Origin of the sequence: Pseudomonas sp. 22072, assembly GCF_052046095.1 — a bacterium.
GTDB classification, from domain to species: Bacteria; Pseudomonadota; Gammaproteobacteria; order Pseudomonadales; family Pseudomonadaceae; genus Aquipseudomonas; species Aquipseudomonas paracarnis.
The window spans coordinates 171,595-228,189 of record NZ_JBQEQE010000003.1 but is presented as its reverse complement, the minus strand read 5'-3'; the positions used below and the strand labels follow the sequence as shown (position 1 = coordinate 228,189).

General features: G+C 59.2%; 54 protein-coding genes and 1 tRNA gene (2 of these 55 cut by a window edge). 36 read left to right on the top strand and 19 right to left on the bottom strand.

Going from position 1 to position 56,595, the window contains the following annotated elements; translation table 11 throughout:
* The 8 genes from ACTJLA_RS04700 to ACTJLA_RS04665 all read right to left on the bottom strand — a co-directional run.
* Nucleotides 1–580 carry the 5' portion of a hypothetical protein gene (locus tag ACTJLA_RS04700; protein WP_034128720.1) on the bottom strand. Its footprint begins 137 nt before the window's first position, so 580 of the gene's 717 nt are visible here — the first part of the coding sequence; it begins with the start codon at nucleotides 578–580; its stop codon lies beyond the left edge, outside the window.
* Between the two features lie 84 nt (nucleotides 581–664).
* Nucleotides 665–1,918: a 2-aminoadipate transaminase gene (locus ACTJLA_RS04695; RefSeq protein WP_314545376.1), complete on the bottom strand. Its 1,254-nt coding sequence runs from the start codon at nucleotides 1,916–1,918 to the stop codon at nucleotides 665–667.
* Between the two features lie 109 nt (nucleotides 1,919–2,027).
* Nucleotides 2,028–3,041, bottom strand: a complete 1,014-nt coding sequence (locus ACTJLA_RS04690) for a sensor domain-containing diguanylate cyclase (RefSeq protein ID WP_314545374.1) — start codon at nucleotides 3,039–3,041, stop codon at nucleotides 2,028–2,030.
* A gap of 137 nt (nucleotides 3,042–3,178) precedes the next feature.
* Entirely contained in the window at nucleotides 3,179–5,077 is a 1,899-nt protein-coding gene (locus tag ACTJLA_RS04685) for an alkaline phosphatase D family protein (protein WP_054922001.1), read from the bottom strand.
* 157 nt (nucleotides 5,078–5,234) lie between these two features.
* Entirely contained in the window at nucleotides 5,235–5,456 is a 222-nt protein-coding gene (locus ACTJLA_RS04680) for a hypothetical protein (RefSeq protein ID WP_127881017.1), read from the bottom strand.
* 267 nt (nucleotides 5,457–5,723) lie between these two features.
* Nucleotides 5,724–7,967 (bottom strand): ATP-binding protein, encoded by a 2,244-nt coding sequence (locus ACTJLA_RS04675; protein WP_200584133.1) that lies wholly within the window; start codon nucleotides 7,965–7,967, stop codon nucleotides 5,724–5,726.
* A complete protein-coding gene (locus ACTJLA_RS04670) occupies nucleotides 7,964–8,578 on the bottom strand; it encodes a biliverdin-producing heme oxygenase (RefSeq protein WP_054897819.1) in 615 nt (204 codons plus the stop codon). The genes ACTJLA_RS04675 and ACTJLA_RS04670 overlap by 4 nt, the downstream gene beginning before the upstream one ends.
* A gap of 212 nt (nucleotides 8,579–8,790) precedes the next feature.
* Nucleotides 8,791–9,153 (bottom strand): response regulator, encoded by a 363-nt coding sequence (locus ACTJLA_RS04665; RefSeq protein ID WP_003194033.1) that lies wholly within the window; start codon nucleotides 9,151–9,153, stop codon nucleotides 8,791–8,793.
* Nucleotides 9,154–9,315: 162 nt separating this feature from the next.
* Between ACTJLA_RS04665 and ACTJLA_RS04660 the strand changes: the two genes are divergently transcribed.
* The 3 genes from ACTJLA_RS04660 (at nucleotide 9,316) to ACTJLA_RS04650 (ending at nucleotide 10,866) form a co-directional block, all read left to right on the top strand.
* On the top strand, nucleotides 9,316–9,747 hold the full coding sequence (locus ACTJLA_RS04660; protein WP_072435022.1) for a bleomycin resistance protein: 432 nt from the start codon (nucleotides 9,316–9,318) through the stop codon (nucleotides 9,745–9,747).
* Between the two features lie 30 nt (nucleotides 9,748–9,777).
* Entirely contained in the window at nucleotides 9,778–10,152 is a 375-nt protein-coding gene (locus tag ACTJLA_RS04655) for a c-type cytochrome (RefSeq protein ID WP_034128041.1), read from the top strand.
* Nucleotides 10,153–10,353: 201 nt separating this feature from the next.
* Nucleotides 10,354–10,866 carry a type VI secretion system amidase effector protein Tae4 gene (locus ACTJLA_RS04650; protein WP_054897817.1) on the top strand — a complete coding sequence of 171 codons (513 nt, stop codon included), beginning with the start codon at nucleotides 10,354–10,356 and terminating at the stop codon, nucleotides 10,864–10,866.
* A 382-nt stretch (nucleotides 10,867–11,248) separates the two neighbouring features.
* On the opposite strand, the gene ACTJLA_RS04645 is transcribed toward ACTJLA_RS04650, so the two are convergent.
* Nucleotides 11,249–11,620 (bottom strand): PH domain-containing protein, encoded by a 372-nt coding sequence (locus ACTJLA_RS04645; protein WP_014719840.1) that lies wholly within the window; start codon nucleotides 11,618–11,620, stop codon nucleotides 11,249–11,251.
* A gap of 156 nt (nucleotides 11,621–11,776) precedes the next feature.
* On the opposite strand from ACTJLA_RS04645, the gene ACTJLA_RS04640 reads away from it, so the two are divergent.
* On the top strand, nucleotides 11,777–12,412 hold the full coding sequence (locus ACTJLA_RS04640; protein WP_054897816.1) for a LysE family translocator: 636 nt from the start codon (nucleotides 11,777–11,779) through the stop codon (nucleotides 12,410–12,412).
* Between the two features lie 7 nt (nucleotides 12,413–12,419).
* On the opposite strand, the gene ACTJLA_RS04635 is transcribed toward ACTJLA_RS04640, so the two are convergent.
* Complete coding sequence (locus tag ACTJLA_RS04635; protein WP_054897815.1) at nucleotides 12,420–12,749, bottom strand: hypothetical protein; 330 nt, start codon at nucleotides 12,747–12,749, stop codon at nucleotides 12,420–12,422.
* A gap of 83 nt (nucleotides 12,750–12,832) precedes the next feature.
* Nucleotides 12,833–12,917: transfer RNA gene (locus ACTJLA_RS04630), tRNA-Leu, on the bottom strand.
* Nucleotides 12,918–13,025: 108 nt separating this feature from the next.
* Here ACTJLA_RS04630 and queA point away from each other — a divergent pair.
* From queA to ACTJLA_RS04600, 6 genes are all read left to right on the top strand, one after another.
* Complete coding sequence (queA, locus tag ACTJLA_RS04625) at nucleotides 13,026–14,075, top strand: tRNA preQ1(34) S-adenosylmethionine ribosyltransferase-isomerase QueA (RefSeq protein WP_034128030.1); 1,050 nt, start codon at nucleotides 13,026–13,028, stop codon at nucleotides 14,073–14,075.
* 5 nt (nucleotides 14,076–14,080) lie between these two features.
* Nucleotides 14,081–15,196, top strand: a complete 1,116-nt coding sequence (gene tgt, locus ACTJLA_RS04620) for a tRNA guanosine(34) transglycosylase Tgt (RefSeq protein WP_032803964.1) — start codon at nucleotides 14,081–14,083, stop codon at nucleotides 15,194–15,196.
* Nucleotides 15,197–15,239: 43 nt separating this feature from the next.
* Entirely contained in the window at nucleotides 15,240–15,578 is a 339-nt protein-coding gene (yajC, locus tag ACTJLA_RS04615) for a preprotein translocase subunit YajC (RefSeq protein ID WP_003175975.1), read from the top strand.
* 62 nt (nucleotides 15,579–15,640) lie between these two features.
* A complete protein-coding gene (secD, locus tag ACTJLA_RS04610) occupies nucleotides 15,641–17,509 on the top strand; it encodes a protein translocase subunit SecD (RefSeq protein ID WP_003194025.1) in 1,869 nt (622 codons plus the stop codon).
* Between the two features lie 9 nt (nucleotides 17,510–17,518).
* Nucleotides 17,519–18,433, top strand: a complete 915-nt coding sequence (gene secF, locus ACTJLA_RS04605) for a protein translocase subunit SecF (protein WP_003194024.1) — start codon at nucleotides 17,519–17,521, stop codon at nucleotides 18,431–18,433.
* A gap of 123 nt (nucleotides 18,434–18,556) precedes the next feature.
* Nucleotides 18,557–19,099 carry a glycine zipper 2TM domain-containing protein gene (locus tag ACTJLA_RS04600; RefSeq protein WP_003194023.1) on the top strand — a complete coding sequence of 181 codons (543 nt, stop codon included), beginning with the start codon at nucleotides 18,557–18,559 and terminating at the stop codon, nucleotides 19,097–19,099.
* A gap of 206 nt (nucleotides 19,100–19,305) precedes the next feature.
* On the opposite strand, the gene suhB is transcribed toward ACTJLA_RS04600, so the two are convergent.
* Complete coding sequence (gene suhB, locus ACTJLA_RS04595; protein ID WP_005791195.1) at nucleotides 19,306–20,121, bottom strand: type III secretion system regulator SuhB; 816 nt, start codon at nucleotides 20,119–20,121, stop codon at nucleotides 19,306–19,308.
* Between the two features lie 145 nt (nucleotides 20,122–20,266).
* Here suhB and trmJ point away from each other — a divergent pair, with 145 nt between their 5' ends.
* The 21 genes from trmJ (at nucleotide 20,267) to ACTJLA_RS04490 (ending at nucleotide 39,213) form a co-directional block, all read left to right on the top strand.
* Complete coding sequence (trmJ, locus tag ACTJLA_RS04590; protein ID WP_034128029.1) at nucleotides 20,267–21,037, top strand: tRNA (cytosine(32)/uridine(32)-2'-O)-methyltransferase TrmJ; 771 nt, start codon at nucleotides 20,267–20,269, stop codon at nucleotides 21,035–21,037.
* A 2-nt stretch (nucleotides 21,038–21,039) separates the two neighbouring features.
* Entirely contained in the window at nucleotides 21,040–21,825 is a 786-nt protein-coding gene (gene cysE / locus ACTJLA_RS04585; RefSeq protein WP_034128028.1) for a serine O-acetyltransferase, read from the top strand.
* A 287-nt stretch (nucleotides 21,826–22,112) separates the two neighbouring features.
* A complete protein-coding gene (gene iscR, locus ACTJLA_RS04580) occupies nucleotides 22,113–22,604 on the top strand; it encodes a Fe-S cluster assembly transcriptional regulator IscR (RefSeq protein ID WP_003194020.1) in 492 nt (163 codons plus the stop codon).
* 50 nt (nucleotides 22,605–22,654) lie between these two features.
* Complete coding sequence (locus ACTJLA_RS04575; protein WP_003194019.1) at nucleotides 22,655–23,869, top strand: IscS subfamily cysteine desulfurase; 1,215 nt, start codon at nucleotides 22,655–22,657, stop codon at nucleotides 23,867–23,869.
* 99 nt (nucleotides 23,870–23,968) lie between these two features.
* Entirely contained in the window at nucleotides 23,969–24,355 is a 387-nt protein-coding gene (gene iscU, locus ACTJLA_RS04570) for a Fe-S cluster assembly scaffold IscU (RefSeq protein ID WP_003175965.1), read from the top strand.
* 28 nt (nucleotides 24,356–24,383) lie between these two features.
* The gene (iscA, locus tag ACTJLA_RS04565) at nucleotides 24,384–24,707 is read left to right on the top strand and encodes an iron-sulfur cluster assembly protein IscA (RefSeq protein WP_003209680.1); all 324 of its coding nucleotides are present in this window, start codon (nucleotides 24,384–24,386) and stop codon (nucleotides 24,705–24,707) included.
* A gap of 8 nt (nucleotides 24,708–24,715) precedes the next feature.
* Nucleotides 24,716–25,237: a co-chaperone HscB gene (hscB, locus tag ACTJLA_RS04560; protein ID WP_034128027.1), complete on the top strand. Its 522-nt coding sequence runs from the start codon at nucleotides 24,716–24,718 to the stop codon at nucleotides 25,235–25,237.
* Between the two features lie 51 nt (nucleotides 25,238–25,288).
* Nucleotides 25,289–27,151: a Fe-S protein assembly chaperone HscA gene (gene hscA, locus ACTJLA_RS04555; protein ID WP_034128026.1), complete on the top strand. Its 1,863-nt coding sequence runs from the start codon at nucleotides 25,289–25,291 to the stop codon at nucleotides 27,149–27,151.
* Between the two features lie 3 nt (nucleotides 27,152–27,154).
* On the top strand, nucleotides 27,155–27,496 hold the full coding sequence (fdx, locus tag ACTJLA_RS04550; protein ID WP_032895388.1) for an ISC system 2Fe-2S type ferredoxin: 342 nt from the start codon (nucleotides 27,155–27,157) through the stop codon (nucleotides 27,494–27,496).
* A 14-nt stretch (nucleotides 27,497–27,510) separates the two neighbouring features.
* Nucleotides 27,511–27,711: a Fe-S cluster assembly protein IscX gene (gene iscX, locus ACTJLA_RS04545; RefSeq protein WP_034128025.1), complete on the top strand. Its 201-nt coding sequence runs from the start codon at nucleotides 27,511–27,513 to the stop codon at nucleotides 27,709–27,711.
* A gap of 92 nt (nucleotides 27,712–27,803) precedes the next feature.
* Nucleotides 27,804–28,229: a nucleoside-diphosphate kinase gene (gene ndk, locus ACTJLA_RS04540; RefSeq protein ID WP_003175956.1), complete on the top strand. Its 426-nt coding sequence runs from the start codon at nucleotides 27,804–27,806 to the stop codon at nucleotides 28,227–28,229.
* Between the two features lie 29 nt (nucleotides 28,230–28,258).
* The gene (gene rlmN, locus ACTJLA_RS04535; protein ID WP_003194014.1) at nucleotides 28,259–29,407 is read left to right on the top strand and encodes a 23S rRNA (adenine(2503)-C(2))-methyltransferase RlmN; all 1,149 of its coding nucleotides are present in this window, start codon (nucleotides 28,259–28,261) and stop codon (nucleotides 29,405–29,407) included.
* Between the two features lie 12 nt (nucleotides 29,408–29,419).
* Nucleotides 29,420–30,178: a type IV pilus biogenesis/stability protein PilW gene (gene pilW / locus ACTJLA_RS04530; protein WP_034128024.1), complete on the top strand. Its 759-nt coding sequence runs from the start codon at nucleotides 29,420–29,422 to the stop codon at nucleotides 30,176–30,178.
* Complete coding sequence (locus tag ACTJLA_RS04525) at nucleotides 30,178–31,164, top strand: RodZ domain-containing protein (protein ID WP_198791541.1); 987 nt, start codon at nucleotides 30,178–30,180, stop codon at nucleotides 31,162–31,164. The genes pilW and ACTJLA_RS04525 overlap by 1 nt, the downstream gene beginning before the upstream one ends.
* A gap of 2 nt (nucleotides 31,165–31,166) precedes the next feature.
* Nucleotides 31,167–32,276, top strand: a complete 1,110-nt coding sequence (gene ispG, locus ACTJLA_RS04520; RefSeq protein WP_003175952.1) for a flavodoxin-dependent (E)-4-hydroxy-3-methylbut-2-enyl-diphosphate synthase — start codon at nucleotides 31,167–31,169, stop codon at nucleotides 32,274–32,276.
* 23 nt (nucleotides 32,277–32,299) lie between these two features.
* Nucleotides 32,300–33,589 carry a histidine--tRNA ligase gene (hisS, locus tag ACTJLA_RS04515; RefSeq protein ID WP_034128022.1) on the top strand — a complete coding sequence of 430 codons (1,290 nt, stop codon included), beginning with the start codon at nucleotides 32,300–32,302 and terminating at the stop codon, nucleotides 33,587–33,589.
* A 41-nt stretch (nucleotides 33,590–33,630) separates the two neighbouring features.
* Nucleotides 33,631–34,272 carry a YfgM family protein gene (locus ACTJLA_RS04510; protein WP_003194010.1) on the top strand — a complete coding sequence of 214 codons (642 nt, stop codon included), beginning with the start codon at nucleotides 33,631–33,633 and terminating at the stop codon, nucleotides 34,270–34,272.
* Nucleotides 34,265–35,416, top strand: coding sequence for an outer membrane protein assembly factor BamB (gene bamB, locus ACTJLA_RS04505; RefSeq protein WP_032903676.1), 1,152 nt, complete (start codon nucleotides 34,265–34,267; stop codon nucleotides 35,414–35,416). The genes ACTJLA_RS04510 and bamB overlap by 8 nt, the downstream gene beginning before the upstream one ends.
* A 264-nt stretch (nucleotides 35,417–35,680) precedes the next feature.
* Complete coding sequence (gene der / locus ACTJLA_RS04500; RefSeq protein WP_205547593.1) at nucleotides 35,681–37,150, top strand: ribosome biogenesis GTPase Der; 1,470 nt, start codon at nucleotides 35,681–35,683, stop codon at nucleotides 37,148–37,150.
* Between the two features lie 135 nt (nucleotides 37,151–37,285).
* On the top strand, nucleotides 37,286–38,434 hold the full coding sequence (locus ACTJLA_RS04495; protein WP_314545325.1) for a pyridoxal phosphate-dependent aminotransferase: 1,149 nt from the start codon (nucleotides 37,286–37,288) through the stop codon (nucleotides 38,432–38,434).
* The gene (locus ACTJLA_RS04490) at nucleotides 38,422–39,213 is read left to right on the top strand and encodes an amidohydrolase (RefSeq protein WP_054922036.1); all 792 of its coding nucleotides are present in this window, start codon (nucleotides 38,422–38,424) and stop codon (nucleotides 39,211–39,213) included. The genes ACTJLA_RS04495 and ACTJLA_RS04490 overlap by 13 nt, the downstream gene beginning before the upstream one ends.
* A gap of 167 nt (nucleotides 39,214–39,380) precedes the next feature.
* Here ACTJLA_RS04490 and leuA read toward each other — a convergent pair whose 3' ends face one another.
* Nucleotides 39,381–41,060 carry a 2-isopropylmalate synthase gene (leuA, locus tag ACTJLA_RS04485; RefSeq protein WP_014719812.1) on the bottom strand — a complete coding sequence of 560 codons (1,680 nt, stop codon included), beginning with the start codon at nucleotides 41,058–41,060 and terminating at the stop codon, nucleotides 39,381–39,383.
* 43 nt (nucleotides 41,061–41,103) lie between these two features.
* Here leuA and ACTJLA_RS04480 point away from each other — a divergent pair, with 43 nt between their 5' ends.
* Complete coding sequence (locus tag ACTJLA_RS04480) at nucleotides 41,104–41,325, top strand: hypothetical protein (protein ID WP_229999534.1); 222 nt, start codon at nucleotides 41,104–41,106, stop codon at nucleotides 41,323–41,325.
* 133 nt (nucleotides 41,326–41,458) lie between these two features.
* On the opposite strand, the gene ACTJLA_RS04475 is transcribed toward ACTJLA_RS04480, so the two are convergent.
* The 4 genes from ACTJLA_RS04475 to ACTJLA_RS04460 all read right to left on the bottom strand — a co-directional run bounded on the left by ACTJLA_RS04475 (nucleotide 41,459) and on the right by ACTJLA_RS04460 (nucleotide 48,908).
* On the bottom strand, nucleotides 41,459–45,472 hold the full coding sequence (locus ACTJLA_RS04475) for a membrane-targeted effector domain-containing toxin (protein ID WP_314545317.1): 4,014 nt from the start codon (nucleotides 45,470–45,472) through the stop codon (nucleotides 41,459–41,461).
* Nucleotides 45,473–45,802: 330 nt separating this feature from the next.
* On the bottom strand, nucleotides 45,803–46,624 hold the full coding sequence (locus ACTJLA_RS04470) for a M23 family metallopeptidase (protein WP_034128018.1): 822 nt from the start codon (nucleotides 46,622–46,624) through the stop codon (nucleotides 45,803–45,805).
* Between the two features lie 3 nt (nucleotides 46,625–46,627).
* Nucleotides 46,628–48,007, bottom strand: coding sequence for an exodeoxyribonuclease VII large subunit (xseA, locus tag ACTJLA_RS04465; RefSeq protein WP_440840700.1), 1,380 nt, complete (start codon nucleotides 48,005–48,007; stop codon nucleotides 46,628–46,630).
* A gap of 10 nt (nucleotides 48,008–48,017) precedes the next feature.
* Nucleotides 48,018–48,908, bottom strand: a complete 891-nt coding sequence (locus ACTJLA_RS04460; RefSeq protein WP_440840698.1) for a LysR family transcriptional regulator — start codon at nucleotides 48,906–48,908, stop codon at nucleotides 48,018–48,020.
* Between the two features lie 100 nt (nucleotides 48,909–49,008).
* Here ACTJLA_RS04460 and ACTJLA_RS04455 point away from each other — a divergent pair, with 100 nt between their 5' ends.
* From ACTJLA_RS04455 to guaA, 4 genes are all read left to right on the top strand, one after another.
* A complete protein-coding gene (locus tag ACTJLA_RS04455) occupies nucleotides 49,009–49,776 on the top strand; it encodes a sulfite exporter TauE/SafE family protein (RefSeq protein WP_054897804.1) in 768 nt (255 codons plus the stop codon).
* Nucleotides 49,777–49,892: 116 nt separating this feature from the next.
* Nucleotides 49,893–50,441 carry a hypothetical protein gene (locus ACTJLA_RS04450; protein ID WP_005791157.1) on the top strand — a complete coding sequence of 183 codons (549 nt, stop codon included), beginning with the start codon at nucleotides 49,893–49,895 and terminating at the stop codon, nucleotides 50,439–50,441.
* 271 nt (nucleotides 50,442–50,712) lie between these two features.
* Nucleotides 50,713–52,182, top strand: coding sequence for an IMP dehydrogenase (guaB, locus tag ACTJLA_RS04445; protein WP_034128014.1), 1,470 nt, complete (start codon nucleotides 50,713–50,715; stop codon nucleotides 52,180–52,182).
* A gap of 80 nt (nucleotides 52,183–52,262) precedes the next feature.
* Entirely contained in the window at nucleotides 52,263–53,840 is a 1,578-nt protein-coding gene (gene guaA, locus ACTJLA_RS04440) for a glutamine-hydrolyzing GMP synthase (RefSeq protein ID WP_014719806.1), read from the top strand.
* Nucleotides 53,841–53,944: 104 nt separating this feature from the next.
* Here guaA and ACTJLA_RS04435 read toward each other — a convergent pair whose 3' ends face one another.
* Nucleotides 53,945–56,017: a TerD family protein gene (locus ACTJLA_RS04435; RefSeq protein WP_440840694.1), complete on the bottom strand. Its 2,073-nt coding sequence runs from the start codon at nucleotides 56,015–56,017 to the stop codon at nucleotides 53,945–53,947.
* Nucleotides 56,018–56,345: 328 nt separating this feature from the next.
* Nucleotides 56,346–56,595, bottom strand: the 3' portion of a protein-coding gene (locus ACTJLA_RS04430) for an APH(3')-II family aminoglycoside O-phosphotransferase (RefSeq protein ID WP_089042367.1). It continues 521 nt past the right edge of the window; the window shows 250 of its 771 coding nt (coding positions 522–771); its start codon lies beyond the right edge, outside the window — the gene reads right to left on this strand; it ends in the stop codon at nucleotides 56,346–56,348.

Here is a 56,595-nt window from a genome sequence, read left to right as displayed (position 1 = left end):
CGCCCACAAAGGTGAACCCCAGGAACTCCAGCGCTTCGCGGTCCACATTGAGCTTGGAGCGCGGCGTGCGCAGCGGCAAGGTGACGCTGATGCCATCCTTGCTGATCACAAACACTTCGGTGTCTTTCTTGGCGCGTGCAGCCTTGCCCTTGCCGGCGCTCGGGTTGCTGATGGCCTGGTGCGATTGGTTAAGCACTTTGAGGGCCAGGCCATAGACCAATTCCTGGAACTCGGGATCGTCCTTGAAGCTGGACAGGATGCGGCTGATCGAGAACTGGCTGCTCAGGTGTTCCAGGGCGGCGTTGTCTGCGGCTTCGGCGTCTTTCAATTGTTTGAGCTGGCCCATCAGGTCATAGGCTTTGTCATCGTCGAAGGCATCGTGGGCCTGGCGGATGGCAACGCGTAGCTCGCGGATCTGGTCGCTTTCCTTGGAGGTGTGAAACGCGTCCAGCACCATCTCGCTGATGATCTTGGCGGCTGGCACATGCTGTGAAAGATTGATGGCGTTTTCGTATTCGGCTTTGGCGTACAGGGCGACTACGGATTCTTCGGCGGATTTTTCGGTGTAGGAATCAGACATTAAAATTTCACTGCGTAGTATGCGGAGAGACAAAAAAACGTCGGGCATTTTCAGCGGGTGAGGGGATCAGGTCAAGGCAGCCCGCTATTCGTCCAGCTGTGTGAGGCACGCCTGGAAGATATCCAGGCCTTCCTCCAACACCGCAGGTTCAATGGTCAGCGGGGCCAGCAAGCGCACGATGTGCCGCGACTTGCCGCTGGGCATCAGCAGCAAGCCAGCCTCTCGCGCCAGCACCAGCAGTTGCGCCAGTTGCTTGGGAGCGGGTGTGCCGTCGGCGTGGGCCAGTTCAATGCCCCGCATGGCGCCGACACCGGTTAGGCGGCCCAGGTAGGGCGAAAGTTGCAGCGCGCGCCAGGCTTCATAGCGACCCACAATCGCGGCCTCCTGCGCGACGCCCCAGGCGTGCAGGTTTTTGTCGCTCATCACCTCAAGGGTCGCCAGCGCCGCCGCGCAGGCGACGGGGTTACCGGAGTAGGTGCCGCCCAGGCCGCCTTTGGGCAGGTTGTCCATCAGCGCCTTGCGCCCGACCACTGCCCCCAGCGGCATGCCGCCGGCGATGCTTTTGCCGAGCAGCAGCAGGTCCGGCTCGATGCCCAGGCGCGAGAAGGCGAAACGCTGGCCGGTGCGACCAAAACCCGACTGGATTTCATCAATGATCAGCAGGATGTTGTGCTGGTCGCAGAAGCGTCGCAAGGCTTGGGCAAACTCAGTGTCCAAGGCTAGAAAACCGCCTTCGCCCTGCACCGGCTCGATGATGAAGCAGGCCACATCGTTTATGTCGATTTCCACGCTGAACAGACGCTCCATCGCCTTCAGCGCGTCGGCGCAGGTCATGCCGTTATCGGTACTGGGGTAGGGCAGGTGATACACAGGGCCGGGCAGTACGCCGACCTTCTGCTTGTAGGGCGCGACCTTGCCATTGAGGTTGAGGGTCGCCAGGGTGCGTCCATGGAAGGCACCGTCGAAGGCGATCACCGCCGTGCGACCAGTGGCACCACGGGCGATCTTCAAAGCGTTCTCTGCCGCTTCTGCACCGCTGTTGGTGAGCATGCCGCTGACGGGGTAACCCACCGGGATAAAGGCGCTGAGGCGTTGCATCAACTCGATGTAGGGCGTATGCGGTGCGGCGTTGAACGCGTAATGGGTGAGCCGGACCGCTTGCTCGCAAATGGCCGCCACCACGGCCGGGTGGCAATGGCCCAGGTTGAGCACGCCGATACCCCCGACAAAGTCGATGTAACGCTTGCCTGCAGTGTCCCAAACCTCGGCGTTTTTACCGTGACTGAGGCTGATGGGGTGAACGATGGAAATCGACTGGCTGATGCTAGCGTGACTCATGGCTCTGGGACTCGGCAGTGGTGGGCGCAGCGCTATCTAAGCCGCGCGCCCGGCCTTGCCGCAAACGAAATAAAGTCGCCGTGTCATTCCACCTTGGAAGGAGCTGCGACTATTCCGACACCCCATCCTTGCCCGCCGCCTTGGATCGGTACAAGGCTTGATCGGCCCGCGCCATCAGCGCAGCCGGGGACTCGCCCATGCGCCGCTCCACCACGCCCAGGCTCAGGGTAACGTTCAAGGCGCCCACGGGGGCCGCCTCCTTGATTTTATGGCGAATCCTTTCGGCCAACTCTTTGGCCTCGTCCAGGCTGCTTTTGGGCAGCACCACCATAAACTCATCGCCGCCCCAGCGCGCCAGCAAGTCGCTTTTGCGTACGCAGGCTTCCAGATGTTCCACTACCCGTATCAGGGTCTGGTCGCCGACGCCATGGCCGTATTGGTCATTGATCGGCTTGAAGTCATCGACATCCATGGCCACCAGTGCCAGGGGCAGGCGGAAGCGTTCGGCGCGGTCGCATTCCTCCAGCAGCACTTTTTCCAGGCGGTACCGGTTGGCGATGCGCGTCAGGGCGTCCCGCTCGGCCAAAGAGCGGTTTTCGTCCAGCTGCAATTGCAGTTGCTGGTTGACGCGCGACAACTCGAGGGTGCGCTCCGCGACCAGTGCTTCCAGGGATTGGTTGCGCTTTTGCAACTGTTCGATGGAGCATTTGCGCGTATGGATATCGCGGTGTGCGCCGACCATGCGCGCCACGGAACCGTCGGGGTTGCGGGCAATGACGTAGCCGCGGTCCTCGATCCAGAGGTACGTACCGTCTTCTTTTCGGCAACGGTATTCGGCCCGGTAATGAGCGGCGCGTTGGCTGATGTAGTCATCGAACACCGTCATCACGCGAGGGTAATCCTCGGGGTGGATCACGTTCTCCCAGGTGAAGACGCTGTTTTCCAGAGAGTGGTGAGAGTATCCAAGCATTTCGTACCAGCCGGGATTGCGGTAGACGAAACCGGTATTGGCGTTCCAGTCCCAGATGCCGTCACTGACCAGTTCCATGATGGCGTGCAACAGGTCTACGTTAAGGTCGGAAACCTCATGGCGTAGCGGTTCTTTGCCGGATGTATCGTCCATCTGCACGCTTCCTGCGGGGGCTGGCGCCCAAGGCCAGTCATGGTTGACGCCGATACTCCGTGGCTGGCGCTACTGTACATCGGCGCTTGCGCGCTTTGAATAGGGCAGGTGTGCTGCTTTTGACGAGTGGCGAAACGCTATTTTTCTGGCGCCATCATCTTTGTCCGAGGCTTCCCATCCGCGTTGTGCTGGTAAATGGCTTGCGGTTGGCCCTGCTCATTGAAAAACACCTGGCCAATGCCCGCCGAGTTCCACAGCCGCTCACCCGCTTCGGCGTGCTCTGGAATATAGGGCACCACCTGCATGGTGCGGCGGCGGGTAAACCAGTTAAGCGGCGAACGCGGGGAGTAGAGCCAGCGGTTGAGGCGGTCGAACCATTCCAGCAGGCGTGGCGGGAACTCGTTCTTGATGCCGCTGCTGGTGATTTGCCAGATATTGGGGCCGCCGTTGCGGTGGCGGATCAGCACTTGGTAGACAAACGAGTAATGCACATCACCGGAAAGGATCACGTAGTTACCCGGCGTGCGCGAGTGGCGGAAGATATTCAAAATCACTTGGGCAGCGCCGCGGTGGGCCATCCAGTTCTCGGCGTCCACCAGCAGTGGGAAGCCACACCAGCTGAAAACCTTTTGCACCGTCTCGATCAGCTTGACGCCGAACACCGGCGCAGGCGAGACAATGATGGCTGACGGGTGGTCCAGTAGCGCTTGTTGCAGTTCGCTCAAGGCTTCCCAGTCCAGTAGCCCGGAAGGTTGCTTGAGGGTGAACTCGCTGCGCCAGCGTCGGGTGCGGGTGTCGAGTACCACCAGCGCCGGGGTGGTGGGCAATACGTAGTGCCACTGCTGGAATTTCAGCAGCGTTGTGACTAGCTCATCCTGCTGTGTGGCGTCCAGGTGGTTGTCTTGCGCCTGGTTGGCAAGTGCCTGGGTTTGGCTCACCAGTTCGCCAAAGACCTTGGGCTGGTTGCCCCAGCCCTGGCATAAAAGATAGGCCATCAAGGCATTACCGATGATGCGTTTGGAGAAGGGATGGCCGTAGGCAGTTTCTTCCCATTGGGCGCTGAGGTTCCAGTCGTCGGTGATGTCGTGATCATCAAAGATCATCAGGGTCGAGAGGTGGGCGAATACCCGGGCGACCCCTGGAAGGCCACTGCGAAATTGATCGATCTGTATCTGTTCGCGGGCATAACGCTGCTGTTCTTGCGCGCTCAGTTGCGGCGGTTGGGGGGAGATCAGTGTCCACGGTGTGGGCGACCAGGCCAGCAGGTACATGGCGATCACTTCGGCAAAGGTCACCAGGTGATTATCGGCGGTGCTGCTGGTGAAAATCGGTTTCTTCACGCCGCCGAAAAAGCGCTCACGCAAGGTCTCGTTACTGTCCAGCGCGGGGAGCAGGTCGGCGCGATGGTAATAGCTGGCGCGATGCCCGTAGAGGGCGGCACTGTCGTCAACCACGGCCCCTTCCAGGTATTCGTCGAACAGGCCCAGGCGCGCGATTAATTCATGAATTGCCCGCAGCATGGGTCCCGCGACGTCGTCGGCGTAGACCTGGTCGCCGCTCATCATCAGCAAGGCGGGGCGTTGTGCCACGGTGGGAGCTTGCGCCAGCAGACGATCAATGCACAGCAACCCGTCATCAGCGCGATGGTGAGGCTTGCGGCAGGAGCCGTGGACCAGTTGGTGGATGCGCCCATGCACGACGAAATCGGGCAGCGTGGCGCCTGCGTACAGCAGATGGGGTGCCCACTGGGCTATTCCGCAGCCGTCAATAAACAGGTCATAGTGGATGTTTACATCCAGAGGCAGGGCGTCAGTCAGGGGCACATCGATCAAGTGGATAAACGAATGGCGCCCGACGGGAACGATTTGACAATGTGCATGAAGGTGAATATCCAGTGTTGATCCCTGAGCGTGCTGCAGCCTCATAACCAGCTTCAGTTCCCGGCTCGCCACCAGCCATAGCACCACACGCTTTGGTTCCAGGCGGCGCAGCAACGGGCCGGCAAGTACGGGGGGAAGTGACTGCAGTTCAGGCATGACGCGATCGGCTCACTAATAAGACAAGCACTCAGTATAACGCTGAAAATGTCGGCATTTCGTCAACGAACGTCAGACAGTAATATGTTGTGGCTATTAATGAATAAGCAGCGCCCTGGGCGCTACTTATTTAGTAGTTGCGCTTAAGTAAGTTTACTCAAAGAACATGGCCTTTGCCGAGACTGTCCAAGCCACCACCATTACGTCTGCCGCCTCTGTCTGCGGTGACCCCATTGTCATTAATCGAATTATCGGGAGCGATTTGATCGAGGCTTCGTTTCGAGCGTGAGTTGACCTTCTCGCTGGCTTGGGTGTCTTGGTCGGGGGCGGATTGGGAAATGTAAGTATTGACGGGATTAAAGCCGATAGAATTGAACACGGTAACGCCTCACTATTAATGGCATGGTTTACATGGCATGTTCTTCCCTGTAACAGTGCTCGGCGTAAGTTAGTGGGGTTCGGTGTTTTTTGCGAGGTGTTCTATGTTTCTGTTTGTGATGGGTGAGTTGGTTTTATTGTTGAATTTTGGTTGTTTTATTTTGAAACTTTGTTAAAGAAATGCAATGTTGTATGAGTATATGTTTGGTTTTCCGTCCTCGGTTATGGGGCAGCAGGGGCAATATGGTTGCCCCTGCCGGCAAATGGCTCAGTTGTTTGCCTCAATCGTCACCTTCGGTACGGTAAATCGAAACTCGCTGCCCTGACCCTGCTTGCTCTCGGCTTCGATCCTGCCGCCATGCGCCTTAACGATGCCTTGGGTGATATACAGCCCCAGCCCGCTGCCGGTGGGGTTGTTTTCAGTCTGGGTCCAATAGCGATCGAACACATGGGGCAAATCGTCCGGCGCAATGCCCTCACCGGAGTCGCGCACCGAAAATACAATCTCCTCGCCGGCGCTCATGGCGCTGATGCCGATGTTGCCCTGGCGCGGAGTGAACTTGATCGCATTGCCGATCAGGTTCGACAGCACCTGGAACAAGCGCTCCGGGTCGGCCTTGATTTGCAGGCCAGGCTCGACATTGAACGACAGGTCGATGCCCTTTTCCGAGGCCAAGGGCGCCAGCAGCGAATACGCCTCTTCAAAAATCTGGCTGACGTCCAGCGCCACCGGCTTGACCACATAGCGCCCGGCTTCGATTTTCGAGGTGTCGAGCAAGTCTTCCAGCAACACGTTCATGCGCCCGGCAGCCTGTTGCATGGTGTCAATGGCGGAAGATATGCGCCGTGAAGTGTGGGGACCATCGGAGCTGAAGGCTTTTTGCATCATGCCGCAGAGCATGGAGATGACGGTCATGGGGTTGCGCAGGTCGTGGGAAACCACCGCGACCAGCTCGTCCCGCGCACGCACCGCTTGTTGCTCGCGCAGCACTTGGCGGGACAGGTCGTTCTCCAGGGCCGAGCGGCGCAAATCGTTGGCGGCAAACAGGTCGCCATGGCTCCACTTGGTGGAGATACCAGCCATTTCCACTTTCCAGATTTCAAACGAGGTGCGTGGGCGAAGGCGCATGCCCGCGTCGCAGGTTTCCAGATTCAGCGGCTTCTGCGGGTCGCCACTCCAGTGGATGTTCTCTTTGACTTCCGGGCGAAACCACAGCACCCCGTTATCCACAGGCTTGGGCAAGCTCATGGCGAGCACGCCGCTGGCCACGCTCTGGTATTCGGCGGCCGGCGGATAAACCGAGGCCAGGTTATGGCTGGAAAATACCGGTGCGCCGTCGCCCTGCAACCACTTGTGCAGCGCGCGTATCTGCGCCGGTTCCGGGCAGTTGCCGTAGCGGTGTAATTGCTTGTCTTCGATGATCGCCACGCCGCCGGAGAGGGTCAGGTCCATCAGCAGTCGGCCTTGCTGGGCCAAGCCGTCGAATACGTTATTGGCAGAGGCTTTCATCGCCCGATCCAGCAGCGCCAGCGCTTCGACTTTCTCGTCGCGCTGGCGGCTCAGCTCCAGGGCCTCCATGGCACTGATCTGCAATGACAGCACCTGGCCGATGGTCTGGCAGGCCATGCGCAGGTCGTTGGGCACCAGCAGCGGCTCACGGTTGCCGCAACTGATCAGGCCCCAGAGTTTGTCGCCCTTCATCAGTGAAATACTCATGGACGACAACACGCCCATGTTCTGCATGTACTGGCAGTGAATCGGCGACACGCTGCGCAGGGTGGCGAAGCTCAGGTCCAGAGGCTGCCCGGTGTCCGGGCGCAATTTGGGCACCAGCGGTACCGGTTCGTAGGATGCATTCGGGATGATCCGTAGCCAGTTGGTGCGATACAGTTCGCGAGCCTGCTCGGGGATGTCGGACGCGGGGAAGAACAGCCCGTTGAACAATTCCATGGACGGCGCCGAGGCCTCGGCGATCACCTGACCATGGCCTTCCTCTTCGAAGCGATAGATGAGCACCCGGTCATAACCGGTCATGGCCTGGATTTCGTTGACGGTGATGGCGTAGAGCGCCTCCAAGGTCTTTGCCGATTGCAGGCGGTGCAGCATCTTGCCCAGGTCGCTGGTGCGGCCATTGTGCGCTCGGGGTTTGAAATCCTTGAGCCGTGGTTCGAATTCCAGCACTAACACGCCCTGATGGCGATGCAACAGGCCTTCGAACTGCTCACCCTTGAAGGTTATCAGCAGGGGCGGCGAGTCCAGGAATGCGCTGTCCTCGGCCATGGTTTGCACGGCCCGGGCGTACTCCTCGCCAATCAATCTGTGCAACGGTTGATCCAACAGCGCCTCGGGGGCGTGGCCGAACAGCGTACCGACGTTGGCACTTACCTGAATGATGTTCAGGCCAGGTTCCGACAAGGTCAGCAGCACGCCGTGGGGCTGGATGGCCCCCGGAAAACGAATGGGTTCGTCGGCGCAGTTGGCAAGCAGCTCTTCAAAATCTTCGGGTTTCATAGCAATACCTCCTGGCTGTCGAGCCATTGCTCAAAGCCGCTGAATGTCGAGCGGGCCGCCATCACCGCGCGCACAGCGGCATCTGTATCCAGTGGCTGACGGCCCAGATAATCGAGGAAATCTTTCCAGCGCCGTCCGGTCTCGGCGCCGTATACATTGAGAAAGGCACCGCCGTTGTCGGCGTTCACATCCAGGCGCAGGGCTATTTCCCGGCGCAGCACTTGGCCGCCCAGGGTGGCGCCTTCCAGCACATACAGGGCGCCGAGGCACGCAGCCGGTGTGTCTAATAGGGGGAGCTGGGTACAGCGAGGCAGGGCATGGATGGCGTGCTCAGTCAGGCCGAGCGCGTGCAGGTCATGGACCAGGGTTGGCGTTTTCACACGCAACGCAGACTCATATCCGTCGGGAATCAAACCGCTGTCATACAGCGCCGCTTCCATTGGCTGATAAAAGCCGTGGTACGCCTGCAGCAAGCGCCGATACCACTGGGCATCCAGGCGCTCGGAAAAAAACGGCAGGCGCTGTTCCAACGCCACATGCAGCAGGCCCGTGCCCGTGCGCAACGTTTCCAACAAGGAGGGCGCACTAACGTCATGGGCCTGTGAATGCATTCAATGAGCTCGAACTGTGGGCCTGTCGGCCATGAATGACGCGTGAAAATGGGCGACGATTCTACACGACTCATTGTCGTCAGCTGAACGCAGAAGCGAAAAGGCTGACCAGCGGATCAGAAAAGTCGCTCCCTGCACCTTACATGACCGCAGAACTAGCCCTCAAGTTCGGTTGAAATGATATCGCGCTGCTATCAATCCCGGGACTGGCCCTAGTGCGTCAATGCTGTCTGCACGCACTCAAGCAAGTGGTCGGTACTCCAGGGCTTGGGCAGAAACCGCACGGAACTGCCCAGCTCGGCGGCGATTTTCGTATTACCTGAGGTCAGCACTACCTGTACTTCAGGCCACCGGTGGGCGACGACACGGCTCAAGTCATAACCATTGAGCAAGCCGGGCATTTGAATATCACTGACAATCAAATCCACCGGGTCATCGCCGCGCTCCAGGTAAATCATCCCTTCGTCTGCCGATGCAAACGATGTCACTACCGCACCAAAGTCTTCCAGCACATCCACCATCAACGCCCGAATGATCTCGTCGTCTTCCAATACCAAAATCGATGGCTGAGCCATGATCCTTACTCCACCATCAGGGGTTCAGTAAGGTGGAGTAGGGGTTGGGTATATAGGTTCGATTGGATGTTTTTTAAACGATGGGTGGTCATTTGGCTGCTTGTGAGCCATGGGCACGACAATCCGTTAAGGTGAACGCCACCCTGCCCTCCAAGGAATGCCATGTTCAACCGTAACCCACTCGTGCCTGAACTGATCGTCACCCGCCTTGGCGCGAGCCTGGCGTTCTGGATCGAACAGTTAGGTTTCGCTATTGCCTATCAGCGCGCAGAAGAAGGCTTTGCCTACCTCGACCTTAACGGCGCGCAAATCATGCTCGAACAATACGACCCCGAGGCCGGCCAGTGGCTTACCGCACCGTTGCAGCCCCCATTCGGGCGCGGCATCAACCTGCAAATCGATGTGCCCGCCGTAGCACCCATCCTGCAACGCTTGGCGCAGATCGGCTGGCCCTTGTTCCGCGATGTAGAGGACGCCTGGTACCGAGCCGGTGACGTGGAGGCCGGGCAGCGCCAGTTCATCGTGCAAGACCCGGACGGGTATCTGGTGCGTCTGGTGCAGCGGCTGGGAGAAAGGCCGGTCGAACAGGCATAATCCAAGGCAACAGCCGATAGGGAGACGTGAATGAAGTATGTGTTATTGACCCTCGCCCTGACCGTTATCGCCGCACCCGCGTTCGCTGCGGGCGACGCCGAGGCGGGCGGCAAACTCTTCACCAAGACCTGCGGCGGCTGCCACAGCATTGGTGAGGGCGCGCGGGGTGGTTTTGGCCCGGAACTGAACGGCATCATTGGCCGGCCTGCCGGTACCACTCAGGACTATCAGTATTCGGATGCGATGAAGAACTCGGGCGTGGTGTGGACGCGGGAAAAACTGGCGGCCTACATTGAAGACCCGAAATCGGTGGTCAGTGGCACGCGGATGATCTTCTGGGGGATCAGTGACCAGGAGAAGATTGAAAATATCCTGGCGTATTTGGAGACATTCCAGCCCAAGTGAGATGCCCAGGCTGGCACGCATCACCGTCCTCTGTCCTCTGTAGGAGCGAGCAGCTCGCTCCTACAAAAAAGCACAGTGTGAGCGTTAGCCTGCATCAAAAGCCTACACACAAGTAGGACCGTTCTGATTTGCGCCTGACCTCACCATTATCGGCAAAGCGTTTGCTACGTTCGTGTGAAAAATACGCGATGGAAGCGCTTAATGCTGACGTTCAACTCCCTATGGAAAAACCACCCGGAAATTTTCGGAGACGCCGCCCCTTGTAGAACCAACGGCGCCAAAAATTTCAGTGACCAATGCGCCATTAACCTGGGCGTAGCACTGCGCAGGTCAGGCGCCGACCTGAGCAGATTGAGAGGCGTGCGCTATTGTTGGCAGCATGCCAAGAGTGAGGGCCATGTGCTGGCGGCTGAGGAAATGGCCAAAGCTCTAAATGGCGCGAATATCCCCGGCTTGCAGCGGCCGAAAAAGATAAAACCTGAGGATTTCGAAGAAGTGTTGGCGGGGCAGCAAGGCATTATCTTTTTCAAAGATTTTTGGCGCCGAGGGAATGAGACGTTTGGCAATCGCAGCGGTGACCACATTGACCTTTGGAATGGACGGCGGTTGACGGATTGGCTGAGTTATCCGCGTATCCAGCTGGGATTTACGATTGAGGGGACGTTCTCGGACTATCACGAGTCCAGGGAGATCTGGTTTTGGAAGATCATATGAAATTGGTTAAGGGCGTGGTGTTTGTCGTCGGGGTGGTTGTAGTGACGCTCGGAGTGTTTAACGGTTTGGTGGTGGTCGTGTCTGCGTATTTTGGGCCGTTTTATCAAGGGGATGCGGATCAGAGCAGGAATTTTGGGCTTTGGTTGGTTGGGAATGGGGTTGTGGTTTTGGGAGCAGCGTTCAGTGGGGCGGTTTGGTATTGCAGGCGTTTGAGTAGGTGGCGGGAATGAAAATGTGTCCGAGTATTAAGTGAATCAGCGGCTGTGATTTTTCCTTAAAGGGCATCGCAGGCAAGCCAGCTCCCACATTTTGAGCGATGTGTATCAGTTGAACCGCAATAAAAAAGACCTTGAAGCATCAAGGTCTTTTTTGTGCCTGTGGATCAACTCAGCAGGTGCTTGGAAATCAGCCGCGAGATTTCCACGATCGAGGTCTTGCCAGTGAATTCGAACTTCACCTTCCCCAACGACGAAAAGTAAATCTCCAACTCCGAATCAAGATCAAACGTCCCGGACGTTTCCACCGAGTACGCCACGATGTTTTTGTACGGCAATGAGGTGAAGTCCTTCTTGCTGCCGGTAATTCCCTGCACGTTCACCGCGATGATGCGTTTGGTGGTGAACACGACGCCGTCGCGCATGGCCTTGTAGGCGTCGACCACTTCTTCGCCGTCCAGCAGCAGGGCCGCTACGCGTTCGGCGTATTCGTTGTTTTGCTTGAGCTTGAAGAAGCCTTTGTTGTTGAAGTCGATCATGTGCCTGTCCTGGGTAAGTGGTGCCGTCGGTGTATGACGTTTTGCTTGCGGATCTGTATCTAACGCCTGGGCCTGCAAGCCCCTAGCATGACGCTCAACACGACCGCGTCGGCGAAGGATTTCACGCTGGCAGCTTAAAAAACCAGGAGCCAATCCATGCCTGATATGTCCAGCTTGCTCGCCTACGGCCTGATTTCACTCGGCATGGTACTGACACCGGGGCCGAACATGATCTACCTCATTTCCCGCTCCATCTGCCAGGGGCGCACGGCCGGGTTGATTTCCCTGGGCGGGGTGGCGCTGGGGTTTGTGGTGTATATGGTGTGCGCGGCGCTGGGTATCACGGCGTTGGTGATGGCGGTGCCGTTTGCCTACGACGCGCTGCGGCTCGGCGGGGCGCTGTATCTGATGTACCTGGCCTGGCAGGCGGTCAAGCCGGGTGGGCGTTCGCCATTCCAGGTGCGCGACTTGCCCAAGGACAGCCCGCGCAAGTTGGTTACCATGGGGCTGGTCACCAACCTGCTCAATCCCAAAGTGGCGGTGATGTATTTGTCGTTGCTGCCCCAGTTCATCGACCCGAACGGTCATGGCAGTGTGCTGGTGCAATCCCTGGCGCTGGGCTCCCTGCAGATTCTTATCAGCGTGAGCGTCAACGCGGTGATTGCCTGCATGGCGGGTTCCATCGCGGTGTTCTTCGTCACCCGGCCTGGTTGGCAGGTGCTGCAGCGCTGGCTGATGGGGTCGGTATTGATGGGCTTGGCGGTGCGGATGGCGGTGGAAGGGCGCAAGTAAGTCCACGTCACAGGATGGCTTTCAGGTAATCCTTGAGTGCGTGGAGCGGGGCGTCGAGTATTTCCAGGGTCGGTGCTTCGCGCACGTTCGTTGCGAGCCGCTGCAACTCGCGACCCATGACGGTATCGGCGCCACCCAGGGTGTCGAGTGCCAGAGACAGGCATTCATCGAGCTTCACTTGGATCTCGGCCAGGTTTCCCTGGCGCACCAACAACCCAAACACCTCGCGATCATAGCCCTCCATCACGGGATCATCGCGCAGCAACGGGCTGCCGTCGTCAGTCTCATGCACCAGCTTCAACGCAAACAACGCAACCGCTTCAAGCGTCAACTCCATGGTCCCGCTCCCTCCACTGCCACGCCTGGCACTTTTTTGCAGGCGAAAAAAAAGACCTTGAATTTCAAGGTCTTTCTTTAAGATGGTGCCCCGAGGGAGACTCGAACTCCCACTCCTTTCGAAAACGGATTTTGAATCCGCCGCGTCTACCAATTCCGCCATCAGGGCTCAATGGCGGCGAAGTATAGAGATGAGATTACCGTTGGTCAATCACGTTTCATGGTCTATTTTCACTATTTCCGCTAGACTTCCCGGCCCTGCTAGACGAACCCCATCATGCGCGTTGCTGACTTTACTTTTGAGCTCCCTGATTCGCTGATCGCTCGCCACCCTTTGGCCGAGCGTCGCGCCAGTCGACTGCTGACCCTGGACGGGGTCAGCGGTGCCCTCGCACACCGTCAATTCACTGATTTGCTTGAGCATTTGCGCCCAGGCGATCTGATGGTTTTCAACAATACCCGGGTGATTCCGGCGCGGCTGTTTGGCCAGAAAGCATCCGGCGGCAAGCTGGAAATCCTGGTGGAGCGGGTGCTGGACAGCCACCGCGTGCTCGCCCATGTGCGCTCCAGCAAATCGCCCAAACCGGGGTCGAGCATCTTGATTGAGGGCGGTGGCGAAGCCGAGATGGTCGCGCGCCACGATGCCTTGTTCGAGCTCAAGTTTGCCGAAGAAGTGTTGCCGTTGTTGGAGCGCGTCGGCCATATGCCGTTGCCTCCTTATATAGACCGCCCCGATGAAGACGCGGACCGCGAGCGCTATCAGACCGTGTACTCACAGCGCCTCGGCGCCGTCGCCGCCCCGACTGCCGGGCTGCATTTCGACCAGCCATTGCTGGATGCGATTGCCGCCAAGGGCGTCGACACGGCCTATGTGACCCTGCACGTGGGGGCCGGTACGTTTCAGCCGGTGCGTGTGGATAACATCGAAGACCACCATATGCACAGCGAGTGGCTGGAAGTCAGCCAGGACGTGGTGGATGCGGTGGCGGCGTGCAAGGCGCGTGGCGGTCGAGTGGTTGCCGTGGGCACCACCAGTGTGCGTTCGCTGGAGAGTGCAGCGCGTGATGGCGTGCTCAAGCCGTTCAGTGGCGACACCGATATCTTCATTTTTCCAGGGCGACCTTTTCATGTGGTCGATTGCCTGGTCACCAACTTCCATTTGCCGGAATCCACGCTGTTGATGCTGGTGTCGGCATTTGCCGGTTACCCGGAAACCATGGCTGCCTACCAGGCCGCCATTGCTAACGAGTACCGTTTTTTCAGCTACGGTGATGCGATGTTTATCACCCGTAACCCGGCGCCGCGCGGCCCTGAGGACAACTTATGAGTCGTATGTCGTTTGAATTGCTCGCTACGGACGGCAAAGCCCGTCGCGGCCGCCTGACCTTCCCGCGCGGCACTGTGGAGACCCCGGCCTTCATGCCGGTCGGCACCTACGGCACCGTCAAAGGCATGTTGCCCCGCGACATCGTCGCCACCGGTGCCGAGATTATCCTCGGCAATACCTTCCACCTGTGGCTGCGCCCGGGCACGGAAGTGATCAAGAAGCATGGCGACCTGCATGACTTCATGAAGTGGCAAGGCCCGATCCTCACCGACTCCGGTGGTTTCCAGGTGTTCAGCCTGGGCGCCATGCGCAAGATCAAGGAAGAGGGCGTGACCTTCGCCTCGCCGGTCGACGGCGCCAAGGTGTTCATGGGCCCGGAAGAGTCGATGCAGGTGCAGCGTGACCTGGGCTCGGACATCGTGATGATTTTCGACGAGTGCACACCGTACCCGGCCGATGAAGACGTGGCGCGTATCTCCATGGAGCTGTCGCTGCGTTGGGCCCAGCGTTCGAAGAACGCCCATGGCGATAACACGGCGGCGCTGTTCGGTATTGTCCAGGGCGGCATGCATGAAAGCCTGCGCAAACGCTCGCTGGAAGGCCTCGACAAGATCGGCTTCGACGGCCTGGCCATCGGCGGTTTGTCGGTGGGCGAGCCCAAGCACGAAATGATCAAGGTGCTCGATTACCTGCCAGGCCTGATGCCCGCAGACAAACCTCGTTACCTTATGGGCGTTGGCAAACCGGAAGATCTCGTAGAGGGTGTGCGCCGCGGTGTGGACATGTTCGATTGCGTGATGCCAACCCGTAATGCCCGCAATGGGCATCTGTTCATCGATACAGGCGTGCTGAAGATCCGTAACGCGTTCCATCGCCATGATGATTCGCCGCTGGATCCTACCTGTGACTGCTACACCTGCCAGAACTTCTCCCGTGCTTATCTGCACCATCTGGACAAGTGTGGGGAAATGCTGGGTAGCATGTTGAATACCATCCACAATTTGCGTCATTACCAAGTCCTGATGGCTGGTTTGCGCGAGGCTATTCAACAGGGTACATTGGCCGCCTTCGTCGATGCCTTCTATGCCAAGCGTGGCCTCCCTGTGCCGCCCTTGGACTGAGTTTTCCGACCCTAAGATTCACTATTTGCAACTGGAGTGCTAAATGAGCTTTTTTATCTCTAACGCCATGGCTGACGCCGCTGCGCCTGCTGCTGCCGGCCCTATGGGCGGTGGTTTCGAGTGGATTTTCCTGGTCGGCTTCCTGGTCATTTTCTACCTTATGATCTGGCGTCCACAGGCCAAGCGCGCCAAAGAGCAGAAAAACCTGCTGGGCAGCCTGCAAAAAGGCGACGAAGTCGTGACCACTGGCGGTATCGCCGGCAAGATCACCAAGGTTTCCGATGCTTTCGTGGTACTGGAAGTCTCCGACACCGTGGAAATGAAGTTCCAGAAGGGCGCCATCGCCGCCACGCTGCCTAAAGGCACGCTCAAAGCGATCTGAGTAACAACCTTTACCAATCGACGGGGCGCGCAAGGCGCCCCGCGTTATAAGCGGGCGGCGTGATGCTGAACAAATACCCTCTGTGGAAATACGTACTGATCCTGGCGGTGCTGGCGATCGGTTTTATTTATTCCGCTCCCAATCTCTATCCTGATGACCCGGCGATCCAGATCTCTGGCGCCAGCACTTCGCTGCAGGTCAATCAGGCTGATCTGGACCGTGCGAGCAAAGCGCTCAACGACGCGGGCATCCAGGTTAAAGCGGCAACCTTGGCGGCTGGTTCCAAAGGCGGCTTGTTGCGCCTGACCAAGCAAGAAGACCAATTGCCGGCCAAGGATGTCGTACGCAAGGCCATGGGTGACGACTACGTTGTCGCGCTCAACCTGGCCCAGACCACGCCACAATGGCTGCGCAGCATTGGCGCGCACCCGATGAAGCTGGGTCTGGACTTGTCCGGTGGTGTGCACTTCCTGCTGGAAGTCGACATGGACAAGGCCCTGGACGCACGTCTGAAGGTTTACGAAGGCGACGTGAAGAGCCTGCTGCGCAAAGAGAAGCTGCGTTATCGCAGCCTGCCGCAGCTCAACGGCGCTATCCAGCTGGGCTTTGCTGACGAAGCATCCCGCGAACAGGCCCGTGCGCTGATCCGCAAGAACTTCAATGACTTCGACATCGTACCGGCCGACCTCAATGGTCAAGCGGTGCTGCGTCTGGCGATGAGCCCGGCCAAGATCGCTGAAATCCGCGAATACTCCATCAAGCAGAACCTGACCACGGTCCGTAACCGCGTCAACGAGCTGGGTGTAGCCGAGCCGATCGTGCAGCGCCAGGGCGCCAACCGCATCGTGGTTGAGCTGCCAGGCGTACAGGACACCGCTGAAGCCAAGCGTATCCTCGGCAAGACCGCCAACCTGGAGTTCCGTCTCGCGGCAGACCCAGGCGCTACGCGTGCCACTTCCGAAGAATTCGAATTCCGCGAAGGCAACCGCCCTCCAGCGCTGATCGAGCGTGGCTTGATCATCACCGGTGACCAGGTGACCGACGCCAAGGCCGGTTTCGGCGAGCACGGCACGCCTGAAGTGAACATCCGTCTGGATGGCCACGGTGGCGAACTGATGAGTCGCGCCACGCGCAGCAACGTCGGTCGCAGCATGGCGGTGATCTTCATCGAGCAACGCCCGGTGACCACCTACACCAAGCAGATGGTCAATGGCGTCGAGAAAGACGTGCCAGTGCAGACCTTCAAGGAAGAGAAGAAGATCATCAGCCTGGCGACCATTCAGTCGCCGCTGGGTGCTCAGTTCCGTATCACTGGCCTGAACGGCCAGGGCGAGTCTTCCGAGCTGGCGTTGCTGCTGCGTGCCGGTGGCCTGGCGGCACCGATGTACTTCGCTGAAGAACGTACCATCGGCCCGAGCCTGGGTGCCGACAACATCACCAAGGGTGTCGATGCGGCGCTGTGGGGTATGTTGTTCGTGTCGCTGTTCATCATCGCCATCTACCGCTTCTTTGGTGTGATCGCCACTGTCGCCCTCGCGGGCAACATGGTGATGCTGCTGGCCTTGATGTCGTTGCTGGGCGCCACACTGACCCTGCCAGGTATCGCCGGTATCGTACTCACCATGGGTATGGCGGTGGACGCCAACGTGCTGATCTTCTCGCGGATTCGTGAAGAGATCGCCGCCGGCATGACCGTACAGCGTGCAATCAACGAAGGCTTCGGCCGGGCATTTACCGCGATCCTCGACTCCAACCTGACCACCTTGTTGGTCGGCGGGATTCTCTTCGCCATGGGCACGGGCCCGGTGAAAGGCTTTGCGGTGACCATGTCCCTCGGGATCTTTACCTCGATGTTCACGGCCATCATGGTGACCCGCGCAATGGTCAACCTGATCTTTGGCGGGCGTGACTTCAAGAAGTTGTGGATTTAAGGGGCTGCCATGTTACGTACAATCAACTTCATGGGCGTTCGCAACGTTGCGTTCGGCGTCACCGTGCTCCTTACCGTTCTGGCGTTGTTCAGCTGGTTCCATAAGGGCCTGAACTACGGCCTGGACTTCACCGGCGGTACGCTCATCGAGCTGACCTACGAGAAGCCGGCCGACGTTACCCTGGTGCGCAGCGAGCTGGTCAAGGCCGGCTATCACGAAGCCGTTGTGCAGAGCTTCGGCGCCACCACAGACCTGTTGGTGCGCATGCCTGGCGAAGACCCGCAACTGGGTCACCAGGTAGCCGAGGCCTTGCAAAAGGTGGGTGGCGACAACCCGGCATCGGTCAAGCGCGTCGAGTTCGTCGGCCCGCAAGTGGGTGAAGAGCTGCGCGACCAGGGCGGCCTCGGCATGCTGATGGCGCTGGTCGGCATCATGATCTACCTGGCTTTCCGCTTTCAGTGGAAGTTCGGTGTCGGCGCCATTGTGTCGCTGATCCACGACGTGGTCGTGACCGTGGGTATCCTGGCCTACTTCCAGATCACCTTCGACCTGACCGTACTGGCGGCTGTGCTGGCGATCATTGGTTACTCGCTCAACGACACCATTGTGGTCTTCGACCGGGTTCGTGAGAACTTCCGCGTGCTGCGCAAGGCGACGTTGATCGAGAACATCAACATCTCCACCACGCAGACCCTGCTGCGGACCATGGCGACGTCGATCTCCACCTTGCTGGCGATTGCTGCGTTGATGATCTTCGGTGGCGACAACCTGTGGGGCTTCTCCCTGGCGCTGTTTATCGGCGTTCTGGCGGGTACCTACTCGTCGATCTACATCGCCAACGTGGTGCTGATCTGGCTGAACCTCAACAGCGAAGACTTGATCCCTCCTGCCGCTACCGACAAGGAGGTCGACGACCGTCCTTGATGGGCGTTTGTTGATCCGCTGTTACAAGAAAGGCGCGAGTATTGAACTCGCGCCTTTTTTTTTGCTCCAAGGCTGGGTATAGCGCGGATCTTTCGGTCCGCTTGTGATGGTCAGGAGGTTCATGTGAACAAGTCGTTGCTGGTTGGTGCGGTATTGGGTGCTGTCGGTGTGACTGCCGGAGGCGCTGTTGCCACCTACAGCCTGGTAAAAAGCGGCCCTGAGTATGCGCAAGTACTGGCGGTGCAGCCGGTTAAAACCCAGATCAAAACCCCGCGTGAGGTCTGCAAGGACGTCACTGTGACCCGGCAACGTCCGGTGCAGGACCAACATCAGATCGCCGGTACCGTGGTGGGTGCCCTTGCGGGTGGCCTGCTGGGCAACCAGATTGGTGGCGGTAACGGTAAGAAGCTGGCCACCGTGGCCGGTGCGGTCGGTGGTGGCTACGCCGGTAACAAGGTTCAGGAAGGTATGCAGAACCGCGATACCTACACCACTACGCAAACTCGCTGTAACACCGTTAACGACATCAGTGACAAGGTGGTCGGATATGACGTGCGTTACAACCTGGACGGCAAGGAAGGTACCGTGCGTATGGAGCGCGACCCTGGCAGCCAGATCCCGGTGGATAAGGAAGGTCGTCTGATCCTGGGTCAGAACCAGCAGTAATCCCCAGGTCTGGTTTCGATCCAAGTGTGGGAGCTGGCTTGTCTGCGATAGCGGTGGGTCAGTAACTAATCAGTTGGCTGGCAGCCCGCCATCGCAGGCAAGCCAGCTCCCAGATTGGATTGTATTGAATCAGTTGGAATTGGTTTTTTGCTAAATCCCACGCATAAAAAAAGCACCCCGCGGGGTGCTTTTTTGTGCTCGCTCGCTTAGCGCTTCAGCGAAGCCGGCAGGTGCGGCTGGATCGCCGTCAGTACTGCCTTGAAGCATTTGGTGTTGCCAGCCACGACGTGGCCTTTCTCCAGGAAGTCATGACCACCGGTGAAGTCGCTCACCAGGCCGCCTGCTTCCTGAATCAGCAGGGCGCCTGCTGCCATGTCCCACTCGGACAGGCCCGACTCCCAGAACGCATCAAAGCGACCGGCGGCTACATACGCCAGGTCCAAGCTGGCTGCACCGGCACGGCGGATGCCGGCGGTCTGGCCAACCAGGGCGCGGAACATGCCCAGGTAGTTCTCCAGGTTGTCCATCTGGTCGTCACGGAACGGGAAGCCGGTACCCAGCAGGGCGCCTTCCAGGCTGGTGCGGCCGCTGACACGCAGGCGGCGGCCGTTCAGTTGGGCGCCACGGCCACGGCTGGCGGTGAATTCTTCCTGGCGAACCGGGTCCAGCACAACGGCGTGTTCCAGGCGGCCACGGTATTTGCAGGCGATGCTCACGGCAAAGTGCGGGATGCCGCGCAGGAAGTTGGTGGTGCCATCCAGTGGGTCGATGATCCACAGGTAGTCTTCGCCTTCGCCACTGCCTTTGTGCAGGCCGGTTTCTTCACCGAGGATGCCGTGGGTAGGGTAGGCCTTGCGCAGGGCGTCGATGATTTTCTGTTCGGCGGCGCGATCCACCTCGGATACATAATCCTTGGCGTCTTTTTCGTCGACCTTGATGGTATCCAGGCGCTCGATGGAGCGGAAGATCAATTCACTGGCGCTGCGGGCGGCGCGCAGCGCGATATTCAGCATGGGCTGCATGGATAGGTCACCTAAGGTTGTTAAAGAAAGCCGAGCATTCTAGCAGAAACTTTCTCAAGGTGAAGGACGACGTTCGCTTTCATGGCATAACCTTAGGCGGTTCTGTAAGATTTGCTCCCCTTTCCTGTGTCCGCGAGCGCCTCCCTTGCTGCAAAACATTCGTGTCGTCTTGGTCAATACCAGTCATCCCGGCAACATCGGCGGGGTGGCGCGAGCCATGAAAAACATGGGGCTGACGCGCCTGGTGCTGGTCGAACCGCGGGTATTCCCGCACCACGAGGCTGATGCCCGTGCGTCCGGCGCCAATGACTTGCTTGAAAATGCCCAAGTGGTCGCCACTTTGGAGGACGCCTTGGTCGGCTGCAATCTGGTGCTCGGCACCAGTGCCCGTGATCGTCGTATCCCTTGGCCGCTGCTGGATCCGCGTGAATGCGGCACCAAAGTGGTGGAAGAGGCTGCTGGCGGTGCTGAAATCGCCTTGGTATTCGGCCGTGAAGACTCCGGCCTGACCAACGAAGAGCTGCAGCGATGTCATTACCACGTGCATATTCCCTCAGACCCTGAGTTCAGCTCGCTGAACCTCGGGGCTGCGGTGCAGGTGCTGACTTATGAAGTGCGCATGGCCTGGCTGGCCGCTGCTGGCCAGCCGAGCAAAATGGAAAAGGAAGAGGTTGCCTCGACCAAAAGTGGTGAGTTGGCCACCATGGACGAGCTGGAACGGTTCTATGAGCACCTGGAGCAAACCCTGGTCGCCATCGAATTCCTCGACCCTGAAAAGCCACGGCACTTGATGGCGCGCCTGCGTCGCTTATACGGCCGCAGCTCGGTGAGCCGGGCTGAAATGAACATATTGCGTGGCATCCTCACGGAAACCCAGAAAGCGGCCCGTGGTGAGCTTCTTGAGCGGAAGGATTAAAAATGTTCGAGCGTTTGCGAGAAGATATCCAAAGTGTTTTCCACCGTGACCCGGCGGCGCGCAACGCCTTTGAAGTGCTGACCTGCTACCCGGGCATGCACGCGATCTGGATCCACCGCTTGTCCGGCGCCCTGTGGGGCATGGGCTGGAAGTGGCTGGCGCGGCTGGTATCGAACTTTGGGCGTTGGTTGACCGGTATCGAGATCCATCCGGGTGCCAAGGTAGGTCGTCGGTTCTTTATCGACCACGGCATGGGTATCGTGATTGGCGAGACGGCCGAGATCGGCGATGACGTCACCCTCTATCAAGGCGTCACCCTGGGCGGCACCACCTGGAACAAGGGTAAGCGCCACCCAACGCTGGGCGATGGCGTGGTAGTAGGGGCGGGCGCCAAGGTGCTCGGGCCGTTTACGGTGGGTGCCGGCGCCAAGGTTGGCTCCAACGCGGTAGTGACCAAGGCTGTGCCGCCGGGTGCTACGGTTGTGGGCATTCCAGGCCGCATCATCGTCAAGCCGCAAGTCGGTGATGAGCAAGAGGCCAAGCGCAAGGCGATGGCCGAGAAGATTGGTTTCGATGCCTATGGCGTCAGTGAAGATATGCCCGACCCGGTGGCTCGTGCGATTGGTCAATTGCTTGATCATTTGCAGGCGGTGGACGGCAAGCTGGAGGGTATGTGCGGGGCGCTGAAGGAGTTGGGTAGCCCGTACTGTGCCAAAGACTTGCCTGAACTGCGTGAGGAAGATTTTGCTGAAATCAAGGACGAAGCCGCTACCACCAAGGCAGGCTGAACGCGATCTCTTGTGGGAGCTGGCTTGCCTGCGATTGCGGTGGGCCAGCAACCTATAAGCAAGCTGATAGACAGCTATCGCAAGCCAGTCAGCTCCCACATTTGATCTCCATTGGTTCGGTGGTCTTGCAGCAGGCCTGGTTGCGCTGTTCGATCCCACCCCATCCTGCTATGATTCGCGCGCCCTTTTTACGGGTAATCCTGACTAAAGTACTAGGTCTTATAGTTGACTTAAATACTCGGGAATCGCATACTTGCTCCCATTCTGAAACACCTTGGTACTTGTCCATGAGACTGACTACAAAAGGCCGATACGCGGTGACCGCCATGCTCGACTTGGCCTTGCACGCGCAAACTGGGCCGGTGTCCCTGGCCGATATCTCCGAGCGCCAAGGCATTTCCCTGTCCTATCTCGAGCAGTTGTTCGCCAAATTGCGCCGTAGCAATCTGGTTTCCAGCGTTCGCGGTCCGGGTGGCGGCTATCAGCTGTCCCGCGACATGCAGGGTATTCAGGTAGCCCAGGTGATCGACGCGGTCAACGAATCCGTCGATGCCACCAAATGCCAGGGTTTGGGTGACTGCCATGCCGGCGACACCTGCCTGACACACCACTTGTGGTGTGACTTGAGCCTGCAGATCCATGAGTTTTTGAGTGGTATCAGCTTGGCTGATCTTGTGACTCGCCGTGAGGTGCAAGAAGTAGCCCAGCGTCAGGACCAGCGCCGTTGCAACACCAAGGCGCCGCGTCTGGACAAGATCGAAGCGTCCGCCGTCGAGTGACAGCCGAAGAGCTAACGGCACGCCAGCCAGCCTGATTTAGGAGAAAGTCCATGAAATTGCCGATTTACCTTGATTACTCAGCGACCACCCCGGTTGATCCGCGTGTCGCGCAAAAAATGAGCGAATGCCTGCTGGTCGACGGAAACTTCGGCAACCCGGCCTCCCGTTCCCACGTATTCGGCTGGAAAGCCGAGGAAGCGGTCGAGAACGCTCGTCGCCAGGTCGCTGACCTGGTCAATGCCGACCCGCGCGAAATCGTCTGGACCTCCGGTGCCACCGAGTCCGACAACCTGGCTATCAAGGGCGCGGCGCATTTCTACGCGACCAAAGGCAAACACCTGATCACCACCAAGATTGAGCACAAGGCTGTCCTGGACACCATGCGCCAACTGGAGCGTGAAGGTTTCGAGGTCACCTACCTTGAGCCAACCACCGACGGTATCGTCACCCCGGCGATGATCGAAGCTGCGATGCGTGAAGACACCATCCTGGTTTCGGTGATCCACGTGAACAACGAAATCGGCACGATCAACGACATCGCCGCCATCGGCGAGCTGACCCGCTCCAAGGGTGTGTTGCTGCACGTCGACGCTGCTCAGTCCACCGGCAAGGTCGATATCGACCTGTCCAAGCTGAAAGTCGACCTGATGTCGTTCTCGGCCCACAAGACTTACGGCCCTAAAGGCATCGGCGCGCTGTACGTGAGCCGCAAGCCTCGCGTGCGCATCGAAGCCACCATGCACGGCGGCGGTCACGAGCGCGGCATGCGTTCGGGCACCCTGGCGACCCACCAGATCGTCGGCATGGGCGAAGCTTTCCGTGTAGCCAAGGAAGACATGGCTGCCGAAAACGTGCGCATCAAGGCCCTGAGCGATCGCTTCTACAAGCAGGTCGAAAATCTTGAAGAGTTGTACATCAACGGCAGCATGACCGCCCGTGTACCGCACAACCTGAATTTGAGCTTCAACTACGTTGAAGGCGAGTCGCTGATCATGGCGCTCAAGGACCTGGCGGTATCGTCCGGTTCGGCCTGCACCTCGGCGTCCCTTGAGCCTTCGTACGTACTGCGCGCCCTGGGCCGCAACGACGAACTGGCCCACAGCTCTATCCGCTTTACGTTCGGCCGCTTCACCACTGAAGAGCAAGTCGACTACGCCGCGCAGAAGGTCTGCGAAGCCGTCAACAAGCTACGCGTTCTGTCGCCACTGTGGGACATGTACAAAGACGGTGTCGATATTTCCAAGATCGAGTGGGCGGCACACTAACTATAGAAGCCGCCACCCAAGCTCTGTAGGAACGTGGCGGAAAACGCAGGCGTTTCTACAGGGTTCCAGAGCGGCCCTGATGAGTGAGGATTCAGTACCATGGCTTACAGCGAAAAGGTCATCGACCACTACGAAAACCCGCGCAACGTCGGCAAGATGAACGCGGAAGATCCAGATGTCGGCACCGGCATGGTCGGCGCCCCGGCGTGCGGCGATGTGATGCGCCTGCAGATCAAGGTCAACGATGCTGGCGTTATCGAAGACGCCAAATTCAAGACTTACGGCTGCGGTTCGGCCATCGCCTCCAGCTCCCTGGCGACCGAATGGATGAAAGGCAAGACCCTGGATGAGGCTGTCACTATCAGCAATACCCAGTTGGCCGAAGAACTGGCGTTGCCGCCGGTGAAAATCCACTGCTCCGTACTCGCTGAAGATGCCATCAAGGCAGCCGTTCGCGACTACAAGCAGAAGAAAGGCTTGATCTAAGCATTTGGCGACGAGTAAGGAGTCAACGATGGCTATCAGCATGACAGAAGCGGCTGCGCAGCACATTCGCCGCTCCCTGAATGGGCGCGGTAAAGGTGAGGGGATTCGTCTGGGTGTACGCACCACGGGCTGTTCCGGCCTTGCCTACGTGCTGGAGTTTGTCGACGAGGTGGTTGAAGAGGATCAGGTGTTCGAAAGTCACGGCGAGAAAGTGATCATCGACCCCAAGAGCCTGACCTACCTGGACGGCACCGAACTCGATTTCGTCAAGGAAGGGTTGAACGAAGGCTTCAAGTTCAACAACCCTAACGTGCGCGGTGAATGTGGCTGCGGCGAAAGCTTCAACATCTGAGGCTACTCGTGGGTACTCCTTGTCATTTCGCTTTATTCGAGCTGCAGCCGAGCTTTCGGCTGGACCTTGAGCAGCTCGCCACGCGCTACCGTGAATTGGCGCGTGGGGTGCATCCAGACCGCTTCGCTGACGCTTCCGAGCGTGAGCAGCGCTTGGCCCTTGAGCAATCGGCCAGCCTCAACGAAGCCTATCAGACGCTCAAAAGCCCCGCGAAACGCGCGCGTTACCTGCTCGCCCTGAACGGTGGCGAGTTGCCGTTGGAAGTTACGGTGCACGATCCGGACTTCCTCATGCAGCAGATGCAGTGGCGCGAAGAGCTCGAAGACTTGCAGGACGAAGCCGATATAGCCGGTGTTGCGGTCTTCAAGCGTCGTCTGAAAACCGCCCAGGATGAGCTCAACGAAAGCTTCGCAGCCTGTTGGGATGATGCGGCGCAACGCGAACAGGCCGAACGCCTGATGCGGCGCATGCAGTTTCTCGACAAGCTCACCTACGAAGTGCGCCAGCTAGAAGAGCGCCTCGACGATTAACCCAGTGCTGCCCGTGATGCACGCCTGATAGACAGATAAGACCTGATTACCATGGCTCTACTGCAAATCGCCGAACCCGGCCAAAGCCCTCAACCGCACCAGCGTCGCCTGGCGGTCGGGATTGACCTGGGCACCACCAATTCCCTGGTTGCTGCCTTGCGCAGCGGCCTGTCCGAACCGCTGCCCGACGCCGATGGGCAGGTGATCCTGCCGTCTGCCGTGCGTTATCACGCCGACCGCACTGAAGTGGGCGAATCGGCCAAGCTCGCCGCGTCCGCAGACCCCTTGAACACGGTGTTGTCGGTCAAGCGCTTGATGGGTCGTGGGTTGTCCGACGTCAAGCAATTGGGTGACCAATTGCCGTACCGCTTTGTCGGCGGCGAGTCCCATATGCCGTTCATCGACACTGTCCAAGGGCCCAAGAGCCCGGTGGAAGTGTCGGCCGATATCCTCAAGGTGCTGCGCCAGCGTGCGGAAAACACCTTGGGTGGTGAGCTGGTAGGGGCGGTTATCACCGTGCCGGCGTATTTCGATGACGCCCAGCGTCAAGCCACCAAGGACGCGGCGAAGCTGGCCGGCCTGAATGTGCTGCGCCTGCTCAACGAACCGACCGCTGCGGCTGTGGCCTATGGCCTGGATCAGCACGCTGAAGGCCTGGTCGCTATTTATGATCTGGGCGGCGGTACCTTCGATATTTCGATCCTGCGCCTGACCGGCGGTGTGTTTGAAGTGCTCGCGACCGGCGGCGACAGCGCTCTGGGCGGCGATGATTTCGATCACGCCATCGCTGGCTGGATCATCAGCAGTGCCGGCTTGTCGGCCGACCTGGACCCAGGCGCGCAGCGCAACCTGCTGCAAACTGCCTGTGCGGCCAAAGAGGCGCTGACTGACGCTGCTTCTGTTGATGTTTGCTACGGTAACTGGTCGGCGCCACTGACTCGCGAAGCCTTTGATACGCTGATCGAGCCGATGGTTGCCCGCAGCCTCAAAGCCTGCCGTCGTGCTGTGCGTGATTCCGGTATCGAGTTGGAAGACGTTGGCGCAGTGGTCATGGTAGGTGGTTCCACCCGCGTGCCGCGCGTGCGTGAAGCGGTAGCCGAAGCCTTTGGGCGCCAACCACTGACCGAAATCGACCCGGATCAAGTCGTCGCCATCGGCGCTGCCATCCAGGCCGATACCCTGGCTGGTAACAAACGTGATGGCGGCGAATTGCTTTTGCTCGACGTGATCCCATTGTCCCTGGGCCTGGAAACCATGGGCGGCCTGATGGAGAAGGTGATCCCGCGCAACACCACCATCCCCGTTGCTCGCGCCCAGGATTTCACTACATACAAAGATGGCCAGACGGCCATGATGATTCATGTGCTGCAAGGTGAGCGTGAGCTGATCAGCGACTGCCGCTCCCTGGCGCGTTTTGAATTGCGTGGCATCCCGGCCATGGTGGCGGGCGCGGCGAAAATTCGCGTGACCTTCCAGGTCGATGCCGATGGCCTGCTCAGTGTCGCTGCGCGCGAACTGGCGTCTGGCGTTGAAGCCAGCATCCAGGTCAAGCCGTCCTACGGCCTCACCGATGGCGAAATCGCCAAGATGCTCAAGGATTCGTTCCAGTATGCCGGTGACGACAAGGTCGCCCGCGTATTGCGCGAGCAACAAGTGGATGCCCAGCGCCTGCTCGAAGCGGTGCAGGGCGCCCTTGAAGCCGACGGCGAGCGCTTGCTGGATGCCGAAGAACGCATGGTCATTGACCTGCAGATGCAGGAACTGGCCGAACTGATGAAAGGCAACGATGGTTACGCCATCGAGCAACAGACCAAGCGCCTGTCGCAAGTGACTGATGCCTTTGCCGCCCGCCGTATGGATCAGACGGTTAAAGCCGCGCTGGCGGGCCGCAACCTGAATGAAATTGAGGAATAACTGATGCCGCAGGTCACTTTTCTACCGCACGCCGAACATTGCCCTGAGGGCATGGTCGTGGAGGCTGAGACCGGCAAGTCCCTGCTAGACGTCGCCCATGACAACCACATCGAGATCGAAAGTGCCTGTGGCGGCGTCAATGCCTGCACCACCTGTCACTGCATCATTCGTAAAGGTTTCGACAGCCTAAATGAGGCTGACGACCTGGAAGAAGACTATCTTGATCGGGCGTGGGGCCTGGAGCCGACGTCGCGCCTGAGTTGTCAGGCGAAAGTGGGGACTGAAGACCTCACCGTCGAAATCCCGAAATATTCGCTCAACCATGCAGCCGAAGCGCCGCATTGATTCAAGGAAATGTCATGAGCCTGAAATGGGTTGATGTACAAGAAATCGCTATACAACTTGCTGAAGCTCATCCTGAGGTCAATCCTCTTACCGTGAACTTCGTCAAGCTGCGCGACCTCGTAATGGCACTGCCGGATTTTGACGACATCCCTGACCGGGGTGGCGAAAAGGTCCTTGAGGCGATTCAAGGCCTGTGGATCGAAGAAGCAGACTGAGCCGCCTTTTTACGCAGTTAGGCAATACCCAATAACCCGCGTATAATTCGCGGGTTTAATTTTTCGTAAATTACCGTTTCTGGAGTTACACCATGGCTGTTCAACGTACTTTCTCCATCATCAAGCCTGACGCTGTTGCAAAAAACGTCATCGGCGAGATCACCACTCGTTTCGAAAAAGCCGGCCTGAAGGTTGTAGCTTCGAAACTCAAGCAACTGTCCAAGGCTGAAGCTGAAGGCTTCTACGCTGAGCACAGCGCTCGTGGCTTCTTCGGCGACCTGGTTGCCTTCATGATCTCCGGTCCTGTTGTTGTCCAGGTTCTGGAAGGCGAAAACGCTATCGCTCTGAACCGTGAGCTGATGGGCGCTACCAACCCTAAAGAAGCTGCTGCTGGCACCATCCGTGCTGACTTCGCTGAATCCATCGACGCCAACGCTGTTCACGGCTCGGACTCCGAAGCTGCTGCTGCTCGCGAAATCTCGTACTTTTTCGCTGCTACTGAAGTAACCGCTCGCTAAGCATCGGCTTAAAGAGTGAGGGTGAATCCATGACTACATCGACTGTTAAAACCAACCTGCTGGGTCTGACTCAGCCGGAAATGGAGAAATTCTTCGACTCAATCGGGGAGAAGCGTTTCCGTGCCGGTCAGGTAATGAAGTGGATTCACCACTTTGGCGTCGACGATTTCGACGCCATGACGAACGTCAGCAAGGCCCTGCGCGACAAGCTCAAGGCCATTGCCGAGGTGCGTGGTCCCGAAGTGGTCAGCGAGGACATTTCCAGCGACGGTACCCGTAAGTGGGTAGTGCGCGTGGCGTCCGGCAGCTGTGTCGAGACCGTGTACATTCCCCAGGGCAAACGTGGCACTTTGTGCGTTTCGTCCCAGGCAGGCTGTGCCCTGGACTGCAGTTTCTGCTCCACCGGCAAGCAAGGCTTCAATAGCAACCTCACCGCCGCCGAAGTCATCGGCCAGGTGTGGATTGCCAACAAATCCTTTGGCAGCGTCCCGGCGACCGTCGACCGTGCCATCACCAACGTGGTGATGATGGGCATGGGGGAGCCGCTGCTGAACTTCGACAACGTGATTGCGGCCATGCACCTTATGATGGACGACCTGGGCTACGGCATCTCCAAGCGCCGTGTGACCCTGTCGACCTCCGGCGTGGTACCGATGATCGATGAGCTGGCCAAGCACATCGACGTCTCCCTCGCGTTGTCGCTGCACGCACCTAATGACGCATTGCGTAACCAATTGGTGCCGATCAACAAGAAATATCCGCTTAAGATGCTGCTCGAATCGTGCCAGCGTTATATGGCGACCCTGGGTGAGAAGCGTGTGCTGACCATTGAGTACACCATGCTCAAGGACGTCAACGACAAGCTGGAGCACGCGGTCGAGATGATCGAATTGCTCAAGGACACCCCGTGCAAGATCAACTTGATCCCGTTCAACCCGTTTCCTCATTCTGGCTACGAGCGGCCGAGCAACAACGCCATCCGTCGTTTTCAGGATCAACTGCACCAGGCCGGCTATAACGTCACTGTGCGAACCACTCGTGGTGAAGACATCGATGCCGCGTGTGGCCAATTGGTAGGGCAGGTGATGGACCGCACCCGCCGCAGTGAACGTTATATCGCCGTGCGCGAACTTAACGCCGCTGAAGATTTGCCGCAAATCGCTGTGAATCGAATCTGAGAGAGGATCTCTATGCCCTTGCGCCTTGCGCTGCTTTTACTGTTTACCGGCCTCGTGGCCGGTTGCGTTTCATCGGGTCATGACAGCCCGTTGCGCACTGATAAAGGCCGTGATGAGGCGCGAGTTGCCTATGTGCAACTGGGTTTGGGGTATCTGCGCCAAGGCATGAGCGAGCAGGCCAAGGTGCCGTTGAAAAAGGCCCTTGAGCTGGACGCCGATGATGCCGATGCCAACGCCGCGCTGGCTTTGGTGTTTCAGGCTCAGGCCGAGCCCGAGCTGGCCGACCGCTATTTCCACAAGGCCCTGGCCTCCCGCCCTGCCGATCCGCGGCTGCTGAACAACTACGGCAGTTTCCTGTTCGAGCAGCAACGGTACGACCTGGCGTCACGTTATTTTCAGCAAGCCGCCGCCGATACCCTCTACCCGCAGCGTTCGCGGGTGTTCGAGAACCTCGGTGTGACCTCGATGCGCCTCGGTCAGCGCGACAGCGCTCGCCAGCAGTTGGAAAAAGCCCTGCACCTGAACAGTCGCCAGCCACGGGCATTGCTCGAAATGGCTGAGTTGTCTTACGAAGATAGGCATTATGTGCCAGCACGTGACTATTACGAGCGTTTTAGCCTGCTCAGCGGGCAAAATGCACGTAGTCTATTGCTCGGTGTGCGCCTGGCGACGGTTCATGAAGAACACGACACGGCCGCACGTTTTGGCCAGCAACTCGAACGACTCTATCCCGGTACGCCGGAATATCAGCAATACCTGTCGGAGCAATGATGAAAGCCGCGCACCCGGAAGATGTAGCAGCTAATCGCGTCAACCCAGGCGAAACCTTGCGCCAGGCCCGCGAAAGCAATGGTTGGTCGCTGGCTGAAGTGGCCCTCAAGCTCAATTTGACCAGTACCTCGTTGGCCAATCTGGAAGCCGGCGCGTTCGACAAGCTGCCTGGGCACACTTTTGCCCGCGGCTATATCCGCGCTTATGCAAAATTGCTGGGTATCGACCAGGCCGTGCTGGTCCAGGAGTTCGACCAGTTCACCGGCACCGATGCCCAGGGCAGTAATGTCCATGGGTTGGGGCGCATCGAAGAGCCTACGCGCGTTTCCCATACCATTTTGCGGATTGTCAGCCTGTTGTTGCTGATTGCCGTGGTCGGCGGCGGTTTTGTCTGGTGGCAAGACCAGACCTCCCAGCGCAACAAAGACCTGACCAGCAACGCCATGGAACATGTCGAAGTCGAAAGCGCCGACGGCACCACCCAGATTCACCCCCTGGACGAGCCGGAAGACCAGGCCGTGGTAGAGGGGCAAGCTGCGCCGCAAGCGCCGGCCACTGCCGAACAACCCGCGCCAGACGCCGGCACGACCCCTGCTGCGGTACCGGCTCCGGCTGTTCCGACCGCTCCGGCCGCACCCGTGGCCCAGGCTCCGGCGGTTCCGACGCCTGCACCTGCGACCCCTGCGCCAGCCGCACCCGCAGCGCCGGCGATGTCGCCTCCCACCACCCCGGCATTGATCGCCGGTGATGGGCGCGTACAAATTACCTTCATCGCTGACTGCTGGACGCAGGTCACCGATGGCAACGGCAAAGTGCTGTTTAGCGGTTTGAAGCGTAAGGGAGATACGCTTGACCAGGGCGGCAAGCCTCCTTTGACGCTGCGTCTGGGCTTTGCCCGTGGCGCGCAAGTGGCCTACAACGGCCAGCCTGTAGACGTGGCGCCGTTCACCAGTGGCGAGACTGCTCGCCTCAAGTTGGGACAATAGTCATGCACGGCGAATCTCCAATCAAACGTCGCGTATCGCGCAAGATCTGGGTCGGCTCGGTGCCGGTGGGTGGCGACGCCCCCATTGCAGTGCAGAGCATGACCAACAGTGACACCAACGATGTGGCTGCCACCGTTGCCCAGATCAATCGTCTGGAAGCGGCTGGCGTGGACATCGTACGGGTGTCCGTTCCGGACATGGACGCAGCCGAGGCCTTTGGTCGTATCAAGCAGTTGGTCAAGGTCCCACTGGTTGCCGATATTCACTTCGACTACAAGATCGCGTTGCGCGTGGCCGAACTGGGTGTGGACTGCCTGCGTATCAACCCCGGCAACATCGGGCGTGAAGACCGCGTGCGTGCCGTGGTGGACGCTGCCCGTGATCGCGGTATTCCGATCCGCATCGGCGTCAACGCCGGCTCCCTGGAAAAAGACCTGCAAAAGAAATACGGCGAGCCCACTCCGGCGGCGCTGGTTGAGTCGGCACTGCGCCACGTTGAACACCTTGAACGCCTGAACTTCCAGGACTTCAAGGTCAGCGTAAAGGCCTCGGACGTGTTCATGGCCGTAGAAGCCTATCGCCTGCTGGCCAAGGAAATCGTGCAACCGCTGCACCTGGGTATCACTGAAGCGGGCGGTTTGCGCTCAGGCACAGTGAAATCTGCTGTGGGTCTCGGTATGCTGCTCGCCGAAGGGATTGGCGATACTATCCGCATCTCCCTGGCGGCAGACCCCGTAGAGGAAGTGAAGGTCGGCTACGACATTCTCAAGTCCCTACGTTTGCGTTCCCGTGGTATCAACTTCATCGCCTGCCCGAGCTGCTCGCGGCAGAACTTCGACGTGGTGAAAACCATGAACGACCTGGAGTTGCGCCTGGAAGACCTGCTGGTGCCGCTGGATGTCGCAGTGATCGGTTGTGTGGTCAACGGGCCGGGTGAGGCCAAAGAGGCCCACGTGGGCCTGACGGGTGGCACACCGAACCTGATTTACATCGACGGCAAACCGTCGCAGAAGCTAACGAATGACAATCTGGTGGATGAGCTGGAAAAGCTGATCCGCGAGAAAGCGGCCGAGAAGGTCGCCGCTGACGCAGCGCTGATCGCTCGCGGCTGATTGAACGAATTTAAGGATCTGATGTGAGCAAGTCTCTGCAAGCCATTCGTGGCATGAACGACATCCTGCCGGAGCAGACGCCACTGTGGCGCTACTTCGAAAGCACTGTCGCGCGCCTGCTGGATAACTACGGTTACAAGCAGATCCGCATGCCGATCGTCGAGTTCACCGAGCTGTTCAAGCGCTCCATCGGTGAAGTGACCGACATCGTCGAAAAAGAGATGTACACCTTTGAAGACCGTAACGGCGACTCCCTGACCCTGCGCCCGGAAGGCACTGCCGCGTGCGTTCGCGCCGTACTGGAACATGGCATCACTGGTGGTGGCCAGACCCAGAAGCTGTGGTACATCGGCCCGATGTTCCGCCACGAGCGCCCGCAGAAAGGCCGTTACCGCCAGTTCCACCAGATCGGCTGCGAAGTGTTCAACCTGGACGGGCCGGACATCGACGCCGAGCTGATCGTGCTGACCTGGCGCCTGTGGGGCCAACTGGGCATCCGCGATGCGGTCAAGCTTGAACTCAACAGCCTGGGCACCAGCGAGTCCCGGGGTCGCTATCGCGAAGCCCTGGTCGAGTACCTGTCGGCCCACCTGGACAAGCTGGACGAAGACAGCCAACGCCGTCTGAAAACCAACCCGTTGCGCGTCCTGGATACCAAGAACGCCGACACCCAGGCCGTGCTGGTCGATGCGCCGAAAATGGCTGATTACCTGGACGACGAGTCCCGGGTGCATTTCGAGGGCCTCAAGGCGCGTCTGGATGCAGCCGGTATTCCCTACGTGATCAACCCCAAGCTGGTGCGTGGCCTCGACTACTACAGCAAGACCGTGTTCGAGTGGGTCACCGACAAGCTCGGCGCCCAGGGCACCGTGTGTGCCGGTGGTCGCTACGACGGCCTGGTCGAGCAAATGGGCGGCAAGCCGACCACGGGCGTAGGCTTTGCCATGGGCATCGAGCGGCTGATCCTGCTGCTGGAAACCCTGGAGCAGGTCCCGGAAGAAATTTCCCGTCAGGTGGACGTGTACCTGTGCGCCTTCGGCGAGGCTGCCGAACTGGCGGCCCTGGCCTTGAGCGAAAAAGTACGTGACCAACTGCCCAACCTGCGCCTGCAGATCAATGCCGGCGCTGGTAGCTTCAAGAGCCAGTTCAAGAAGGCCGACAAGAGCGGTGCGCTTTACGCACTGATCCTCGGCGATGACGAGCTGGCCCAGCAAGTGGTAGGTTTCAAACCCCTGCGTGGCCAGGGTGAACAACAGAACATTGCCTTTGATGCGCTCGCTGCGCACTTGGCCACCTGCGTCGTGCAGGGTTGAAGCTGTCGAACAGCCGAATTTAGCGATTAAGGAGTATTGGGGTGTCGAGTACTGATGATGAGCAACTGGCCGAGTTCAAGGACTGGTGGCAGCGTAACGGCAAGCCCCTGGTCACTGGCGGCCTGCTGGCTTTAGTGGTGGTGTTCGGCTGGCAAGCCTGGACCAAGTATCAGGCCAACCAATCCCAGGGCGCTTCGATCGTTTATCAGCAATTGCTGGAAACTACCCTGACGCCGGACGGCAAGCCTGACCCTGCGCAGGTGGCAGACCTGGCCGGCAAGCTGAAAAACGAATTCGGCGGTAGCACCTACGCCCAATACGGCAGCCTGTTCGTCGCTAAAGTCGCGGTCGATACCGGCAAGCTGGATGACGCCGCCACCGAGCTGAAGGCCATTGCCGACAAGCCGACCAACCCGACCCTGGGTGAGATCGCACGTCAGCGCCTGGCACAGGTATTGGCGGCGCAGAACAAGGCTGACGAAGCACTCAAACTGCTCGACGGCGATGCTGACAAGGCATTCGTGGCCACTCGCGAAGAGCTCAAGGGCGACCTGTTGGTCCAATTGGGTCGTACCGACGAAGCCCATGCTGCGTACCAAAAAGCCAAGGCGGCGCTGTCTGATGAAGCGGCGGTCGGTGGCTTACAAATCAAGCTCGACGACTTGGCCAAAGGGGATGCGTGACGTGATCCGTTGGAAACATGCAGCATTGCTGGCTCTGGCCGTTTTGGCCGCGGGTTGCAGCAGCAACAGCAAAAAAGAACTGCCTCCTGCCGAGCTGACCAGCTTCAAGGAAGAAGTGGTCCTGCAAAAACAATGGAGCCAATCCATTGGTGATGGGCAGGGCGACCTCTACAACCTGTTGCAGCCGGCGATTGACGGCGACAACATCGTGGCTACTGATTCCACTGGCGTCGTGGTTGCCATGGATCGCATGAACGGCGACGTCAAGTGGAAGAAAGACCTCGAACTGCCGGTTTCCGGCGGTGTGGGCGTCGGCTACGGCATGGTGCTGATCGGTACTCTCAAGGGTGACGTGGTCGCGCTGGACTCCAGCACCGGTGAAGAGAAGTGGCGCGCTCGCGTGACCAGTGAAGTGCTCTCGGCGCCGGCGACCAACGGCGATATCGTCGTGGTGCAAACCCAGGACGACCGCGTGATCGGCCTGGATGCCTCCACCGGGGACCAACGCTGGTTGTACGACAGCACCCCGGCGGTGTTGACCCTGCGCGGTACCAGTGGTCCGATTGTGACCAACAACCTGGCCGTTGCTGGCCTGTCGACCGGTAAAGTGGTTGCCCTGAATACCCAGAACGGCGTGCCGGCCTGGGAAACTCGTGTGGCCATCCCGCAAGGTCGCTCCGAACTGGATCGCGTTGTAGACATTGACGGCGGCTTGCTGCTGTCGGGTGAAACCCTCTACGTCGCCACCTACCAGGGGCGTGTTGCCGCGCTGGACCTGCAAAGCGGTCGCATCAACTGGCAGCGTGATGCCTCCAGCTATGCGGGTGTCGCCCAAGGGTTTGGCAGCGTCTATGTGAGCCTGGCATCCGGCACCGTTGAAAGTGTGGATGAGCGTTCCACCACTGCACTGTGGAGCAATGACTCCCTGGCTCGCCGTCAACTGTCGGCACCGGAAGTCTTCTCCAGCTACGTCGCGGTCGGTGACTTTGAAGGCTACCTGCACCTGCTGAGCCAGGTGGACGGTCGTTTTGTTGGTCGCCAGCGTATCGACAGCGACGGCCTGCGTGCGCGTCCGCTGGTGGTGGGTAACATGCTTTATGTGTATGGCAACGGCGGCAAGCTGGAAGCCCTGACCATCAAGTAAAGGTTTGACTATGCTTGGGGTAACCCCCAGGCGGCCCTGCTTCAATACCGGTTGCTGTAGGAGCGAGCTTGCTCGCGAAGGACGTCAACGATAACGCGGGTTTTCTGGATAAACGCGTTGTTCTCGGGTTTTTCGCGAGCAAGCTCGCTCCTACAGTGGCGGGGGCAGAAGCAGGGCATGTGGCATTTTAAATGCTGCCCCGAGCACCAGCCGCTGCCCTGCAGCGGCTTTTGTATTTTCTGAAATAACGAAGTGGAGAGCCGCATGGTTCCCGTAATCGCCCTGGTGGGCCGACCTAACGTCGGCAAGTCCACCTTGTTCAACCGCCTGACCAGGACTCGCGACGCCATTGTCGGCGACTTGTCCGGTCTGACCCGTGATCGCCAATACGGTGAGGCAAAGTGGCAAGGGCGCTCCTACATTATTGTCGACACCGGTGGTATCTCCGGTGACGAGCATGGCATGGACGAAAAGATGGCCGAGCAGTCGCTGCTGGCCATTGAAGAAGCCGATGTCGTGTTGTTCCTGGTGGACGCCCGCGCGGGCTATACCGCTGCCGACCAGATGATTGGCGAGCACCTGCGCAAGCGCAACAAGCGTTCCTATCTGGTCGCCAACAAGATCGACAACATCGATCCTGAGGCCGCCCGTGCTGAATTCAGCCCGATGGGCCTGGGCGATGCGATTCCGGTCGCCGGTGCTCACGGCCGCGGCATCACCCAGATGCTGGAAATCGCCCTGCGCGACTTCCCAAAGGATGATGTCGAGGACGAAGAGGGCGAGGAAGAGATCGTCGCTGAAGGCGAGGAAGCCAAGCGCATTCCTGGCCCGAGCGAAAAAGACGGTATCAAGATCGCTATCATCGGCCGCCCGAACGTCGGCAAGTCGACTCTGGTCAACCGTATGCTCGGTGAAGACCGCGTTATCGTCTACGACCAACCCGGTACCACCCGCGACAGCATCTACATCCCGTTCGAACGCAACGAGGAAAAGTACACGCTGATCGACACCGCCGGTGTGCGCAAGCGCGGCAAGATCCACGAAGAAGTTGAAAAGTTCTCCGTGGTCAAAACACTGCAGGCGATCAAAGACGCCAACGTGGTGATCTTCGTGATGGACGCCCGCGAAGGCGTGGTGGACCACGACCTCAACTTGCTGGGCTTTGCCCTGGAAGCCGGTCGTGCCCTGGTCATCGCGATCAACAAGTGGGACGGCATGACGCCGAGCGAGCGCGATTTCGTCAAGATCGAGCTGCAACGTCGGCTGTTCTTCGTCGAGTTCGCCGATATCCACTTTATCTCGGCATTGCACGGCACTGGCGTGGGCAACCTCTACGCGTCCGTACAGAACTCGTTCAAGTCCGCGGTTACCCGCTGGCCGACCAACCGCCTGACCCAGATCCTGGAAGATGCGGTGGGCGAGCACGCGCCGCCGATGGTCAACAACCGCCGGATCAAACTGCGTTACGCCCACTTGGGTGGTGCCAACCCGCCGATTATCGTGATCCACGGTAACCAGATCGAGAAGGTGCCCAAGTCCTATGTGCGTTACCTGGAAAACACCTACCGCCGTGTCTTGAAACTGGTCGGTACGCCGATCCGTATCGAGTTCAAGGGTGGCGAGAACCCATACGAAGGCAACAAGAACACACTGACTGACCGTCAGGTGAACAAGAAGCGTCGTTTGATGACTCACCACAAGAAGGCCGACAAGAAGCGCCGTGATAAAAAATAACGGCAGTTTCGAGTTGTAAGCTACAAGCTGCAAGAGAGGGCTCCTTTGGAGCCCTTTTTTGTGCCTGACGGTTTGCCCCTTGACCTGCTTGCAGCTTGCAGCTTAAAACTTGCAGCTCACCCGAAGGGGGCTCCCATGATCACCAGTAAGCTGCCAAACGTCGGCACGACCATTTTCACCACCATGTCGCAACTCGCCGCCGAAACCGGCGCGCTCAATCTGTCCCAGGGTTTTCCCGATTTCAATGGTCCGCAGGGTTTGCTCGATGCAGTGGGTAAGCACATCGCCCTCGGTCATAACCAGTACGCCCCCATGACAGGCCTGCCGGTGCTGCGTCAGCAAGTGGCGGCCAAGATCGCCCGCAGCTATGGCGTCACGGTGAATGCCGACACTGAAGTGACCATCACGCCAGGCGCCACCGAGGCGATTTTTTGCGCCATTCAGGCGGTGATTCGCAGCGGTGATGAAGTCATCGTGTTCGACCCCAGCTATGACAGCTACGAGCCTTCGGTCGAACTGGCCGGTGGCCGCTGCGTGCATGTGCAACTGAGCCTGCAAGGCTTCGCCCTGGACTTCGAGAAACTCAAGGCTGCGCTTTCACCGCGTACGCGCATGATCATCCTCAATAGCCCGCACAACCCCACCGGTGCATTGATCAGCCGTGTCGAACTGGACCAGTTGGCCGAACTGATCCGCGACCGCGATATCTACCTGGTCAGCGATGAGGTCTACGAGCACCTGGTATTCGACGGTGTGCCCCACGTCAGCGTATTGGCCCATCAGGAACTGTATCGGCGCGCATTCGTGGTCAGCTCATTCGGCAAGACCTATCACGTCACAGGCTGGAAGACCGGCTACGTGGTCGCGCCACCGGCCCTCAGCGCCGAACTGCGCAAGGTGCATCAATATGTCAACTTCTGCGGCGTCACCCCTTTGCAGTACGCTTTGGCGGACTTCATGGCCGAACACCCGGAACATGTCGAAGAACTGCCGGCCTTCTATCAGGCCAAGCGGGACATTTTCTGCGACCTGTTGGCGCCATCGCGCTTGAGCTTTACCCGGGTGACCGGCACTTACTTCCAACTGGTGGATTACTCGCAGATACGCCCAGACCTGGATGACGTCGCCATGTCCCTGTGGATGACCCGCGAACATGGCGTGGCGACCATTCCGGTTTCGGTGTTCTACCAGCACCCACCCCAAGGCCAGCGCCTGGTGCGCCTGTGCTTTGCCAAACGCGAGGAGACGTTGCGACAAGCGGCGGAAAAACTATGCGTGATCTGAGTGTACTGCCCAATCTGAACATTGCCCTGGTGCAGACGAGCCTGGCCTGGCATGACCGGCATGCCAATTTCGAACACTTCGAGTTGCTGCTGGAGCAGGCCAAAGGCGCCGACTTGATCGTGCTGCCAGAGATGTTCACCACCGGTTTTTCCATGGAATCAGAAACCCTTGCCGAGCCGGAAAACGGCCCCACCCATCATTGGCTCCAGGCCCAGGCGGCAAAGTATCAGGCCGTAATTACCGGCAGTGTGATCATCCAGGCCGCCGATGGCAGCCACCGCAACCGTCTGCTGTGGGCGCGGCCGGATGGTGAGGTGTTGCATTACGACAAGCGCCACCTGTTCCGCATGGCCGGTGAACATGACCATTACACCCCAGGTGAACGTCAGGTGCAGTTCGAGTTGAAGGGTTGGCGCATTCGCCCGCTGATCTGCTATGACCTGCGCTTCCCGGTGTGGAGCCGCGACGCCCAGGATACGGACCTGCTGCTGTACACCGCCAACTGGCCGGGCGCTCGGCGTCAGCATTGGAATCGGCTGTTGCCGGCGCGGGCCATTGAGAACCTGTGTTACGTGGCGGCGGTGAACCGGGTGGGCACCGACGGCAAGGGGTTTGCCTACACCGGCGATAGCCAGGTGTTGGATTTCCAGGGTGAAACCTTGCTGAGTGCAGGGGAAGCGGACGGGGTGTTCCAGGTGATCCTGGATGCGGCGGAGCTGGCGGCTTACCGTACACGATTCCCGGCGAATCTGGATGCCGATAGCTTTCAGTTAGTCTAAGGCTCTTAGATTGTTCCCACGCTCTGCGTGGGAACGCCTCTTGGGACGCTCTGCGTACCGCTTCTAAGGGCGGACGCAGAGCGTCCAGGGCTGCATTCCCACGCAGAGCGTGGGAACGATCAGGCCCCTGGATTCTCACCCAGGGGCCTTTTGCATTACGGCAATGCTTACGCCGCTTTGGCTTCCAACTGGCTCAACGAACGGTTCAGCGCACTGAACAGCGCCTTGAAGCTGGCGGTAGTGATGTTTTCATCGATCCCCACACCATGCACCGGGCGTTCGCCGTTCACGCGCAGTTCAATATAGGCCGCCGCCTTGGCATTGGTACCCGCACCAATCGCGTGCTCGTTGTAGTCCATGATCTCCACGCCAATCGGCAGGCCGGCCACCAAGGCTTCCAGCGCACCGTTGCCTTTGCCCTTCCAATGCAGGTTGGTTTCGCCCTGGCCTTTGCCGGAGACTTCCACCTCGACAAAGCTGTTGCCGTTCTCTTCCTGCAGGCGGTGGCTGACCAACGCATACGGCGTGTTGGCTTGCAGGTATTCACGCTGCAGCAAGGCGTAGATCTGTGGCGCGGTCATCTCCAGGCCCACGCGGTCGGTTTCGGCCTGCACCACCTGGCTGAACTCGATCTGCATGCGACGCGGCAAGCTGATGTCGTATTCCTGCTCCAGCAGGTAGGCGATACCGCCTTTGCCCGACTGGCTGTTCACGCGGATCACCGCCTCGTAGCTGCGGCCAATATCGGCTGGGTCTATCGGCAAGTACGGCACTTCCCACAGCGCATCGTCTTTCTGCTGGGAGAAACCTTTGCGGATCGCGTCCTGGTGGGAACCGGAGAATGCGGTATGCACCAGGTCGCCGACATACGGGTGACGTGGGTGCACCTGGATCTGGTTGCATTCCTCGACCACTTTGCGCACGCCGTCAATGTCCGAGAAGTCCAACTGCGGGTCCAGGCCCTGGGTGTACATGTTCAGTGCCACGGTGACCAAGTCGACGTTACCGGTGCGCTCGCCGTTGCCGAACAGGCAGCCTTCCACACGGTCCGCGCCGGCCATCAGGCCCAGCTCGGTGGCCGCCACGCCAGTGCCACGGTCGTTGTGGGTGTGCAGGCTGATGATCACGCTGTCGCGACGGTTGATATGGCGACCGAACCACTCGATCTGGTCGGCATAGATATTCGGCGTGGCGCACTCTACCGTGGCTGGCAGGTTGAGGATCATCTTGTGCTCAGGCGTCGGGTTCCACACCTCGATCACCGCGTCGCAGACTTCCTTGGCGAACTCCAGCTCAGTGGCGCTGAAGGTCTCTGGGGAATATTCGAAGGTCCACTGGGTTTCCGGCTGCTGGGCGGCGTATTTGACGAACAGCTTGGCGGCGTTGACCGCGATGGCCTTGATGCCGTCCTTGTCCTGGTTGAATACGATGCGGCGGAACGACGGCGAGGTGGCATTGTACAAGTGCACAATGGCTTTCTTGGCGCCGCGCAGGGATTCGAAGGTGCGTGCGATCAAGTCTTCACGGCCCTGGGTCAGCACCTGGATGGTGGTGTCCTCGGGGATGTGGTTGTCTTCGATCAGGGTGCGCACGAAGTCGAAGTCGGTTTGCGACGCGGCCGGGAACGAGGCTTCGATTTCCTTCACGCCAACGGCCACCAGGGTCTTCCAGAAGCGCAGCTTTTTCACCGCGTCCATCGGCTCGATCAGCGACTGGTTGCCATCACGCAGGTCGGAGCTGCACCAGATAGGCGCTTGGGTGATGGTCTTCGACGGCCAGGTACGGTCGGGAATGTCGATGGTGGGGAACGCGCGGTATTTCGAAGACGGGTCTTTGAGCATGCTCATCGGGAAATCCTTGGTTGTAGGGGCCGAGAAAAGGCGGCCTGCCGTGGAACTGTTATTGGGGATAAAACTGAGGGCGAGGCAGATCGATTCAGCCTGGCAGTCGTGCGCTGACAAGGCACAGGCTGCGGTGCTGGCGGAGCTGAATGAGGGTGTGAGAGGTTTTCATAAGCCCAACCCTAACCGTGGCCAAGTGAGATGGCAAGGTGGTCAGGAAAAATTGATAGATTTTCTGTATAAAACAAGCTTTATGAATATTTATTGCTAACAGTGTCTTGTTTTCTTCACATTGTTGCGCTGCTGTAGGTGGTGGCGCAATTTTGGTGATGAGGTTTTCCCGTGGCGCCGCATGCGGCAGTGAAGGGCTCACCATCGCGCAAACAACGCACGACGGTGATTACTCAAATGACTTTATGGAAGATCTGATAATCCCCTGCCGTAAAGCTATCCGTGACGTTGGCCCCGGGATCCCTTGGTATTGACGGGCCGCTGATGGCAACACTCTTGTTGAATGCTTTGTCCGGGTAAACGCCTATGCCCACCCCTCCAGTGAGTTCCGCCAGACCTGGAACGTTTCGGGCTGTGTTCATATGGGCTCGGCCTACCAAGGCGAGTACTTTTTCGCCCGGCTTGCGTGTTTCCAAGATACGGGTCGCGAAGTAATTGAATTCTTGCAGGCGCGTAATGCCGTTGTCGTTGTCCCCAACGTACTTGTAGAAATCGGGCATATCCGATCGGCGGGTCAAGTAGTGGTGCTCGAGAGATTTGACGGTGATTCCATTGTCACTGGCAAGTTGAACCAGTTCCGAGAGCGTGGGAGACGCGCCTTGAGGACGGTGGCCACCCATGCCCACATCCATGAGCTGGCCCGCGGCATTGGTTTCGACACCTTCAATATAAAACGTGGTAACCCCCGACTCTTTGAGGGCCTGCATATTCTCTTTGAGCATCTGGAAACTGGCGATTTCGTTATGGCGCTCGCCCAGTACCACCACATCAGTGATTTCGTAGGCCTTACGCAACAGGTCGGCCGGCGAGGTGCCGGGTGCGAGCTCCAGCCGGGACGGGCGCGGCGGCATCTGGCCTTGAGTGAGCATGTTCTTGTAGAAGTTATACAAATCCCGCCTGAACCAATACCTGGCCAGTGGCAGGGTTTTCGGGGTGAAGTCTGCTTCGACCAGCCGCCCTCTGTTGAGGCTGAAATACTCGGCGTCTGGTAACGCTGGTCGGGCAGGGGCCTCGGCGCCTGTCGTCGAAGCTCCCGGTGTCGGCGTGGGGGCTCCACCGGGCAGTTGATTCAGGCGCCATTCACCGTTGCCCGCATGTTGTACAGAGGCGACGATTCTGCTGCTTTTGGGCGCAGTTGCTGGGACGTTCGGGTCGATGATATTGACCCAGCCACTGCGAGCGTGAAAGGCTGAATCGATCTGATAAACCCTGCTCACGCGGGTACTGTCGGTAAATCGGATGAACCACTCGTCGCCAACGTTATAGGTACCGTCACTCCTTAGCGTCCGGCCGTTGATCATATCGCCAGGCCTGGCGTACGCACTCAAGTCGCGCTCGGGAATGACGGCGTCGTTGGGCGTGCGTGAGCCAGCGATAGTGTTGCCGGTGCTGGCTAAGGGTCGTGCCGGCACTGGGCTGACGGGCGCAGGCAGTGCTCTTGGCCCTGGGCGCGGGGTAATCGCGCCTGTCGCCGTCGACGACTTGAATACCGGGCGTAGGGGGGCCGCGCGAACATTGGAGATACCCGCGGCAGACAGGGTGAAATCACTGTAGATCGCCCGTCCCAGGCCGGGTCTTTTGATCAGGTGCGGCAACACTCTGCTGTTGGCGCGCAGTGCGCTGATGCCGGCTTTGCCCAGACGAAAACCCGCAGACACGCCTTTGCCAGCCACCGGTATCAGGTCGGTAAAGATCAATGCCACTTCAATGCCGAACTCGATTTTGTTCTTGAGCGATTGCCGTGCGACCTCCGCACTGCTTACGGACTGGTGATCCGCTCGGTCGATCGCCATCTGTACGTGTTGCTTGTACAGATGGTCTTGGAAATCACCTTTTAAGGGCTCAAGGCGAGTGGCGCCTCCCAGCAGCTTGATCGACGAGACCGCCAGCTCGGGGGACATCAATTTCGTTGGGCTGTACGCAGCTTCTTTAAGCGCTCCCTTGAACTGATCGACCTCATCTTTACTGACGGGTGATTTTCTTTGCGCGATATAGGTTGCCCACTCTTTTTTCTCCAGGAGGGTGTCGAGGGCCTTGTGGTCCGCGACTTCGCGATAAGTAATGCCGTCGGGAGCCTTGGGGGTGTACAGCACCAGCGATGGATCTGTCTGGTTGCCGATCACCATCACGCCCTGCACCGCTAGCCCCCTGTGCAGCAGGCTGTTGGCGACGATGGTTTTCCCATCGACTTGAGGGCGGGTGGCCGGGTCGGGGTGAGTCAGTACCGCATCCGCCCACTGCGCCGCGCGTTTATGGATGTTGTCGCTGGCCAGTTCCGTATAGGCGTCGGGGCTGAGTTCTGCCAGAAACGCCTCTTTGTCCATCGCGTCTGCCAGATGAGCTTTCCACGCTGTGCGCAAGTGCACAGCACTCCCCGATTGGGCATCTGGGGCCATTTCCTGTTTAAGCAGTTTGGTGTATTCGCCCCCGACATCGGCGGTATTGACCAGAGCCTTGAGATCGTCGGTGTCCAGGGTAACCGGCTTGCCGCTCAGGTCTCGCACAGGCTTGCCGTGCTTGTCGCGCAGAGGCAAGGTCATTTTCTCATCGGTGTATACACCTCTTTCGACGGCAGGGAAGCCACTGGGATTCTTCAGCGCCAAGTCGGTCAGGGACACCGCGTCTTGTTTCGAATAGAGGGGTTGGCCAGTCCCTCTCCCGCCGTGGATGGCGGTGCGGGTGTGGACCTGCACCATGAGTTGATCCGCATCGATTTCTGCTGCCGGGTATCGCTGTTTGATGGCTGCATTCAGGCGGTCACGGGCGAAGGTGTTCAGCGCCGGGATTTTTTCAAGCAGGGGCGTCAGCGCATCCAGGCTCCGTTCCTGCGCCTTGTCCAAGTGCAAAAACAAGGCTTCTTGAAAGGGGCTTAGATTCTTCAACCATTCGGGTTGGAGTTTGTCGGTCAGTTTGGCGTCCCGGGCCAGCATGGCGTTGGTGCCATCGGTGAGGTACGACCAGTCGGCCGCATTATCGATACCTTCCAATGTGGCACTGTCGAGAAGGGGGTTGACGGTTTTGCCTGGCGCCAATGCTGTGCTCAGGTGGGTATTAATGTCTGCCCGCTGGCGTTTGAGCATCCAGGGGATGGATTGCGCCAACACATCCCCGGCCGATGGCTCGACACTGGACATCAGATCTTTTCCGGTAATAGGGTCGGGCCTGTTTTGCAGAGCCGGGGGCAGGCCTTGCAGCAGCAACTTGGCCTCAACACCTCCCTGGTCCAGGCGGCTGGCCAAAGCCTGGCGCGCCTGGGCCGGCGTTGCGAATTCCTCGAAACCTTCGCTGGGCGTGTACATCACGACGGGGCCATTGTCATCGTTGAGCGCAAGTGCGCGCCCATTCGGCCAGGTGGGCGGCGTAGCATAGGAGCCGTCTTTTCGGGTGATGAGAAAGGCCCCTGGCAGCATCGCGCCATGTTCCGTTTGGTCATCCAAAGTAACGGGGTACACCCCTAAGCGATCACCGTCGGTGAAGCGTTTTTCCCGGTCTTGCAGGGTGGGGTAGCGCAACGCGGAGTCGATCAGGTCTTTGCCGGTCGCGCTCAGGGTGCCATCGCTCAGGCGCAGTGAGGCGAGGATCGACAGCTGTTTTTTGTGCAGGAACAACAGTTGCTCTTGCGGCGGCATCTGGAGCGTCGGCTGATTTTCCACCGGCCGCGGTGTGCTCCAGTATTCTTCAAGCGCCTGCGGGTATTGCGTGGCAATGCTGCGAGCAATGGATTGCAGCGTGCCTTCGGTAAAGGCCGGTACCGCCATGTCGGCAATGGTTCGTCGATAAGTGAATTCAGTGCTTATGCCTCGCTCCGGGCGCATCAACGCATTCGGGTTGGCCTGGATGTCGCGGATCATCCTGGCCAGTGCAGCCATCAGGGGCTCTGAAGAGGCCAGTGATTCGCGTCCATCGCCCACTCTGTAGCGATTGAAACTGAGCATGTCCGGATTCAGCGGCCTGATCGCGGGGAAGGCCTCCTCAAGTTGCGACTGTACAAAGGCCTTGAAGCCGGGTTGCTGGCTATGCAGGCGTTGCTTGTCTTCAGTCAGCATCGCGTGTTCAGCGGTGAACTGTGTTTCATTGCTGGGTTTGAAATGCTTCACCAACTGCGGGTATCGCATTTTCGCCGGGGTAATACCTGACGAGGCGGGAGTAGGCGGGTCATCGGGGGCGTAATTGGCGGCGGCGGGCAAGGGGGCTGATGCAGGTTGTTGCAGAGTTGCGGGTGGTGTAGGCGGGCTGGTCGGGTGGGTACCGGGTGAGGCGTGAGATGAGGTCAGGAGGTTTTGCGAATGTCGCTCTGACAGTGCTGGGGTAAGTGACATGGAAAGAGTCTCATGGGAATTGGATCTCCAATGCTCAGGTCCTGCTCATTACGTCCGTGTAAATCGCTGGTTGAGTGAGTCTCGGGTGTCGGATGGTTCATCGCAAAAGTGTAAGAAGATCACAATGCATTGCAGCGAACCTCCGGCAGATCAGGCGCCAGCGCAGGAAATCACTGACGCCCCTCACGGCCACGGTATTCAGGGTTGAAACGCGCCGATAAAAATCGCCGGATCTACCCGTGCATCGTTCAGGCTGACGTTCCAGTGCATATGCGGCCCGGTGGCCCGGCCTGTCGAGCCGACTTTGCCGACTACCGCACCGCGTACCAGTGGCTGACCCACCTTCACATCGATCTTCGACATATGGCAGAACATGCTGATAAAGCCCTGGCCATGATCGACAAACACGGTATTGCCGTTGAAGAAGTAATTGCCGACCAGAATCACCTTGCCATTGGCGGGTGTCTTGATCGGTGTGCCGGCCGGTACGGCGAAATCCAGGCCCGAATGCGGGTTGCGTTCTTCACCGTTGAAGAAGCGGCGCACCCCGAATTTGCTCGAAAGCGGCCCGTTCACCGGTTTATCCAGCACCAGGTTGCTAGGCAGGTTCGGGCTGAAGCTGCGGTAAGCCTTGAGCTGCACTGCCAGTTCGCCTTCGATGCGCTTGAGCTGGGCCGGGTCAGGGTTGACCTGGCTCTTGTTCTTCAAAGTGATGCGCTGTTCCGGATACTTCTTGTAACCGACGATAAACGGCAGGTTGCGCCCACCGCTGCTGATGCGCTCGTTGCCAGGCTTGACCGTTAACGGGATACCGACAATCGCCAGCCAGTTGTCCTGCTCCTTGACCACCAGCACCGGCTTGCCCTGGTAGGTGGCTTTCGGCGCCGTGGCCGAAGGGCCTAGTTCGACGACGGCCACGCCGCCTGGCACCGGTTTGTTCAGGGTTCGCGTGATGTAACTGTCGGCGTGGGCATTAAATGTGAGGCACAACAGTATCAACAGGCTCAGTAGGCGTGGCATCGATCAATCCAATAATGAAAGGGTGACGGGTGTCAGGTGGTTGTCTTCCACCCGCACTTGCAATTGGCCTTCACCCAGGCGCGCGGTGAGGCGCTGGCCGGTGTGGGTTTGTGCGGCATTGCGAATCGCCTGGCCGCGCTCGTCCAACAGGATGCTGTAGCCGCGGCCCAGGGTCGCCAGAGGGCTGACCACCTGCAATGTCTGCACTCGGCTCTGCAGTTGCAGACGCCGAGCCTTGAGACCTTCACGCATGGCGCGGGGCAGGCGTTCGGCGAGGCTGTCCAGGCGCTGGCGCAAGAGTGCCAGTTGACGGCCGGGGTGCTGGCCGGCGAGGCGGGTTTCCAGGCGGATCAAGCGCTCGCGACGGGTATTGAGGCTACGCTCAAAGGCGCGGCGCAAGCGCATGTCCAGGTCATCCAGGCGCTGGGCCTGCTGGCGCAAGCGCTCGCCCGGGTGACGCAGGCGCCGGGCCATGCCTTCCAGGCGCAGGCGGCTGTGGCTCAGGCGGTTGCGCATCAGCATCACCAGGCGGCGCTGCAGGTTTTCCACTTGACGCACCAGGTGGCTGGCGTCGGGAGCCAGCAACTCGGCGGCGGCGGAGGGAGTAGGGGCGCGGACGTCCGCCACGAAGTCGCTGATGGACACATCGGTTTCATGACCAACGGCACTGACGATAGGGGTAACGCAGGCATCAATTGCGCGGGCCACCGCCTCTTCGTTGAAGCACCACAAGTCTTCCAGGGAGCCACCGCCACGGGCCAGGATCAGCGCGTCGAAACCCCGGGCGTCGGCGAGTTTCAGCGCCCGCACGATCTGCGGGATTGCTTCGCGGCCTTGCACGGCAGTAGGGATCAGGGTCAGTTCAACATTCGGCGCGCGGCGGCGGAACACGCTGATGATGTCGCGGATCACCGCGCCGGTGGGCGAGCTGATAATACCGATGCGCCGAGGATGCGCCGGCAGCGCCACTTTGCGTTCGGCACTGAACAGGCCTTCGGCGCTCAGCTTTTCCTTCAGTGCGTCGAAGGCCAGTCGTAGCGCACCATCACCGGCCGGCTCCACGGTATCGAGGATCAGTTGGTAATCGCCGCGGCCCTCGAACAACGAGACCTTGCCGCGCACCTTCACCGCCAGCCCGTCCCTCAACGCCTGGCGTACGCGTGCAGCGTTGTTGCGAAACAGCGCACAACGCACCTGGGCGCCACTGTCCTTGAGCGTGAAATACACATGGCCGGAGGCTGGGCGAGCGAGGTTGGAGATCTCGCCTTCCACCCAGATATTGGTGAACACGTCTTCCAGCAACACCCGCGCACGGCCGTTGAGCTGGCTGACAGTCAGGACTTCGCGGTCCAGGCCCAAACGGGCAAAAGGATCTTTAATCATGGGCGGCAGTTTATAGGCATTCGTGCAGGGTTTGACAGAATTGCTCCACCAGCGCGCTTGGCGCTTGCGCACAGGCCAGGGCTACGGTGCTGTCGCAGTCAGGGTCGGCCAAGGGCAAAAATTGCACGTTGGGCGGGGCGATGTCCTGCATGGATTTTGGTAGCAAGGCAATACCGAAACCGGCCTGGACCAATTGCAACTGCGTGGTCTTGCGCGACATTACCCGCGCCGCCTTGGGGAAAAAACCTGCACGCATGCACAATTCAGCCGACAGATAGCTCAGCCCGCCGCGCTGAGGGTGGGGGATTGAAATAAACGCCTCATCCTTGAGTTGCATTAACTCGACCGCTGCGTTGCCGCGTGCCAAGGGATGACCCGCAGGCACTGCCAGCGCCAACGGCTCGGTGTACCAAGGCACCACGCGCACGCCTTCGCGCTGGCGCAACACCGGCAACCGCAGCAGGCCGACGTCCAGGCGGCCCTCGACGATTTCCTCCAGTTGGGCTTCGGAGGAGAGGTTGACGATATCCATCGACACACCCGGGCAGCGCTCCAGCCACGTGCTGATGCCTTGCAGTAACGCGCCGCTCATCGGCACGGTGCTCGAATGGCTCAGGCGCAAGGTGCCGAGTTGGCCCTGGCCCACTTGTGTCGCCAGGTCGCTGGCCTTGAGCAACTCACTCAGCAGGTTGCGCGCCCGTGGGTAGAAGGCTTCGCCGGCGGCCGTCAGCCTTGGCTGGCGTGCAGTGCGTTCGAACAGTGGGGTTTGCAGTTGAGATTCAAGCTCCTTGATCTGCCGGCTCAAGGCTGATTGCGCCACGAACAGGCGCTCGGCGGCAGCACTGAAGCTACCGCTGTCGGCGATTTCGACGAAATAACGCAGTTGCCGGGTGGAGATCAAGAGTCATGCCTTTTTGAGATGAGTAGTGAGCTTGGAAGATATTAGTCGCAACCCTTGCCGATGGCTAAAGTGAACGGCATCTCAATAGAAGGAATAAGTCATGAGCCCGGTTGAGCTGATGAGCCAGTGGACTTTCGGCGGTATTGATTGGCTGGTGATCGGCCTGGGCGTGACGGTGGCTTATATCGTGTTCGGCATTGCCGGGTTCGGCACGGCGCTGGTGGCGGGGCCGATCCTGATTTTATTCATGCCGCTGTCGAAGATCATCCCGTTGCTGGTGCTTCTGGACTTTGTCGCGGCGTTTGGCGGCCTGCTGCAAACGCGGCGCGATGTGAACAAGCCGGAACTGTTGCGGTTGCTGCCCTGCATGGCCATCGGCTGCACCCTGGGCGTGGTGTTTTTGCTCAACCTGCATTCGGACCTGTTGCTGTTATTGATGGGGCTGTTTATCAGCGCCTACGCGATTTACAGCCTGGCGGTGAAAGCAAGGCCGACTCAGCTGGCGGCGGGCTGGTCGATTCCCATGGGCACCGTTGGCGGCCTGTTTGGGGCGCTATTCGGCAGTGGCGGCTTCTTATATGCGATTTACCTGAACAGCCGTTTGCCCAAGGACGCGGCGCGGGCTACGCAAAGCGCGCTGATCAGTTGCAGCACGGTCGTGCGTTTGAGTCTGTTCCTGATTGCCGGGGTGTATGCAGATTTGCCGTTATTGATGTTGGCGGTTTGCCTGTTGCCGGCGATGGCCCTGGGGTTGTGGTGTGGGCGCAGGCTGACGATGCGGCTGTCCCGTGAGGCGTTCGTGCGGTTGGTGACCTGGCTGGTGTTGGCCAGCGGTATTGCGTTGATCGGACGGTATTTGAGTACTTGACCTGATTTTTTCAGGGATTAAGCTGCCGTCCTCCCGGGCGTCATCGCGGGCAAGCCCGGCTCCCACATTGGAATGCGANCCCGCGATGGCGCCAATAGCCACACCGCAGGACTCCCATGAACTCCCAAAGCATCCTTGTCCCGAAAATCTCCACCTTGCCGGTCCACGAACCCCGCGCCCGGGCGATTGTGCGCTGGCTGGTGCGCAAGAACATCATCAAGGAAGAGCTCACCACTTGCGGGCGTACCGGCAACCGCATGGGCTACGCCCTGGCCGATGGTGCCCGCGCGGTGGTGCTGCACCCCGAAGCGCTGCCGTTCAACGAGCCGGTCAATGGCCTGGAGATCATCTACAAGCGTTGCATCTATACCCCGGCCAAGGGGTTCCTCGAAGAAGCGGGCTGCCCGGAGTGCCTCAAGGAAGTCGGCGAGGCGCTGTTTGAAAGCCTGGAAGACTGGATGCCTGGCCACACCGATAACTTCACCTGCCCGCTATGTGGGCATGAAGACGACATCAATGGCTTTCTGTTCCTGCAGGAATGCGGGTTTTCCAACCTGGGATTCATTTTCAACAACTGGGCGGAGGCGGGCTTTAAACAGAGCTTTATCGACGAGTTTGCCGATTGGCTCGATCAAAAAATGAGCTGGGTCAAAGTCGAACTGTAACTTTTTGCCGAACACGATCGTTCCCACGCTCCCGCGTGGGCAACGCCGCATGGGACGCTCCGCGTCCCGTTGTTGTCGGAGATTTTGAATCCTGCCCCAAGGCGACGCGGAGCGTCACCAGAGGCATTCCCACGCGGAGCATGGGAATGATCGGGGCGATGAAATTACCCATCTATCAGTATTACCAAGTTTGTCAGAGTTTTACATTGAGCCCGGCAGGGTGCATGTATATAATGGCGCGCTTCCATTTTCCCGCTCGGGAGCCCCCGCGATGCTGCGTATCAGCCAAGAAGCTCTGACATTCGACGACATTCTCCTAGTGCCCGGTTATTCCGAGGTGCTTCCTAACGAAGTCAGTCTCAAGACCCGCCTAACCCGTGGCATCGAGCTGAATATTCCCCTGGTTTCCGCTGCCATGGACACCGTCACCGAAGCCCGTCTGGCCATTGCGATGGCTCAGGAAGGCGGCATCGGCATCATCCACAAGAACATGACCATCGAGCAGCAAGCTGCCGAAGTGCGCAAGGTCAAGCGTTACGAAGCCGGTGTGGTGAAAGATCCGATCACCATCGAAGCTGACGCCACCGTGCGTGACCTGTTCGAACTCACGCGTATGCACAACATCTCCGGCGTCCCGGTGCTGCACGATGGCGACCTGGTCGGCATCGTCACTTCCCGTGACGTGCGTTTCGAGAACCGCCTTGAAGTCACCGTCCGCGAAGTGATGACGCCTAAAGAGCGCCTCGTCACCGTCAAGGAAGGCGCCGACAAGAACGATGTGCGCGAACTGCTGCACAAGCACCGCATCGAGCGCGTGCTGATCGTCGACGACAAATTCGCCCTCAAAGGCATGATGACCGTCAACGACATCGAAAAAGCCAAGGCTTACCCACTGGCCAGCAAGGATGACCAAGGTCGTCTGCGCGTTGGCGCTGCTGTCGGTACCGGTAAAGACACCGGTGATCGCGTCTCGGCGCTGGTCGCTGCCGGTGTTGACGTGGTAGTGGTCGACACCGCCCACGGCCACTCCAAAGGCGTGATCGACCGCGTGCGTTGGGTCAAGCAGAACTTCCCTGAAGTGCAGGTGATCGGCGGCAACATCGCCACCGGCGCTGCCGCCAAGGCCCTGGCCGAAGCTGGCGCCGACGCAGTCAAGGTCGGTATCGGCCCAGGCTCCATCTGCACCACGCGTATCGTCGCCGGTGTGGGCGTGCCGCAGATCAGCGCCATCGCCAACGTCGCCGCTGCCCTTGAAGGCACTGGCGTACCCTTGATCGCCGACGGTGGCATCCGTTTCTCCGGTGACCTGTCCAAGGCCATCGTAGCCGGTGCCTCCTGCGTGATGATGGGCTCGATGTTCGCCGGTACCGAAGAAGCACCGGGCGAGATCGAACTGTTCCAGGGCCGTTCGTACAAGGCTTACCGTGGCATGGGTTCGCTGGGCGCCATGTCCCAGGCGCAAGGCTCTTCCGACCGTTACTTCCAGGACTCTTCGGCAGGCGCCGAGAAGCTCGTACCGGAAGGCATCGAAGGCCGTGTGCCGTACAAAGGAACCCTGAGCGCGATCATCCACCAACTGATGGGCGGCCTGCGTTCCTCGATGGGCTACACCGGCAGTGCCAACATCGAAGAAATGCGCACCAAGCCAGAGTTCGTACGGATCACCGGCGCCGGCATGGCTGAATCCCATGTCCACGACGTGCAGATCACCAAGGAAGCGCCAAACTACCGTGTAGGTTGAGGCTTCCAGCAAAACGTTAAGTAACCGGGGCTGTTCTTCAGCCCCGAGTTGTTTCTGATTCATTAGACGAGACTGACTTCATGGCCCTCGACATTCACGCCCACCGCATCCTGATCCTCGACTTCGGTTCCCAGTACACCCAGCTGATCGCCCGCCGCGTGCGTGAAATCGGCGTGTACTGCGAACTGCATCCGTTCGACATGGACGATGAAGCGATCCGCGAATTCGCACCCAAAGGCGTCATTCTCGCCGGTGGCCCCGAGTCCGTGCACGAAGCCAATAGCCCGCGCTGCCCGCAAGCGGTATTCGACCTGGGTGTGCCGGTATTCGGCATCTGCTACGGCATGCAGACCATGGCCGAGCAACTGGGCGGCAAGGTAGAAGGCTCCGAGCTGCGTGAATTCGGTTATGCCCGTGTGGACGTGGTCGGCAAGAGCCGCCTGCTGGACGGCATCGAAGACCACATCGACGCCGACGGCCTGTTCGGCCTCGACGTCTGGATGAGCCACGGTGACAAGGTCACCAAAATGCCGGAAGATTTCCACATCCTGGCCAGCACCCCGAGCTGCCCGATTGCCGGCATGTTCAGCGATGAGCGTCGCTACTACGGGGTGCAGTTCCACCCGGAAGTGACCCACACCAAGCAAGGCGGGCGCATCCTGTCGCGTTTCATCCTCGACATCTGCGAGTGTGAAGCCCTGTGGACCCCGTCGAAAATTGCTGAAGACGCCATCGCCCAAGTGCGCGCCCAGGTCGGCACTGACAACGTATTGCTTGGCCTGTCCGGCGGCGTTGACTCCTCGGTTGTGGCCGCCTTGCTGCACAAGGCCATTGGCGACCAGCTGACCTGCGTATTCGTCGACAACGGCCTGCTGCGCCTGCACGAAGGTGAGCAAGTGATGGCCATGTTCGCCGAGAACATGGGCGTCAAGGTGATCCGCGCCAACGCTGAGGACCAGTTCCTCAACAACTTGGCCGGCGAGTCCGACCCGGAGAAGAAGCGCAAGATCATCGGCCGCACCTTCATCGACGTGTTCGATGCCGAGTCCAACAAACTGGACAACATCAAATACCTCGCCCAGGGCACCATCTACCCCGACGTGATCGAGTCGGCCGGCGCCAAGAGCGGCAAGGCCCACGTGATCAAGTCCCACCACAACGTGGGCGGCCTGCCTGAGGAGATGAACCTCAAGCTGGTAGAACCGCTGCGCGAACTGTTCAAGGACGAAGTCCGCCGTCTGGGCCTGGAACTGGGCCTGCCGTACGACATGGTCTACCGCCATCCATTCCCGGGCCCGGGCCTGGGCGTGCGTATCCTGGGTGAAGTGAAGAAGGAATACGCCGACCTGCTGCGTCGCGCCGACCACATCTTCATCGAAGAACTGCGCAAGGCCGACTGGTACCACAAGGTCAGCCAGGCGTTCGTGGTGTTCCAGCCGGTGAAATCGGTTGGCGTTGTAGGCGATGGTCGTCGTTACGCATGGGTTGTTGCGTTGCGTGCCGTAGAGACGATCGACTTCATGACAGCGCGTTGGGCACACCTGCCTTACGAACTGCTGGAGACGGTCAGCGGCCGGATTATCAACGAGATCGAAGGTATCTCGCGCGTGACGTATGACGTGTCGAGCAAGCCGCCGGCGACGATTGAGTGGGAATGATGGGACGTCCGGCATTGTCCGGCACGATCTAGCAAGAAATGCCCTAGAGCCCGCGTAATTGCGGGCTTTTGGCTTTTTGGCGTTGGCAAATTCTGGCGTAGATATTAGAGAAACTGTGATCGAATCAAATCCGTATCGAACGGTGTTATCCCTTGATCAGGCGCAAACACCGTCTGTGCCAACTGCGATGAGGCTACGCCTTCTCCCCGCGCTCGAGCATGTAAGTCGAATAGCGTCTCCAAATCCGGCCTTGGTGTATGTATTAAAGCTCGCAGCATCAAGGACACCCCGCTGAGGTTGTTCTCGACGTTGTTCCACCTCGGAGATGATGTGAGCCCCAGATCGGCCCAAATTATGCGTCGCTCTTGCAAGTCCATTACGAATGGCAGGCAGATCCCTGTGTTGGATGCGATATCGATACGGTCGAACACGGAGCTTGGCTCGAATACTTCACCTGACGCCGTATCGACGCGAGCCATCCAGCCAGCGAAGCATTCTGGAAGGTCGCAGTAAGGCTGCTCGGTGTATGAGTTGATAGAGGTAACAACGTAGCGAATACCCTTCTCTACGAGAACATCAAGGTCGAGGTCGATGAACTCTGAAGCTCCATCGGGCGCGTCGACGATGTCGCCGCTGTGGTAGCCGCCGAAACTCTTCAGGTTGTAGTAAGCGACTGTTTCTATGAACACGAAGTTGGCGTCGAAAAATGCAGCGGACAAGTCGATATCTGTACGCCCATGGCCGTTCTTCCACCAGAGGAACAGGCGAATGAAGCGGGTGTCAGGTATAGACAGCCGACTGCCCCGCACCAATGTGCGCAGGGCTTTCGATGAGGCACGCTGCGCCAGCGGTACCCTGTACTCGCGTAGTACTGGATCGATAAAGCAGCGACCTAGCGGCGGTAGTGACGCAAAACGCGTTACGAGAGCGTTCTCACAGATTGTGGCTGCACGAGCCAACACGTTGGGGGCTAGAGGTTCGCGTCGATCCTTGATTGCGTAGACTTTGGCGAGTGCGCCTTTGGGTGTGAATGCTCGCAGGGGGAGTGGGCGAGGAGCGCGTACCTGAGCCAGCAACTGCAGCAGAACAGGTGAGGACACTTGTGCCGCAACCGCCTCGAACGCGTCGAGGACCGATTCTGGTGCCGTTGCACGCCGAAGGGTCACGTCCAGCCGTCTTGCGAACTCGCCTGGGCGGTTTTGTAGTATGGGCGTAAGCGCGGCGATGTCACGCTGGGCAAGCAATGTTTCGACTCGTGATCCAAATGAGTCTGGCGTTTCGTTGCGACGTGCTGCCGTGATGGCGGCCAGCGCTCGTGGGTACTTATCGGCATAGTCGCCCGGATGCAGTACTTCAGCCAGGCGTTTCCATCGCTCTGCATGCCGCATCACGTCTTCTGCAACGTTGAGTGTTTTGTCGAGCAGGCGCAACAGCAGGCGACGCATTGAGCGCTTCATCGCTTTAAAACGTGTCGAAGCTGTCGTCAGTGACACGTCTCCTCCACTTAGCGCAACAGCGAGCCGTAGCACGTCTGTCGCCGTTTCGGCGTTTCGTTCCAGGAATGTATCTACCCGCGCATCGCCGGCTACGTGCAGGATAAGTGCACCGCCAACTAGTGCACGGATCTCCCGAAACGGCACGGACTCAGGCAGCAGTCGAAACACATCGCTTTGATACTTTCGAATAAACCAGATGACGTCGGCAGTTTCCTGTTCGGAGAGCGAGGTGCGTGATGAAATCAGCGGTTCGAGGAGTGACTCGAACTCGGAGACGCTTCCCGGTTCGATAACGCGGGATATGAAGTTGCCTTCAAGCATCGCAGGTCGAGCGTGTTCGGTGGGTGGTAAACGTAATAGCGTTAAGCAGTGAATGACGGCATTAAGGTACAACTCCGCCTCTGAGGCCGTCAGGACCTGCTCTGGAAAGTCAGGGTAGAAGGGTTTGTGATGTACATGAGCGCCAGTTTCCCGCCGAAGAACGCCGATAATTTCGCGCAGCCAATACTTGAGTTCTGTTGCTGACAACTTGGCAATTTGCTCAATCAGGGATTCTGACAGTACACATCGGAACGCCGCGACTTCCCGGACCGCCGATGCGACCTGCGCACGCGTGGCACCGCCAGTGCCGATGGGGACGTGAACTTTGCTACGGCGACGCAGGAACAACCCCTGATTCATACTAGATTTTCTCCCTTGGCCACCGTCGTGCTCGCGTTGCAGTTGAAGTAAAAACGCCTGCTAGAAGCAGGCGCAGTGTGGAGAGCGAAACCCCTAGGTCATAGGAGGTTAGAAGGAAGGTGTTCCATAGCCACGGCGGCATTCTACGAAAGGTTGAATCTGTTTGTCAGGTCGCTGCGTAATTCAACGGTAACAAGCTGCTTCGCCAGCAGAAGAGGGGCCGCTTTGCGCCCCAGCGGGAGCAAGCTCCCTCGCCACAGGGTCACATTGTGTCCTTAGGTGGTGGCATTACAGGCTTGAACAGGGGGGGACGGCGGTACGCTCAGCGTCAGAAAAACTCATCCAGCAGACAATAGAACTTCATACGCTGCTCATCGGGCTCAACGCCATAAGCCTCAAAAAATGGCCTCACCCATGCCAGCCCCAGATTGCTTTCAATACTTCGTGCTGCCAAGGCAAGGTCTTGGAACCGATCGCTGACCCCCAGCCGTCCACAGTCGATGAAGCCGCTGAAACAACCCTCTGCCGCCATGAAATTCGGCAGGCAAGCGTCGCCATGGGTCACTACCAGATCATGA

Excerpts from the sequence above, each read along its gene's own strand:
- ACTJLA_RS04695 (WP_314545376.1), bottom strand. The coding sequence starts at position 1,918 with ATGAGTCACGCTAGCATCAGCCAGTCGATTTCCATCGTTCACCCCATC.
- ACTJLA_RS04690 (WP_314545374.1), bottom strand. The coding sequence starts at position 3,041 with ATGGACGATACATCCGGCAAAGAACCGCTACGCCATGAGGTTTCCGAC.
- ACTJLA_RS04685 (WP_054922001.1), bottom strand. The coding sequence starts at position 5,077 with ATGCCTGAACTGCAGTCACTTCCCCCCGTACTTGCCGGCCCGTTGCTG.
- ACTJLA_RS04675 (WP_200584133.1), bottom strand. The coding sequence starts at position 7,967 with ATGAAACCCGAAGATTTTGAAGAGCTGCTTGCCAACTGCGCCGACGAA.
- ACTJLA_RS04670 (WP_054897819.1), bottom strand. The coding sequence starts at position 8,578 with ATGCATTCACAGGCCCATGACGTTAGTGCGCCCTCCTTGTTGGAAACG.
- ACTJLA_RS04665 (WP_003194033.1), bottom strand. The coding sequence starts at position 9,153 with ATGGCTCAGCCATCGATTTTGGTATTGGAAGACGACGAGATCATTCGG.
- ACTJLA_RS04660 (WP_072435022.1), top strand. The coding sequence starts at position 9,316 with ATGTTCAACCGTAACCCACTCGTGCCTGAACTGATCGTCACCCGCCTT.
- ACTJLA_RS04655 (WP_034128041.1), top strand. The coding sequence starts at position 9,778 with ATGAAGTATGTGTTATTGACCCTCGCCCTGACCGTTATCGCCGCACCC.
- ACTJLA_RS04650 (WP_054897817.1), top strand. The coding sequence starts at position 10,354 with ATGCTGACGTTCAACTCCCTATGGAAAAACCACCCGGAAATTTTCGGA.
- ACTJLA_RS04645 (WP_014719840.1), bottom strand. The coding sequence starts at position 11,620 with ATGATCGACTTCAACAACAAAGGCTTCTTCAAGCTCAAGCAAAACAAC.
- ACTJLA_RS04640 (WP_054897816.1), top strand. The coding sequence starts at position 11,777 with ATGCCTGATATGTCCAGCTTGCTCGCCTACGGCCTGATTTCACTCGGC.
- ACTJLA_RS04635 (WP_054897815.1), bottom strand. The coding sequence starts at position 12,749 with ATGGAGTTGACGCTTGAAGCGGTTGCGTTGTTTGCGTTGAAGCTGGTG.
- queA (WP_034128030.1), top strand. The coding sequence starts at position 13,026 with ATGCGCGTTGCTGACTTTACTTTTGAGCTCCCTGATTCGCTGATCGCT.
- tgt (WP_032803964.1), top strand. The coding sequence starts at position 14,081 with ATGTCGTTTGAATTGCTCGCTACGGACGGCAAAGCCCGTCGCGGCCGC.
- yajC (WP_003175975.1), top strand. The coding sequence starts at position 15,240 with ATGAGCTTTTTTATCTCTAACGCCATGGCTGACGCCGCTGCGCCTGCT.
- secD (WP_003194025.1), top strand. The coding sequence starts at position 15,641 with ATGCTGAACAAATACCCTCTGTGGAAATACGTACTGATCCTGGCGGTG.
- secF (WP_003194024.1), top strand. The coding sequence starts at position 17,519 with ATGTTACGTACAATCAACTTCATGGGCGTTCGCAACGTTGCGTTCGGC.
- suhB (WP_005791195.1), bottom strand. The coding sequence starts at position 20,121 with ATGCAGCCCATGCTGAATATCGCGCTGCGCGCCGCCCGCAGCGCCAGT.
- cysE (WP_034128028.1), top strand. The coding sequence starts at position 21,040 with ATGTTCGAGCGTTTGCGAGAAGATATCCAAAGTGTTTTCCACCGTGAC.
- iscR (WP_003194020.1), top strand. The coding sequence starts at position 22,113 with ATGAGACTGACTACAAAAGGCCGATACGCGGTGACCGCCATGCTCGAC.
- ACTJLA_RS04575 (WP_003194019.1), top strand. The coding sequence starts at position 22,655 with ATGAAATTGCCGATTTACCTTGATTACTCAGCGACCACCCCGGTTGAT.
- iscU (WP_003175965.1), top strand. The coding sequence starts at position 23,969 with ATGGCTTACAGCGAAAAGGTCATCGACCACTACGAAAACCCGCGCAAC.
- iscA (WP_003209680.1), top strand. The coding sequence starts at position 24,384 with ATGGCTATCAGCATGACAGAAGCGGCTGCGCAGCACATTCGCCGCTCC.
- hscA (WP_034128026.1), top strand. The coding sequence starts at position 25,289 with ATGGCTCTACTGCAAATCGCCGAACCCGGCCAAAGCCCTCAACCGCAC.
- fdx (WP_032895388.1), top strand. The coding sequence starts at position 27,155 with ATGCCGCAGGTCACTTTTCTACCGCACGCCGAACATTGCCCTGAGGGC.
- iscX (WP_034128025.1), top strand. The coding sequence starts at position 27,511 with ATGAGCCTGAAATGGGTTGATGTACAAGAAATCGCTATACAACTTGCT.
- ndk (WP_003175956.1), top strand. The coding sequence starts at position 27,804 with ATGGCTGTTCAACGTACTTTCTCCATCATCAAGCCTGACGCTGTTGCA.
- rlmN (WP_003194014.1), top strand. The coding sequence starts at position 28,259 with ATGACTACATCGACTGTTAAAACCAACCTGCTGGGTCTGACTCAGCCG.
- pilW (WP_034128024.1), top strand. The coding sequence starts at position 29,420 with ATGCCCTTGCGCCTTGCGCTGCTTTTACTGTTTACCGGCCTCGTGGCC.
- ACTJLA_RS04525 (WP_198791541.1), top strand. The coding sequence starts at position 30,178 with ATGAAAGCCGCGCACCCGGAAGATGTAGCAGCTAATCGCGTCAACCCA.
- ispG (WP_003175952.1), top strand. The coding sequence starts at position 31,167 with ATGCACGGCGAATCTCCAATCAAACGTCGCGTATCGCGCAAGATCTGG.
- bamB (WP_032903676.1), top strand. The coding sequence starts at position 34,265 with ATGCGTGACGTGATCCGTTGGAAACATGCAGCATTGCTGGCTCTGGCC.
- der (WP_205547593.1), top strand. The coding sequence starts at position 35,681 with ATGGTTCCCGTAATCGCCCTGGTGGGCCGACCTAACGTCGGCAAGTCC.
- ACTJLA_RS04495 (WP_314545325.1), top strand. The coding sequence starts at position 37,286 with ATGATCACCAGTAAGCTGCCAAACGTCGGCACGACCATTTTCACCACC.
- ACTJLA_RS04490 (WP_054922036.1), top strand. The coding sequence starts at position 38,422 with ATGCGTGATCTGAGTGTACTGCCCAATCTGAACATTGCCCTGGTGCAG.
- leuA (WP_014719812.1), bottom strand. The coding sequence starts at position 41,060 with ATGAGCATGCTCAAAGACCCGTCTTCGAAATACCGCGCGTTCCCCACC.
- ACTJLA_RS04470 (WP_034128018.1), bottom strand. The coding sequence starts at position 46,624 with ATGCCACGCCTACTGAGCCTGTTGATACTGTTGTGCCTCACATTTAAT.
- xseA (WP_440840700.1), bottom strand. The coding sequence starts at position 48,007 with ATGATTAAAGATCCTTTTGCCCGTTTGGGCCTGGACCGCGAAGTCCTG.
- ACTJLA_RS04455 (WP_054897804.1), top strand. The coding sequence starts at position 49,009 with ATGAGCCCGGTTGAGCTGATGAGCCAGTGGACTTTCGGCGGTATTGAT.
- ACTJLA_RS04450 (WP_005791157.1), top strand. The coding sequence starts at position 49,893 with ATGAACTCCCAAAGCATCCTTGTCCCGAAAATCTCCACCTTGCCGGTC.
- guaB (WP_034128014.1), top strand. The coding sequence starts at position 50,713 with ATGCTGCGTATCAGCCAAGAAGCTCTGACATTCGACGACATTCTCCTA.
- guaA (WP_014719806.1), top strand. The coding sequence starts at position 52,263 with ATGGCCCTCGACATTCACGCCCACCGCATCCTGATCCTCGACTTCGGT.
- ACTJLA_RS04435 (WP_440840694.1), bottom strand. The coding sequence starts at position 56,017 with ATGAATCAGGGGTTGTTCCTGCGTCGCCGTAGCAAAGTTCACGTCCCC.